Origin of the sequence: Rubrivivax gelatinosus IL144 (assembly GCF_000284255.1) — a bacterium.
GTDB classification, from domain to species: domain Bacteria; phylum Pseudomonadota; class Gammaproteobacteria; order Burkholderiales; family Burkholderiaceae_C; genus Rubrivivax; species Rubrivivax gelatinosus_A.
Genome location: NC_017075.1, coordinates 110358 through 165871 on the forward strand (window position 1 = coordinate 110358; position 55514 = coordinate 165871).

Below are 55514 nucleotides of genomic sequence, written 5' to 3' on the forward strand. Positions count from 1 at the left end.
GCTGCAGCTCGGCGTGCCGGTCGTGACGGCGTTCCAGGTCGTGCGCTACGTCGCGGTGCTGACGCTGATGCCGGTGCTGTACCGCGCCGAATGCCGGCGCGTCGGCCTCAGGCCTTGACGCGGGCGCGGAACAGTTCGCGGATGCTCACTTCGCGCGGGCCCGGCACCAGCTCGAAGTTCTGGCCGGCGGCGATCGTGCCCGGCTCGATCACCGCCAGGTAGCTGCCGCAGAAACCCGACTGCGCCATCAGCTTGGAGGCCTGCGCGAAACCCATCACCGCGTTGAACTTGAAGCAGGGGAAGCGCGGCTCGCTGACGGCCAGCACGCAGCCGGGGAAGACGAGCCGGTCGCCGACGTAGAGGCCGTCCTCGAGCACGCCTTCGAGCGTCAGGTTCTCGCCCAGCGCGCCCGGCGGCAGCGAGTCGTCCCAGCCCGAGACCTGGGCCTGCGCGCGCACCGTGCGCCAGAACGCGTAGTGCTCGCTCGGGTAGGCGTAGACGGCCTTGCTCAGCCCGCCGTGCACCGACAGGTCGGCCTGCTCGTCGCCGGCCAGGCCCAGCGGCTGCACGGCCACCTCGCCCTCGACCGGACGCTTGTCGATTGCCGTCAGCACCTTGCGCTGGCCGATCAGGCGTTCGTGCGCCAGCCCGACGTTGACGCTGAGCAGCTTCATCGTGAATACCCGCCCCGCAGTGCGGTGCGCGGCATTGAACTATTCAGAATTTGCATAGGGTTGTCAGTCGTCGTGGGTACGAGGCGATTACATTGTTCGCGCACTTTATGTTGAGCCCGGGAGGGCCCCGGGGCGGGCGGCATCCGGTGAACTTCTCCGCAAGGGGGAGCTGACCTGATTCCGCCTTTTTTGACTGTCCGAAGAGAACTGGAGTGTCCATGAACCGTCCCGCGATGGAAGGCCTGCAGCTGAACGTGCCCGAGTACGTCAAGCACAGCCGCCTGGTGGCCTGGGTGGCCGAGATCGCCGCGCTGACTGAAGCCGCCGACATCCACTGGTGCGATGGCTCCGAAGCCGAGTACGACGCGCTGTGCGCACGCCTGGTCGAAGCGGGCACGATGCAGCGCCTGAACCCGGCGCTGCGCCCCAACAGCTACCTCGCCAAGAGCGACCCGAGCGACGTCGCACGCGTCGAGGACCGCACCTTCATCTGCAGCGCCAAGAAGGAAGACGCCGGCCCGACCAACAACTGGATGGCCCCGGCCGAGATGCGCGCGCTGCTGCAGACCGGCGAGAAGGCGCTGTTCAAGGGCGCGATGAAGGGCCGCACGCTCTACGTCATCCCGTTCTCGATGGGCCCGCTGGGCTCGCACATCGCCCACATCGGCGTCGAGCTCAGCGACAGCGCCTACGTCGCGACGAACATGCGCCTGATGACGCGCATGGGCAAGGCCGTGTACGACGTGCTCGGCAGCGACGGCGAGTTCGTGCCCTGCGTGCACACCGTCGGCGCGCCGCTGGAGCCGGGCCAGCAGGACGTCTCCTGGCCCTGCAACAAGACCAAGTACATCGTGCACTACCCCGAGACGCACGAGATCTGGAGCTACGGCTCGGGCTACGGCGGCAACGCGCTGCTGGGCAAGAAGTGCTTCGCGCTGCGCATCGCCTCGACGATGGGCCGCGAGCAGGGCTGGCTGGCCGAGCACATGACGGTGCTGGGCGTCACCAGCCCCGAGGGCCGCAAGTACCACATCGCCGCCGCCTTCCCGAGCGCCTGCGGCAAGACCAACTTCGCGATGCTCGTGCCGCCGGCCGGCTACGACGGCTGGAAGGTCACGACCATCGGTGACGACATCGCCTGGATCAAGCCGGGTGCGGACGGCCGCCTGTACGCGATCAACCCCGAGGCCGGCTACTTCGGCGTCGCCCCGGGCACGAACTACAAGACGAATCCGAACTGCATGGATTCGATCAAGGGCGACACGATCTTCACCAACGTCGCGCTGACCGACGACGGCGACGTCTGGTGGGAAGGCATGACCGACACGCCGCCGGCGCACCTGATCGACTGGCAAGGCAAGGACTGGACGCCGGCCATCGCCAAGGAGACCGGCGCCAAGGCCGCGCACCCGAACGCGCGCTTCACGGTGTCGTCGATCCACAACCCGGTGCTCGACGCCGACTACGACAACGCCGCCGGCGTGCCGATCGACGCTTTCGTCTTCGGCGGCCGCCGCTCCACGACCGTGCCGCTGGTGACCGAGGCGCGCAACTGGACCGAAGGCGTCTACATGGCCGCGACGATGGGCTCGGAGACGACCGCCGCCGCCGCCGGTGCGCAAGGCGTCGTGCGCCGCGACCCGTTCGCGATGCTGCCGTTCTGCGGCTACAACATGGCCGAGTACTTCCAGCACTGGCTGGACACCGGCGCCAAGCTGCAGTCGCAAGGCGCCAAGCTGCCGCGCATCTACTGCGTCAACTGGTTCCGCAAGGGCGCCGACGGCAAGTTCGTCTGGCCGGGCTACGGCGACAACATGCGCGTGCTGGAGTGGATGCTCAAGCGCGCCGACGGCACGGCCGGCGACGGCGTCGAGAACGTCTTCGGCGTCAGCCCGCGCTACGAAGACCTGCGCTGGGACGGCCTGGCCTTCACGAAGGAACAGTTCGACAGCGTGATCGGCGTCGACCCGGAAGCCTGGAAGCAGGAGCTCAAGCTGCACGCCGAACTCTTCAAGCAGCTCGCCGCCGGCCTGCCGGCCGAACTGCCGGCGACGATGGCGCGCATCGAGGAGCGCCTCTCGGCCTGATCCCCCGCCGGCGCCGTGCCCGTCACGGCCCGTGCGAGACTGCGACGCCCGGCTCCGGCCGGGCGTTTTTCTTTGCTGCACGCGCCACGATGAAGATCCAGCTGCTGTCGGACCTGCACCTCGAAAGCGAGAGCTTCGACCCCGAGCCCGCGCCCGGCGCCGAGCTGCTGGTGCTGGGCGGCGACATCGACGCGACCTGGACCGCCTACGAACGTTTCGCCGGCTGGCCGGTGCCGGTGCTGGTCGTCGCCGGCAACCACGAGTTCGACGGCCGCGAGCTCGACGAAGCCTGGCCGCAACTGGCCGAGACCTGCGCACGCCACGGCCTGAAGCTGCTGGAGCGCGAGACCGTCGTCGTCGAAGCCGCCGACGGCCGCCGCATCCGCTTCGCCGGCACCGTGCGCTGGAACGACTTCGACCTCTTCGGCGCCGCCGAGCGCGAGCGTTCGCAGCGCGCCGCCGCCTATTTCATGCGGCTGATGGACGCGCGCCGCGGCGGCCAGCCTTTCGACGTGCAGGCGGTGCGTACCGAAGCGCTGGCCTGCCGCGCCTGGCTGGAAGCGACGCTCGCCGAGCCGGCGCGCGGGCGCTGGGACGCCAGCGTCGTCGTCACCCATTTCGCGCCCAGCCTGAAGAGCGCCGATCCGCGCTACGGCCGCCAGCCGGCGACGGCGAGCTTCTGCAACGCCGACGACGACCTGATCGTGCGTGCCGACCTGTGGCTGCACGGCCACCTGCACTGCCGCCACGACTACCGCGCCGGCGCGCGGCCCGGCCGCGTCGTCTGCCAGGCGCGTGGGCTGGCGAAAAAAGGCGAGCACGAAGGGCTGGACCCGTTCAAGCTGATCGAGATCTGAGCCCGCTGCTGGGGAGAAGGCAGCCGGCGCGGCGGCTCGGTGCCACACTCGGTGCACCATAACAAGGAGACCGAGCGCATGAAGATCCTCGCCGCCGTCGATGGCAGCCCGTTCACCAAGCGCATGCTGGCCTATCTCGCCGCACACGACGACTGGTTCGGCGGCCAGCACGAGTACACCGTCGTCAACGCCGTCGGCCCGGTGCCGCCGCGCGCCGCGGCGGTGCTCGACAAGGCCGTGCTGAAGTCCCACTACGAGGACGAGGCCGAGAAGGTGTTCAAGCCGATCCGTGCCTTCTTCCAGAAGCAGGGCATCAAGGCGAACTACGTCTTCAAGGCCGGCCCGGCAGCCGAGGTCATCGTCGCGCAGGCCGAGAAGGGCGACTACGACCTTCTCGTGCTCGGCTCGCACGGCTACGGCAGCTTCGCCAACCTCGTGCTCGGGTCGGTGGCGACCAAGGTGCTGGCGCGCTGCAAGACGCCGGCGCTCTTGATCCGCTGAGTCAGCCGGCTGCGCGCGGGCGCAGCCCGTTCATGCAGACCGCGAGCACCCACTCGACGATCTGCTCGTCGCTGTAGCGGCCGCCGGCCTTCAGATAGGCCGGCACCGGGTCGCAGGCGCGAGCGAAGATCGTGTACAGCGCCACCTCGGGCGGCAGCGCCGGGTCGATGTCGCCGTCGGCCTGGGCCTGCACGATCCACTCGCCCAGGCGCTCGCTGACGTCCATCAGCAGGTCCAGGTAGGCCTTGTTGGCCAGCAGCTCGGCACGCAGCGTCGAGTTCTGCGAGGGCAGCGACGGCATCTCGCCGGCGATCTGCAGGTGCAGCGCCCAGCGTGTCACCGAGGCCAGCCGGTCGACGGCACGTTCGGCGTCCTGGCTCTCGACGATGCTGCGCGTCTGCTCGAGCAGCCGCACCATCGCCGCGGCGGCCAGGGCCTCCTTCGACGGGAAGTGTTTGTACAGGCTCGCCTTGGCGATGCCGACGTCGGCCGCCACCTCGTCGACCGTCATCAGGTCGAAGCCTTTTTCGGCGAGCAGCCGATTGACCGAGGCGACGATCGCGTCTTCGCGAACCCTCAGCACCTGTTCGCGAAACGACAGTCTTGCCATGCGGAAATTCTATCGGCGCCGCCGGGCGCCGGCCGGTGGGAGGACGCTGCTCAGCCTGCCGGGGAGGGCGCGGGAGCGGCGGCGGGATGTTGCGCCGCCGGGGCGTGCAGGGCGCGCGCTTCCTCCTCGGCCTGCAGCACGGCTTCGAGGCCGAAGCAGGTGCCGAGATCCGCGGCGTCGGGCACGTGGTGACGGGCCGCCGGGTGCGTGCGCCGCGTCAGGCGGCGCCACCAGCCGGTCGTGCGTGCTGCGGTCATGTCTCGTCTCCTCGTGTTGCCCTCTGTTACCAGCATCGGCGGTGGCGGCGCCGCGTGGAGTCAGGGTTGTCCCGTGAACGCGTGACGGCGTGACGAAGTGCACGGCGGCGATGCGGGGGCGTGACGGCGTCACTACAATCCGCGCCCCTTCGGCGAACGGCAACCCCCATGAACCCAGCATCCGGCTTCGCCGCGATCGACTTCGGCACCTCGAACTCGGGCATCGCCCTGCCCACGCCCGACGGCGTGCGCCTGGTCGAACTCGAACCCGGCCATCCGACGATGCCGACGGCGGTCTTCTATCGCCTCGACGAGGAGCACCCGGCGGCCGAGCCGACGCGGCTGTACGGCCGCGCCGCGATGGCGGCCTACGTCGAAGGCTACGACGGGCGGCTGATGCGCTCGATGAAGAGCCTGCTCGGCACCTCGCTGCTCGAGCAGACGACCGACCTCGGCGGCGGCCACTCGGTGCGTTATGTCGACGTCGTCGTCGGTTACCTGCGCCACCTGAAGCGTGCCGCCGAAGCCTCGGCTGGCGCGCCGCTGTCGCGTGTGGTGCTGGGCCGCCCGGTGTTCTTCGTCGACGACGACCCCGAGCGCGACGCCCTGGCCGCGGCGGCGCTGGAGGCCGCGGCGCGTGCCGCCGGCTTCGCCGAGATCGCCTTCCAGTACGAGCCGATCGCCGCCGCGCTGGACCACGAACGCCACGTCGCCGCCGAGGAGCTGGTGCTCGTCGCCGACATCGGCGGCGGCACCTCGGACTTCTCGATCGTGCGGGTCGGCCCCGAGCGCCGCGGCCGCGCCGACCGGCGCGACGACATCCTCGCCAACCACGGCGTGCACGTCGCCGGCACCGACTTCGACCGCCGCATCGAGCTCGACACGCTGATGCCGCTGCTCGGCTACCGCAGCTTCGGGCCGGCCGAAGCCGGCCGCGCGCCGCGCGAGGTGCCCAGCCGGATCTACTTCGACCTCGCGACCTGGCACCTGATCAACACCGTCTACAACCCGGCCCGCGTCGCCGAGCTGCGCCGGCTGAAGAGCTGGTACGCCGACACGCTGCTGCACACGCGGCTGATGACGGTCGTCGAACATCGCCTGGGCCACGCCATGGTTGCCGAGGCCGAGCGCGCGAAGATCGAGGTCGCCGGTGCCGGGGCGGCCGAAGTCGACCTGTCGCTGGTCGAGTCCGGGCTGGCGACGACGGTGGAGTCGGCGGCGGTGGCCGCGGCGATCGAGTCCGACCTCGAACGCATCGTCGAGGCCGCGCGCGAGACGCTGCGCCGCGCCGGCGTCGCCGCCGAATCGGTCGGCACGCTGTACTTCACCGGCGGCTCGACCGGGCTGAACGCGCTGGTCGAACGCATCGCCGCCGCCTTCCCGGCGGCGCGCCGCGTGCGCGGCGACCGCTTCGCGAGCGTCGCGCAGGGTCTGGGCCTGCACGCGCGCGCGTTCTTCTCTTAAGACGGACGGCGCGGCTTGGCGCCGCGGCGCGCGGCCGGGCGCTTGGCGGCCGGTGCGGCCGCGGCGGCCCGCGGGCGCGAGACGTCGGCGATCAGCATCAGCGCGCGCACCAGGTCCTGCACCGCCTCGGCCAGGTCCTCGGCCGGCTCCAGCGTCTCGATGACGGCGACCAGCGCGTCGGCGTCCTCCAGGTCCTCGGGGTCGAAGTGGCGGTACAGCAGGGCCAGCGGCTCGACGAGTTCCGGATCTTCGATGGCCATCAGCGCCGGGAACAGCTCCATCGCCGCGGCGAAGCCGGCGACCCAGGGCAGCACCGCCTCGGACGGCGGCGCGTCTTCGTCGAGCTCGAAGATCCAGGGGTCGAACCAGTCGCGTGCGGCGACGGCGCGTTCGATCTCGGCGTGGCGCCGGCGCACCAGGGCGTGCAGCTCGGTGGTCGGGTAGGTCGCCGGCAAGGCGCGGCCTTCGAGGTCGCTCACCCAGCGCAGCCACTGCGCCGGCGGCACGGTCTGCGGCTGCAGCACGACGCCGGCCAGAAAGCCGTCGAGCGCGACCGCGTCCAGCGGCTCCAGCGGCTCGGGCACGCGGTCGAGAAGGCTCTGCAGCCGGGTGATGTCGGCGTCGGTCAGCGGGGTCGTGTTCATCGGGGCATCCCGTCCCCTCGGGTGGGGATGGTGGGTCGGGCAGGGCGCCGCTACATTGCGCGGCCTGGGGAGTCGGCAATTGTGGTGCATGCGCCCGCCGGTTCCACAGGTCCCAACGACGTCCTTTTCGAAGGACTTGCAGGGCCCGCCTTCATCGGCGGGCCTTTTTTTTGCTCGCCTGCCGCCCGGTCGCGTGCGCCACATGTCGCCGCCGGGTGGCGGCACTAGACTGGTGGCCCGCCTTTCGTCTTCCCAGCCTTCCTGTTCAGGAGCCGTTTCCCATGGGCGCACCCGAAGCCTTCACCGCCACCGCCGACATCGGCCACTGGATCGCCGGCCAGCCCACGCCCGGCACCGGGGCGCGCTCGCAGCCGGTCTACAACCCCGCCACCGGCGCCGTCGCGCGCCGCGTGCGCCTTGCGGAGCCGGCCGACGTCGCCGCGGCGGTCGCCGCCGCCGTCGCTGCCCAGCCGGCCTGGGGCAACACGCCGCCGATCCGCCGCGCGCGTGTGATGAACAAGTTCCTCGCGCTGCTCAACGAGCACCGCGACACCCTGGCGGCGATGATCACCGCCGAACACGGCAAGGTCTTCACCGACGCCCAGGGCGAGGTCGCACGTGGCATCGACATCGTCGAGTTCGCCTGCGGCATCCCGCAGCTGTTGAAGGGCGACTACACCGACCAGGTCTCCACCGGCATCGACAACTGGACGCTGCGCCAGCCGCTGGGCGTGGTCGCCGGCATCACGCCGTTCAACTTCCCGGCGATGGTGCCGTGCTGGATGTTCCCGGTGGCGCTGGCCTGCGGCAACGCCTTCATCCTCAAGCCCAGCGAACGCGACCCCAGCGCCAGCCTGTTCATGGCGCAGCTGCTGAAGGACGCCGGCTTGCCCGACGGCGTGTTCTCGGTCGTGCAGGGCGACAAGGTCGCGGTCGACGCGCTGCTCGTGCATCCGGACGTCAAGGCCGTGTCCTTCGTCGGCTCGACGCCGATCGCCCAGTACATCTACGAGACCGGCGCCCGCCACGGCAAGCGTGTGCAGGCGCTGGGCGGGGCCAAGAACCACATGGTCGTGATGCCCGACGCCGACCTGGACCAGGCCGTCGACGCGCTGATCGGCGCCGGCTACGGCTCGGCCGGCGAGCGCTGCATGGCGATCTCGGTGGCGGTGCTGGTCGGCGACATCGCCGACCGCATCGTGCCCAAGCTGGCCGAACGCGCGCGCACGCTGAAGATCAAGAACGGCATGGAGCTCGACGCCGAGATGGGCCCGATCGTCACGCGCGAGGCGCGCGACCGCATCGAGGGCTACGTCGCCACCGGCGTCGAAGAAGGTGCGACGCTGGTCGTCGACGGCCGCGGCTTCAAGGCGCCCGGCCTCGAGGACGGCTTCTGGACCGGCGGCACGCTGTTCGACCACGTCACGCCGGCTATGCGCATCTACCGCGAGGAGATCTTCGGCCCGGTGCTGGCCTGCGTGCGCGTGAAGGACTTCGCCGAGGCGCTGGCACTCGTCAATGCCCACGAGTACGGCAACGGCGTCGCCTGCTTCACCAGCGACGGCGGCGTGGCGCGCGAGTTCGCCCGCGGCGTCGAAGCCGGCATGGTCGGCATCAACGTGCCGATCCCGGTGCCGATGGCCTGGCACGGCTTCGGCGGCTGGAAACGCAGCCTGTTCGGCGACCTGCACGCCTACGGCGAAGAAGGCGTGCGCTTCTACACGCGCCAGAAGAGCGTGATGCAGCGCTGGCCGGCGAGCATCGGCAAGGGCGCCGAGTTCGTCATGCCGACGGCCAAGTGAACGCCGACGACGGCCCCGATACGCTCGGCGCGCAGCTCGCCGAGGTGGCGCGGCTGCGCGAGGCCGGCGATCTGGCCGCCGCGCGCGACGCCGCGCGGGCCGTCTTCCGCGCTGCTGCCGAGGCGGGCGCCGACGACATCGCGCTCGAAGCCGGCCTCGCCTGTTACGCGCTGGACCTGCGCCTGGGCGACCACGTCGGCATGCTCGACGACGGCGCGCTGCTGCGCCCGCGGCTGGAGGCCAGCGGCCGCCGCCGCGACCTCGGAGACCTGCTGCGGCGCATGGTGCTGTCGGCCTGCGAGCTGGCACGTTTCGACCTCGCGCTGGCGCTGGCCCACGAAGCCTGCGAAGCCGCACGCGACCAGGCCGACGACCGCGAGCTGGCGCTGTCGCTGGCGGCGCTGGGCGCGTGTTTCGAGCGCATGGGCGACTCCTGGCAGGGCGAGCGCCTGATGTCCGAGGCGCTGGGCGTCGCGCAGCGCGTCGACGAGCCCTACGTGCGCTTGGCGGTGCTGAACAACCTGTGCGCGGTCTGCATCGGCCGCTTCTACCGCATGCGCGGCGTCGATGACGACGACGCGCTGGCCGCGGTCGAACGCGCCGTCGTGCACGCGCAGGCGGCGCAGGCGCTGCTGCCGCTGCTGCCCGACCCGCTGTTCGGCGTCTTCGTCGACGGCAACCTCGGCGAGGCGCTGCTGCATGCCGGCCGCCTCGACGAGGCCGCGCCGCTGCTGCAGGACGCGCTGGCGCGCAGCCGCACGCACGGCTTTCACGCCCAGACCTGGCGCATCACCTGCTCGATCGCCGAGCTGGAGATCAAGCAGGCGCTGCCGCGGGAGGCGCTGGCGCGGCTCGACGCCATCGCCCCGGCGGCCATCGCCGCCCGCCAGCATGCGACGCTGATCCGCCTGCACCAGACGATCTACCGCGCCGCGCGTGACCTGGGCGACACCTATCGCGCGTTGCGCGCGCTGGAAGCCCACGAACGCCTGGAGCGCGAACGTGCGACGCGCCAGCTGCGCGCCCAGTCGGAGCTCTTCGTCACGCGCGCCGAGACCGAGCGCGTGCGCCAGGAGGCGCTGGCCGCCCGCGAACACGCGCAGCGCTTCCGCGACGAGGCCCGGCGCGACGCGCTGACCGGGCTGGCCAACCGGCGCGACCTGCAGGAGCAGCTCCCGGTGCGCCTGGTGGCCGCGGCCGCGCAGCGGCGCGCGGTGTCGCTGGCCGTCATCGACCTGGACCACTTCAAGCGCATCAACGACCGCTACGGCCACGCGCTCGGCGACCGCGTGCTGGTCGCCATCGCGCGCCTGCTGCGCGAGGGCCTGCGCCAGAACGACGTGCTGGCGCGTGTCGGCGGCGAGGAGTTCGTCGTCGTGCTGTTCGACACCCCGCCGGCGCTCGCGCTGGAGGTGCTGGAGCGCTTGCGCCACCGCATCGAGGACCATGCCTGGCAGGCCAAGGCCGATGGGCTTGCGGTGACGCTGTCGATCGGCGTCGCGCACGCGCCGGGCTACGAGCTGGCGCCGCTGTTCGAACGCGCCGACCGCGCGCTCTACCGCGCCAAGGCCGACGGCCGCAACCGGCTCGTCGTCGCCGAACCGGCCCAGGCCTAGAGCTTCTCGGTCTCGCCGCTGCGTGGCTGCCAGCGCATCAGCCGGCGCTCGGCGAAGCCGACCACGGCGTCGAGCAGCAGCGCGAAGGCCGTCAGCACGACGATGCCGGCCATCACGGTGTTGATGTCGAAGGTGCCCTCGGCCTGCAGGATCAAGTAGCCGACGCCCTGGGCCGAGCCCAGGTACTCGCCGACGACGGCGCCGACGAAGGCCATGCCGACGCTGGTGTGCAGGCTGCTGAACACCCAGCTCGTCGCGCTGGGCAGGTAGACGTGGCGCAGCAGCTGGCGGCGGCTGGCGCCGAGCATGCGCGCGTTGGCCAGCACCACCGGGCTCACTTCCTTGACGCCCTGGTAGACGTTGAAGAAGACGATGAAGAACACCAGCGTCACGCCGAGCGCGACCTTGGAGCCGACGCCCAGCCCGAACCAGACGGCGAAGATCGGCGCCAGGATGATGCGCGGCATCGAGTTCGCCGCCTTCACGTAGGGTTCGAGGATCGCCGAGGCCGTCGGCGCCAGCGCCAGCCACAGGCCGGTGGCCAGGCCGCTGGCCGCGCCGATGGCGAAGGCCAGCACCGTCTCCAGCAGCGTGATGCCGAGGTGGCGGTAGATGTCGGCGTCGCTGACGAACCAGGCCCAGATGCGCTGCAGCACCTTCACCGGCTCGCCGAAGAAGAAGGCCGCCTGCTGGTCGTCGGCGAACAGGAAGGGCGGCACCAGCCCGGGCACCGTCATCAGGTGCCAGAAGCCGAACAGCGCCGCGAGCAGCGCCGCCTGCGCAGCGCGCAAACCGATGCCGCGGCGCATCACGCGCCCTCCAGCTGCTGGGCGTAGCCCTTGAGCACTTCCTCGCGCAGCACGTCCCAGATCGCGGCGTGCAGCTCGATGAAGTGCGGCGTGGTCTTGATCTCGGCGACGTCGCGCGGGCGTGCGATGTCGATCCTGAACTCGCCGATCGGCCGCGCCGCGGGGCCGGCGGACAGCACGACGACGCGGTCGCTCATCGCGATCGCCTCGTCCAGGTCGTGGGTGATGAACAGCACCGCCTTGCGCTTCTCGGCCCACAGCGCGAGGACCTCGTTTTCCATCAGCTGGCGGGTCTGGATGTCCAGCGCGCTGAAGGGCTCGTCCATCAGGATCACGTCGGGGTCCAGCGCCAGCATCTGCGCCAGGCTGACGCGTTTGCGCATGCCGCCGGAGAGCTGGTGCGGGTAGCGGTCGCCGAAGAGCCCCAGGCCGACGCGGCGCAGCCAGGCTTCGGCGATCTCGCGGGCGCGCGGCTCGCCGCGGAACTCCAGCCCGGCCATCACGTTGCCCAGCGCGGTGCGCCAGGGCATCAGGCTCTCGGCCTGGAACAGGTAGCCGGCGCGCGTGTTGAGCCCTTGCAGCGGCCGGCCGAAACACGCGACGCTGCCGGTGCTGGGCGCCAGCAGCCCGGCGGCGACGTTGAGCAGCGTGCTCTTGCCGCAGCCGGTGGGGCCGACGACCGAGACGAACTCGCCGGCGCCGACCGTGAGGTCGACGTCGCGCACCGCGGTGTAGCGCTGGCCGGGCGCGTGGCGGGCGACGAAGGTGCAGGAGACGCCGCGCAGGGCGAGCGCGGGCGGGCCGGACGAACGGTCGGGGTCGGTCATGCGGGGGCGACAGGAGGCGGCGCTCGCCGCCGGTTCAGCCGTTCGGGTACTTCGTGTTCGCCCGCCGGACGAAGTCGTTCGTCCAGGCCGCGGGCAGGTCGAACTTGGCGCTCTTGAGCGACTCGTCGATGCTCTGCAGCGCGCGCAGCGCGGTCGCCGCGCCGGCTTCGGGGATCGTGCCGTCGGGCGACAGCGCGCCCTTGGCGGCGAGGAAGGCGTCGACGTAGATCGCGCGGTCGCCGAGCTGGTAGCTCTCGGGCACGGCCTTCAGGATGTCGCCGGCCCCGGCCTTCTGGATCCATTTGTCGGCGCGCACGATGGCGTTGGCCAGCGCCTGCACCGTCGTCGGGTTCCGGTCGACGAAGGCCTGCGGCGCGTACAGGCAGCCGGCCGGCATCGGCCCGCCGAAGAGCTTGTCGGCCTCGGCGACGATGCGCGTGTCCGAGACGATGCGGATCTCGTTGCCGCGGCGCAGCAGCGAGATCACCGGGTCGAGGTTGCTGATCGCGTCGATCTGCCCGGCGCGCATCGCCGCCACCGCACCCTGCGAGGCGCCGACGCCGACGATGGACACGTCGCTCGGCCTGAGCCCGGCGCGCGCCAGGAAGTAGTTGACCATCACGTTGGTCGACGAGCCCGGCGCGGTGACGCCGATCTTCTTGCCCTTCAGGTCGGCCGGCACGCGGTAGCCGGGCAGCGTCTTCGGGTTCACGCCCAGAACCACCTGCGGCGCGCGGCCCTGCAGCACGAAAGCGCGCAGGCGCTGGCCCTTGGCCTGCATGTTGACCGTGTGCTCGAAGGCGCCCGAGACGACGTCGGCGCTGCCGCCGACCAGCGCACGCAGCGCCTGGGCGCCGCCGGCGAAGTCGACGATCGAGACGTCCAGGCCCTCGGCCTTGAAGTAGCCCAGCTGCTCGGCCAAGGTGAGCGGCAGGTAATACAGCAGGTTCTTGCCGCCGACGGCCAGCGTCAGCTTCGGCTTCTCGAGCGTCTGGGCGCGCACGAGCGCCGGAGCGCCGATCGCGGTCGCGCCGGCGGCGAGGAGGAGATGGCGTCTGGAAGTCATGCGGCCACTCTAGTCCAGGGCTTTGCCGCTGCCCCTAGGAGCGATCCATGATTCGCACGCGGCCTGTCACCGACGCGGCAGGCCGGCGCGGGGCGCCGGCGGCGGTCGGCCGGCGGGCGCGGCGCCACGCGGCGCTGTTGGACGGCCTGCGGTGGCTGCAGACCCACGCGCCGCGCTTTCTTGTGGCTAAATGGTCGTCATCTGCCGGCATCTTTTGAACCGACTGTTTGACCTGGAGAGGTTTTGTTTCCACTTTCCAGGTGCAGGATGGTCGGAACCGCCCGAATACACGACATGAGCACGATCACCGCCCGCCCCCAGACGCTGGCCGAGGAGGTCGCCAACGCGATCAGCCACGGCATCGGATTCCTGCTCGCCGTGGCTTCGCTGCCGATCCTGGTGGTGTTCTCGGGCCCACGCGCGGGCACGGGCTACGTCGTCGGCGCCTGCGTCTTCTCGGTGACGATGATGGTGCTGTACCTGGCCTCGTCTGTGTACCACGCGCTGCCGGCCGGGCGGCTCAAGCAGTGGTTCCAGCGCGTGGACCACGCGGCGATCTTCCTCTTCATCGCCGGCAGCTACACGCCGTTCGCGCTGGGGCCGCTGCACGGCGCCTGGGGCTGGTCGCTGCTCGTCGCGGTATGGGCCATCGCCATCGTCGGCATCGTCGCCAAGGCCTTCGACCGGCTGGCGCACCCGCTGTGGTCCACCGGCCTGTACGTCGGCATGGGCTGGCTGGTGCTGGTGGCGATCGGGCCGCTGGTCGCGCACATGTCGACCGTCGGGCTGGTGATGCTGGTCGCCGGCGGCCTGGCCTATACCGGCGGCGCGGTCTTCTACCTGCTGGACAGCCGCCTGCGCTTCGCGCACTTCGTCTGGCACCTGTTCGTCATCGCCGGCAGCGTCTGCCACTTCTTCGCCGCGCTGCTGCACGCGGCCGGCACCCCGGCCTGAACGGCAGCGCTCAGCGCTGCGCGTACTCGCGCAGCAGCGCCAGCAGCGACGCCGCCGCGGCCTGCGTCTGCTCGCCGCGGTGGCGCATCCAGGGCAGCACCAGGAAGTCCGCCTGGTCGGCCACCGAGCCCCAGTGGCGCGCCCCGGGCACACGCGTGCGCAGGTCCTCGTAGCGCGTGCGGATCGCCGCCAGCCGTCCGGCGAGGCCGGCGTCGGGATCGTCGCCGCGCCCCAGCGCCTGCATCACGTCGAGCTCGATCAGCCCGGCGGCGGCCCAGAACTCCGGCTGCTCGGCCATGCGCCGCTCCAGCGACTGGCGCACGTCGTTCCAGCCGGCGCCGTCGGGCCCGTTCCAGTCGCCCTCGGCGGCATGCAGCGCGATCTCGGCGGCCAGGCGGTTGGCGCCGGGGTAGTAGAGCTCGTCGCTGTGCTGCTCGCGCGCCAGCGCCTCGGCGGCGAAGTAGGCCGCGTGCATCGCCTCCAGCGCCGCGCGTTCGCCGGCCGCGTCGCCGGCCAGGCGCTCCAGCATCACCCGGCGCTTGTGCGCCGAGCCGAGCAGCGACCAGCGCTCGACCGTGGGCTGCAGCGCCAGCAGCCGCTCGAGCTGTTCCACCGCGGCCTGCATCGCGCCGCGTGCCGTCTCCAGGGCCTCGCGGCCCGGCGCCGCGGCCCGCGTCGCGCGGCGCCCGCGTGCCGACGCCGGTGCCGCGGCGGCCTCGCGCGCGGCGCGCTCGACCTGGCCCCAGGCCTGGCGCGCGCGCAGGTTGGCCAGCTGTTCGGCGGCGCGCAGCGAGGCGCTGCCGTCGTTGGCCGCCAGCGCGCGCTCGTACCAGGCGATGGCGCGCTCGGGGTCGCCGTTCTCGCTCCAGGCCACGCCGAAGGCTTCGGCGATCGCGCCCATGCCGCCCCAGCGGGGCTGGAAGCGTGTCTCCAGCCGCAGCAGGTGCTCGCTGCGGGCGCCCTGGCCGTCCTGGGCGCCGAACTTGGCGTCGGTCGCGATCTCCTCCAGCGTCAACGCCAGCCCGACCGGCGAGGAGATCTCGTCGTCCACCGCCTGGGCCGCGCTCGGCGCCACCTGGGCGTCGCCGGTGCGCGCGCGGAAGCTCCAGTCCGGGTCGCCGTAGCACTGGTAGGCCGCCCAGGTGTTGCCGCCGGCCAGCCAGGCGGCCTGCCGGGCGCGGGCCACGGCCTCGATGAAGGGCTCGCCGCTCAGCAGCGCGCGGTACAGCGTGGTCGCGAACTGCTGTGCCGGCTCGTCCTCGACGGCCCAGCCGGCGGCGACGACGCAGCGCACGCCGATGGCGATCAGCGCCTCGGCGACGGTGGCGGCGAAGCGGCTGCGGTCGAAGGAGGGCGGTACCAGCAGCTCCTTCTCGTCGCGTTCGGCGAGGTGGCAGCAGTTGACGAACACCAGCTCGGGCACGGTGCGCATGGCCTCGATCTCGGCGGCGCCGAGCACGGTGCCGCCGGACAGCACGACGCCGCCGGCCTCGCCGGGCTCGCCGTGGCCGGCGATGTGCACGATGCGGTAGCGCCGCTCCAGCAGCGCGTTGACGACCGGCAGCGCGTCCTGGCCGCCTTCGTCGGTGGCGATCAGCGCGTTGACACGATCGGCGCCGACGCCGGCCGGGCCGCGGAACAGCGCCGCCACCGCCTGCGCCTCGGCGCGGGCGCCGGGCAGGCGCGGGAAGTTGCGCGGCGCGCACGAGGGCTCGCCGATGATCAGCACCGCGTCGTCGGCGTTGGCGTCGACGACGCGTTCGCGGTAGTTGCCGGTGCGCAGCTTGCGCAGCAGCCGGCTGCGGATCGCCCAGGGCCAGGGGTTGCCGCCCGGCGCGGTGGCGTCGGGCGCGTCCAGCAGCTCCCAGGGGATGCCGGCGGTGGCGCTGTCGAGTTCGAGCAGCGTGCTCGTCGTGCCGCCCAGGAAGGGCTCCAGCTCGACCGGCACGAGCAGCTGGAACAGCGTGCGGCCCAGCCGCGGGTCGTCGTTGTCGTCGCGCGCCGCGCAGGAGACGATCTCGGCGACCAGCGCACGCTGCGTCTTGCGTGCACGCACCTCGCTGCGCGCGCGGCGCGAGTCCAGCGTGAAGTCGATGAAGCCGGCCTGCGCCGCGGTGACGCGGATGAAGTCGTAGTCGGCGCCGCGATAGGCGTCCAGCGAACGCCGGAGCGCGCCCAGGCCGCTGGCGATGGTCTCGTCGAGCTCCAGCGTGCCCGGCGCCGCGGTGACCTGCACGCGCAGGCCCTTCCAGGCCTCGGCGGCGCGTTCGAGGAACAGCTCGACCAGCGTCAGCCGCTGCACGCAGGGCCAGTTGGCGCGGGCCAGCAGGATGTTCGCGTCGCGCACGCCCTGCGCGATGGCGCGCGCCGCCCCGCCCGGCGAGATGCCCAGGCCGCCGCTGCCCAGCAGCGTCGCCGCGAGTTCGAAGCCGCTGCCGCCGCCTTCCTCGACCAGGCGCAGCGCCCAGGCCAGCACGCCCTGGCGCACGCTGCCGGCGAGCTCGTCGGTCGACAGCCCGCCTTCGGGCCCCAGGCCGACGACGATCACCGCTTCGGGCCGCGGCACCAGCGCGCCGCGCTCGGCCAGCGGCGACGGGTTGAGGAAGACCTGGCAGCTGCCCAGCGCGTTCGGGTACAGGCCCAGCCCCAGCGCCTGGTTCATCGCGCCGCCGATCATGCGGTCGACGGCACGCTCGGTGCCTTCCAGGCGCAAGGACTCGTAGTGGCCGACGAGCAGCGGCTGGCGCACGAAGCACAGGTTGCCGTTGTGCACGGTGACGCGCAGCGCCGGCGCGGCGCGGCGCTGCGGCGCCTCGGCGGCGGCGGCCGGCCGCAGGAAGACCGAACCGGGGCTGCCGGCGGGCAGCGCGTCGGCGCTGCTGCCGCGCGCCGGACGGCTGCGCACGTGGGCCACCGCGCCGCGTGTGGCGGCCAGCGGCGCCAGCCGCGCCGTGTCGCCGCGCTCCAGCAGCTCGGCGTAGGCCTCGAACGCCTCGGCGCGCGAGGGCAGCGCGCCGTGCTCGCAGTCCAGCGTCCAGGTGCGCACGCCGGGCAGCAGCGCCGAAGGCAGCGGCACGCGGCCGTCGCCGCCGTCCACCGCGTCGAGGTAGACGAGGCCGCTGTCGCGCCACTCGTAGCCGTCGGGCGTGAACCTGGCGTGGCCGGTGACGAGCAGCAGCCGGTCGGCCACCGCGGGCAGCACCTCGTGCAGCTGGGCGTCCAGGCGCCGGCGCAGCGCCGCGGCACGGTCGAGCACCGGCTGCGGCGGCACGCCCCATTCGTAGGCCGGCACACGTTCGTCCCAGCCGTCGGAGGGCTGGTGCCAGGCGTTGAAGCGGCGCGCCGCGTCCAGGTCGCGCTGGGCGATGGCCTTCCAGGTGGCGGCGTTGCCGAGGTCGCGCGGGTCGTCGACGAGCCCGGCCTGCAGCTGCAGAAAGCCCGGGAAGCCGGCCATCAGCGTGCGTGCCTGGTGGTCGCGCAGCGGCAGGCCGAAGGCGGCCATCGCGTTGCCGAACGTGTCGTCGCCGGACAGTACCTGCATCGGCGACCACGAGCCGCCGTTGGGCGTGCCCAGCATCAGCAGGCGGCTGCCGGGCCGCTCCATCAGCCGCTGCCAGACGGCCGGGCGCTCGAGCTGCAGCGTGCGCGCCAGCAGCCCGCCCATCGAGTGCGCCAGCAGCCGCACCGGCTGGCCGCTGGCGGCGCGTGCGTCCAGCGCCTGCGTGACGGCGTCGGCCAGGCGCCGGGCTTCGTCTTCCAGCGGCCGGCGCCAGTCGTAGCCGAAGGGGATGACCTGGTGGGTGCGCTCCAGGTACTGCACGAGCTCGTCGTAGACCTCGCCCACCGGGCCGTCGGGCTCGACGCGGTCGGGCGTGTCGGGCTCGTACTTCAGCAGCGGCAGGCCGCCGAGGAAATGCGGCCCGAGCCAGATGCGCCGGCCGTCGACCTTGAGGTGGCTGCCGAGGATGCCGGGCAGCACGAAGACCGCCGGCAGGTCGGCGGCGACACGGCCGTCGGTCCGCGTGGTCGTCGTGCTGCCGCGCACGCCGCCGCTGTCGCGCCCGGCCCAGGACAGCGGTCCGATCGGGCCGAAGCCGTCCGGGCGGGCCTCGGTCAGCCCCTGGACGACGGCGTCGGCCGTGCGCCGGTTGCGGAAGTAGTCGAAGTGCGTGACCTTGCCGCCGCGGTCGAGCAGGAAGCTGGCACCGCCGGCGCGCGGCGTGCCGCCGTACATCGAGCGCGTCTGCACGACGATGTCGTTGTCGGTCCAGTAGAAGGCGTCGGCCAGCAGCGTCTTGACCCAGCTGCCCAGCGAGTCGCCCTGCAGGTCGCCGGCGACGACCCGCAGCTCGCCGGGGATCGTCGCGTCCGACAGGTTGAGCCACTGCACCAGCGGGTTGTCGGGCGTCATCGCCGCCAGGCCGGGCAGCTGCAGCCAGTTCTCGCGCCGCCGCGCGACCTCGCCGAGGAAGTCGACCAGCGTCGGCGCGACCGGGATCGCCGCCAGCTCCAGCGCCCACTTCAGCACCGAGACGTAGGCGTCGAGCCGGCGCGATGCGAGCAGCGTGCCGCGCGCCGGGCAGGCGACGCGCACGACGCGCTCGACGCTGACCTGGCGCTGCGCCAGCGCGTCGGCCAGGGCCTGCAGTTCCGGGCGCAGCACGCGCGCGGCCTCGCCCCAGTCGCCGGCCTGCGCCGCCAGGCGGTCGAAGTCGGCCAGCGCCGCGGCCGGGTCGGCGGCCATGCGCGCCAGCACCTCGGCGACGAGGCCGCCGCGCGAGTGCGTGACGAGGTGCAGGCGCAGCGGCTGGCCGGGCGCCAGGGCCTGCACCAGCGTCAGCGCGTTGCGCACCGGGCTCGCGCCCAGCGTCGGGTGGTCCAGCGCGTAGACCCGGCCGCCGTAGTGCTCGAACAGCCGCTGCACGCCTTGCGGGTGCTCGCTCCAGAGCTTGGAGAAGGTGCTCTCGGTGTCGACGAAGGTGCCGTGCGCCAGCACCAGCAGCGGCCCGCCGTCGGCGCGCGCGCCGATGCTGCCGGCGGCGCAGGCCGGGCGGCCCTTGAGCGCCGTCAGCGCGCCGGGCTCGAGCGCGTAGACCGCGTCGCCGGCCTGGCCGTCGACGTGGCGCGCGATGGCCTCGACGGCGGCGTCGGCCAGCGGCGCGCGCACGAGGTCGGTGAGGATCTCGACCGCGTCCAGCGCCGCGCCCTCGGGCAGCGCGAGGCCGCGTGTCGCGGCCAGCGGCTCCAGGCCGGCCCAGCGCAGCGCCACCGGCACTTCCACCTCGGCCGGCGCCGGCTGGCCGGCACCGCGTGTGGCCTGGGCCGCGCCGGCCTGGGCGAACAGCAGGTCGCGTGCGTTCTCCGGGTGCAGCACCAGCACCGGCCCGCCGGCCAGGTGCAGCGCGACGGCGTCCTGGCCGATGCGCGCGACGAGGCGCTGGCGGTCGGCGCCGGCGCGCAGCGCGGCGACGCGCACCGAGTCGAGCACCCGCCCGGGCAGCGTGCGGTTGCCGAGCGGCGCCGCCGCGCTGCCGGCGCCGCGCGAGGCGCGGGCGGGCACGATGAAGGTGATGCTGCCGGCGTCGGTGGCCATCTCGTTCCTCGGCGGTCGTCGTTGTGCGACCGAGCATCGCCGCAAAGCCCCGGGCCGGACAAGCCGCGGCGTCCGCCGGCCTAGGGGCGTCGTTCGACGAGCAGCGGCACGATCAGCAGCTGCGAGCGCAGGCGTTCGGCGGCGCGCTGGGCCTCGGCGCGTGTGGTGTACGGCCCGACCTGCACGCGGTAGGCGACGACGTCGTCGAAGACCGCGACCGCGAGGTCGCCGGCGGCGTCCAGCACCTGGCGGCGCAGCGTCGCCGCGCCCTCGGCCTGGCGGAAGGCGCCGAGCTGCAGCCAGAAGCCGGGGGCGGCGTCGGCGCCGGCCGCGCGCGCGGCCGGGGGCGCCGCGTCGCGTGCCGGCTGGCGCGCCTCGACGCCGGCGACCAGCGTCATCAGCGGGTCGGCGGCGTCGGGCGTGGCCGCGGCCAGCGCCGGCTCGGGCGCCGGCACGCTCTCCGGCGGCGGCGCGCCGCGGCGCCACAGGCCGGCGCGGATCTCGTCGTGCGTCAGCCGCCGCACCTCGACCGGCGCGACGCCGGCCAGCAGCCCCAGGCGCAGCGCCGCGGTGTAGCTGAGGTCGATGACGCGCCCGGCGACGAAGGGCCCGCGGTCGTTGACGCGCACCACGATCTCGCGCCCGTTGGCCGGGTTGCGCACCAGGGCGTAGCTGGGGATCGGCAGCGTCTTGTGCGCCGCCGTCATCGCGTACATGTCGTAGGGCTCGCCGCTGGACGTGGACTTGCCGTGGAAGGCCGTGCCGTACCACGAGGCCAGGCCGTTCTCGCTGAACGGCAGGTCGGCGTCCATCGGCACGTAGCGCTTGCCGAGCACCTCGTAGGGCTTGTTCGGGCCGCCGCGGCGCAGCGGCTCGACACGCGGCACGGCGTCGGGTGTCGACGACAGGTCGCCCGGCGGCCGCGCCGGGGCGCCGTCGCGGCCGGGCCTGCTCGCGCAGGCGGCCAGCAGCACGGCGGCGACGACGACGCTGGCGCGGCAGGCGTTGCGGACGAGGCGGGCGGCGGACATCGGCGGGCACTTTAGCGCCCCCTCGTCCATGCGGCGCGCTGACCTGCCGCGGCCGCCGCGGCGCGCCGCGGGCCTAGACTCCCGCCCGGCCACGAGCCGAGACCACACGAGAGCAACCCCGATGAGTTCGATCTTCCGCTGGCGCGAAGTGCGCCCCGCCCCCGGTGCCGTCGTCGCCCCCGACGAGCGCCTGCCCTGGCCGCAGACCGCGGCGATGGGCGTGCAGCACGTCATCGCGATGTTCGGCGCCACCGTGCTGGCGCCGATCCTGATGGGCTTCGACCCCAACCTGGCGATCCTGATGAGCGGCATCGGCACGCTCGTCTTCTATCTGATCACCGGCGGCCGGGTTCCCAGCTACCTGGGGTCGAGCTTCGCGTTCATCGGCGTGGTCATCGCCGCCACCGGCTTCGCCGGCCACGGCGCCAACGGCAACCTGGGCGTGGCGCTGGGCGGCATCATCGCCTGCGGCGCGGTCTACACGCTGATCGGCCTGATCGTGATGGCCATCGGCACGCGCTGGATCGAGGCCCTGATGCCGCCGGTGGTCACCGGCTCGGTGGTCGCGGTCATCGGCCTGAACCTGGCCGGGGTGCCGATCAAGAACATGGCGCCGACCTCGTTCGACGCCTGGATGCAGGGCGTGACCTTCGTCTGCGTCGCCGGCGTCGCGGTCTTCACGCGCGGCTTCACGCAGCGCCTGCTGATCCTCGTCGGCCTGATCGTCGCGAGCATCGTCTACGCCGTGCTGACCAACGGCATGGGCCTGGGCAAGCCGATCGACCTGTCGGGCGTGTCCAACGCCGCCTGGTTCGGCGCGCCGTCGTTCACCTCGCCGGTGTTCGACCCGAGCGCGATGCTGCTGATCTCTCCGGTGGCGATCATCCTCGTCGCCGAGAACCTGGGCCACCTGAAGGCCGTCGGCGCGATGACCGGCCGCGACCTGAACCCGGTGATGGGCCGCGCCTTCGTCGGCGACGGCGTCGCGACGATGATCTCCGGCTCGGCCGGCGGCACCGGCGTCACGACCTACGCCGAGAACATCGGCGTCATGGCCGCGACCAAGATCTACTCGACGGCGATCTTCGTCTGCGCGGCCGTGATCGCGCTGCTGCTCGGCTTCTCGCCGAAGTTCGGCGCGCTGATCCAGGCCATCCCGTTGGCGGTGATGGGCGGCGTGTCGATCGTCGTCTTCGGCCTGATCGCGGTGGCCGGCGCCAAGATCTGGGTCGACAACAAGGTCGACTTCTCGGACAACCGCAACCTCGTCGTCGCCGCGATCACGCTGGTGCTGGGCACCGGCGACTACACGCTGAAGTTCGGCGTCTTCACGCTCGGCGGCATCGGAACCGCCACCTTCGGCGCCATCCTGCTGTGGGCGCTGCTGGGCAAGCGCGAGGCGCACGGCTGAGGGCTCGCAACGCCCGCTCGCCAAGCCCGGCCTCGGCCGGGCTTTTTCATGTCCGGCGTGCAGCGTCTTGCGCGCCTGCGCAGCGCTTTGCGCACCTGCAGCCCGCCCGAGGCGGCCCTTTCCCTGCGGCGGCGCCGTCTTGCCGGCTGGCACGGGGGTTGCGAACATCCGGACGAGGCCGCCGACGTCCGGTGGCGATGCGAGGTTTCGACGTGTTCATCGACTACGACAGGACGCTGCGCCAGATCGAGGCCGAACTGGCCCGCCTCGGCATCGCGCTGGGCATCGACTGGCGCGACGAGTCGCGCGTGCGGGCGCTGGCGCGCGAGGTGATGGAGCACTGGCGCAACGGCGGCCGCTCGGCGCACGTCGACCGCCAGCAGATCCCGCGGCGCACGCTCTACGGCCTGGTCGGCCTGCTGGTGCTGACGATGCAGTGCGCGCCCGGCGCGGCCAGCGAACCCGACACCGTGCGCGAGTCGCTGGCGCGCGCCTTCGAGTCCATCCAGGGTCCCGGCTGACCCCCGCGTCGCCGCCCGGCGACGCCCTCTTTCCCGTCCTCGCGTTTCTCCGGCCCGGTCTCCCCCGGGCTTTTTTTTCGTCCTGCGTCGCCGCCGGGAGGCCTGCGCCTGCCCGCTCGGCCCTGCCTCAGCCCCCCGTGCCGAGGCAAGCGGCGCTTCGCGCAGCGCGAATCCGACTTTGCGGCAGATCAAAAACGCAATGTCAACGGCTGACAGTTCGGGCCCGAACGGCGCCGCCCCCAGCGATATCGTGTGCTCGTCCGACATACATCAAAAGACGAATAGACGAACCTTCCCGGCCCCAGCGGACAGGGGCCCTGTCATGAGGAATAACGAGATGGGCGCACGCTTGCAGGCGGGGAATTCCCCGGCGACACCACCAATCGGCAAGAAACCCTCCGCGAATAACTTCGGCGGCTGGGGCTGGAGCATGATCGGCTTCAGCCTGCTGATGTACTACAACTTCGCGGCGTGGACCGCGGACGGTCTCAACGTGATCGTCGAGAGTTTCGTCGATCTGCACGGCTGGGATTATGCGACGCTGCTCGCATTCTCGACGCCGGCGGGCTGGCTGGGGGTGCTCGGCTCGTTCCTGATCGCCGAGATGATCAATCGCAAGGGTGCCCGCCTGGTCGCCCTCGGCGGTTTGGTGGCGCTCGGCGCGACGATGATCTGGTTCGGTCGCGTGACGACCCCGATGGAATATGCCATCGGCCTCACCCTGATCAATTTCCTGGCCACCGGCACCTGTTTCAACGTGCCCGGCACGCTGCTCACCACCTGGTTCCCGCGGAAAAAGGGCCTGGCCCTCGGCTGGGCCACGATGGGGATGTCGCTGTGCACCGCGACGCTGGTCCCGCTGATGGTCATGCTGTTCAGCCGCTTCGGTGTCCAGGATACCTATGCGGTCGTCGGCGGCGTCCTCATCGTCTTCGGCATCGTCTCCTTCTTCTGGGTCCGCAACACCCCCGAGGAACTCGGCTGCTCGCCTGACAACGAGAAGCTCTCCAAGGAGGCGATGGCCGAGAACCTGCGCGAGTTCAACGAGCACAAGAGCCCGTTCACGCTGCCGGTGCTGCTGCGCGACCGCGACATGTGGCTGATCTCCGTGGGTTATGGCGTGCTCTGGCTGGTGGATATCGGCGTGGTCAGCCAGCTGATTCCCCGTCTGATTTCGGTGGGCTACGACAAGCAGACCGCGATCATGATGTTCACGACCGCAGCGCTGTTCTGCGCAGTGTTCAGCTACTTCTGGGGCTGGGCCGACGTGAAGTTCGGCACGCGGCGCACGAGCATCGCTTACGCATTCTTCTTCGCGGCCACCCACGCCTGCCTCCTGGTGCGGGGCAGCGACACCTTCACGTATTTCACCCTGCTGATGGTCGGCGCCAGTATCGCCGGCATCAAGGAACTCGCCACGTCGCAGGTCGGGTCGGTTTACGGGCGATATGACTTCGCCGCCGCGAACCGCGTCATCTCGACGATCGCCTGCCTGTTCCGGGTGATGTGCTTCGCCGTCATCGCCGCCAGCCTGAAGTGGACCGGTGATTTCGACGCGGCCTACATGTTCTTCATCTTCCTGGACTTCGTCGGGGCCGCGCTGATTTACTTCATCACGACCGAGTGCAAAGGCCGGGTGGATGCCAGCGACGCAGCCTACGCCGGCCACTGAATAACTCGGACAAACAACCGGGATATTCACCGACCGCTGCTCGATAACCCCCGCCGGACAACGGTCGGAACACTCAACCAAACCATGATTTCCAAACCTTTGATCACGGCTGCCGACGCGGCGGCCCTCGTCGAGGACGGGATGACGGTGATGATCGGCGGCTTCATGGCGGTCGGCACGCCGGAAGCCATCGTCGACGCGCTGGTCGCCAGCGGCCGGCGGGACCTGACGATCATCGCCAACGACACCGGCTTCGTCGACCGCGGCGTCGGCAAGCTGGTGACCAACCGTCAGGTGCGCAAGGTCATCGCCTCGCACATCGGCACCAACCCCGAGACCGGCCGCCAGATGTCCGACGGCGTGCTCGAGGTCGAGCTGGTGCCGCAGGGCACGCTGATCGAACGCATCCGCGCCCACGGCGCCGGGCTGGGCGGGGTGCTGACCCCCACCGGCCTGGGCACGGTGGTCGAGAGCGGCAAGGCGCGCGTGCGCGTCGGCGACGCCGACTTCCTGGTCGAGACGCCGCTGCGCGCGGACATCGCGTTCATCCGCAGCTCGCGCTCGGACGCGGCCGGCAACTCGGCCTTCTACAAGACGACGAAGAACTTCAACCCGACGATGGCCACGGCGGCCGACCTCGTCGTCTGCGAGGCGCAGGAGATCGTCGAGATCGGCTACGGCCGCGGCGACGACTTCCACCTGCCCGGCATCTTCGTCGACTACCTGGTCCAAGGGGAGCGGCGCTGATGGACAAGAACCAGATCCGGCGGCGCATCGCACGCCGCGTGGCCCGCGAACTGAAGGCGGGTGACCTCGTGAACCTGGGCATCGGGCTGCCGACTTCGGTCGTCAACTTCGTGCCCGACGAACTGGGCATCGTCTTCCAGTCCGAGAACGGGATGCTGGGCGTCGGCCCGGCGCCGACGCAGCAGGAAGAGATCGACCCGGACATCACCAACGCCGGCGGCCAGCCGGTCGGTGAACTGCCCGGCGCCATCTACTTCGACAGCGCGATGTCCTTCACGATCATCCGCGGCGGTCACGTCGACGTGACCGTGCTCGGGGCGCTGGAGGTCGACGCCGAGGCCAACCTGGCCAACTGGATCGTGCCGGGCAAGCTGGTGCCCGGCATGGGCGGTGCGATGGACCTCGTGACGGGGGCGCGCCGCGTCATCGTCGCGATGGAGCACTGCGACAAGAACGGCAGGCCGCGCGTGCTCGAACGCTGCTCCCTGCCCCTCACGGCCGTCGGTGTCGTCGACCTGGTCGTGACCGAGAAAGCGGTCATCGAGATGACCGAAGACGGACCCCTGCTGACCGAGATCGCCGCCGACACGACGGTGGAGGAGGTCATGCGCACGACGGGAGCGCGGCTGGCAGTCGCGCTCGATCTCAAGACTTTCGGTGAAGAGGAGTTAGAGCAATGAAGGTCACGAACGTGGCGGCGGCCAAAGCCTACAACCCCCCGCTGCACAACGGCATGGTGGCGCTGAAGCTCAGCGACAAGGCGCTCACGGGTGCCGAGAAGTTCTGGTGCGGGATGTCCCACTTCCTCCCGGGCGGCGGTGCCGACTGGGCCTACGAGGACTCGCCGACCGAGAAGCTGTACTACGTCGTCGAAGGCGAGCTGGTCATCAAGACCAAGGACGGCGAGACGACGGTGCGCGCCGGCGACGCCGTGTTCCTCGCGCCCTTCGAGGGCCGCTCGGTGATCAACAAGACCAACTACCCCGCCAGCATGCTGGTGGTGGCGACGAACAGCTGAAGAGAGAAGGAAGCAGACATCATGGACAAGCAATGGGACCAACGCGTGAAGTCGCTGTTCGACCTCACGGGACAAGTCGCGGTCATCACCGGCGGTGCCGGTTCGCTGGGTGAGGGCGTGGCCCGCGGCCTGGCGGTGCACGGGGCGACGGTCGTCGTCACCGGACGCACGATGGAGACGCTGCAGAAGGCCGTCGCCCAGGTCGAGGAAGCCGGCGGCAAGGCCGTCGCGATCACCAGCGACGTGACCGACGAAGCCTCGGTGCAGGCGCTGGCCGACAAGGTGATGACGCAGTTCGGGCGCATCGACATCCTGGTCAACATCGCCGGCATCGCGCGCCGCCACCCGGCCGAGAAGTTCCCGCTCGACGACTTCCGCAAGGTCATCGAAGCCAACGTCACCGGCACCTTCATTCCCTGCAAGGTGTTCGGCGAGATCTTCGTGCGCCAGAAGCACGGCAAGATCGTCAACACCTCCTCGGTGCGTGCCTTCGCGGGCCACCCGGGCGGCTACGCGGCCTACGGCACCAGCAAGGGCGCGGTCAACCTGCTGACCAAGCAGCTGGCCACCGAATGGGCCAAGCACGGCGTCAACGTCAACGCCGTCGCGCCGACGATCTTCTGGACCCCGCTGACGCAGGAAGTCCTCGAGGACGAGAAGCTCAAGAAGATCTTCCTCGACCGCATCCCGATGGGCCGTGCGGCGGAAGTCATCGACATGGTCGGCACCACGGTCTACCTGTGCGCGCCGGCCGCCGACTTCATCACCGGCCAGGTCGTCTACGTGGACGGCGGCTGCACCGCGGGCTGAGGACCGTCCCGCGCGCCGCCGTTCCTCCACGGCCACAGGGCCCGCGGCGGCGCACCCCAAACCTTCTTCAGAGACAGACAGGAAACATCATGGGCAAGAAAGTACTCGTGGACCTGAGCCACCCGTTCGGCGCGACCTCGCCGCTGTGGCCTTACTTCCAGGCGCCGCAGATCAGCAAGCTGCACTACATGGCCAAGTCGGGCGTGCTGACGCAGCAGATCACCGCGACGATGCACTGCTCGACGCACGCCGACTCGCCGGCGCACGTCGTCGAAGGCACCGAGTTCACGCACGAGATCCCGCTGGACAAGTACTACGGCGACGCGGTGTGCGTGCACATCGAGAAGCCCGAATGGGGCGTCATCACCGCCGAGGACCTCGAGGCCGCGACGCCCGAGATCCGCAAGGGTGACATCGTCATCGTGCACACCGGCTGGCACAAGTACTACGGCGACAACACCAAGTACTACCACTACGCCCCGGGCCTGGGCCGCAGCGCCGGCGAATGGTTCGTCAAGAAGGGCGTGAAGGCCGTCGGCGTCGACCAGCAGGCGCTGGACCACCCGCTGCACACCGCCATCGGCCCGCACGGCACCGGCCCGCTGGTGCCGCGCCTGATGGACGAGTACCGCGAGCGCACCGGCCGCGAGGTCAAGGACGACTTCCCGGAATGGGAACCGTGCCACAACCTGATCCTCGGCAACGGGATCATGGGCTACGAGAACGTCGGTGGCGACATCGAGAAGGTCGTCGGCAAGCGCTTCAAGATCATGGGCTTCCCGATCCGCTGGTACATGGGCGACGGCTCGTGGGTGCGCCTGGTCGCCGAGATCGACGAGGACGACCTGAACCCGGTGCCGGATCGCGTCTACAAGTACGGCACGTACTGAGGCCCACCCCCGAAGCGCCTTCGGCGCGGCCGGGCCAGTGGCCCGGCCCTTCGGCTGGCGCGGACCGTCCACCGGACGGTCCACGTCCCGCCGAAGCCCCCTCAGGGGGCACTGCGGCTGCTTGATGCGCCGTTGGTCGCGGGGCGCCTTTCCCCTCTCACGCAAGCACAACCGCCGGCGCCGCTCCTCCGGGTTGGATGCGGCAGACGGCCGATCGAAAGAAGGACTGACATGAACCTCAGCAACAAGGTGATCTGCACCGTGGCGTGCACCGGTGCGTGGCCGAGCAAGGCCGACACGCCGTACATCCCGCTGACGCCGCAGGAAGAAGCCGACGAGGTCGTGCGCTGCTGGGAGGCGGGGGCCTCGATCGCGCACATCCACGTGCGCAACGACGAAGGCAAGGCCTCGATGGACTTCGACAAGTTCGCCGAGACCGTGCGCCTGATCCGCGCCCGTGCGGACATCGTCATCAACCTGACGACCTCCGGCGGCCTGGGCCTGACCGACGAGATCCGGATGAAGCCGTTCCAGGAACTGCGCCCCGAGATCTGCTCGTTCGACGCCGGCACGATGAACTGGGCGCACTCGACGATCTTCGAGAACAGCCCGCGCTTCCTGGAGAAGCTGGCCATCGAGACCGCGGCCTGCGGCGTCAAGCCGGAGTACGAGATCTTCGACGCCGGCATGATCTACAACATCGGCTACTACCGCCGCAAGGGCCTGCTGCAGCACCGCCCGCACTTCCAGTTCGTGCTCGGCGCGCCCGGTGGCATGACGGCCGAAGTGCGCAACCTGATGTTCCTGCTGGAGACCTGCCGCGAGGTCGTCGGCGACGACTTCACCTGGGGCGGTCTGGGCATCGGCAAGGGCCACCTGCCGATCCAGCTCGCCTGCCTGGCGCTGGGCGGCCACGTGCGCGTCGGCATGGAAGACAACATCTTCTACCGCAAGGGCCAGCTCGCGAAGAGCAACGTCGAGTTCGTCGAGCGCGTCAAGCGCCTGGCGGCCGAAGTCGACAAGGAAGTCGCGACGCCTGACGAGGCGCGCGAGATCCTTCAGCTCAAGCGTCAGGCCTGAGTCGGGGACGATCGTGACGCGTCTCGTGCGCCGGCGCCGAAACTCCGAGGCCGTCTTCGGCCTCCGGGGCCGCGGCCTCGTCCTCCGCCATCGCCAGTTCGCCGATGCCGCGATCGGCGACGAGGCGCAGGCGCTCGAGGTCCAGCACGATCGTCTTGCCGTACTTGGAGCCCATGATCCCGAGCCGCGCGAAGTGCTTGATCGTCTTGGCGACGAACGGGCGCGACAGGCGCAGGCAGTCGGAGATGAACTCGATCGAGAAGGGCAGCTGCTGTTGCGGGATCGCGCTCCAGCTGCAGCAATGCACGAGGAACTGGGCGATCCCCTGTTCCTTGGACGAAGCCTTGTGCGTGCACAGCGCCAGGCGCATGTCGTCGAGCATCCGGCCCAGCCCATTGATCACGAAGGACTGGAACTCCGGGAAGTGTTCGAGCAGGTGCATGAACACATGGCTCGGGATCAGCAGCAGCTCGACGCGGGTGACCGCGTAGAGCTCGAAGTCCAGCGGCCGGTGCTGCAGCGTGTTGTTCACCAGCAGCAGCCGGTCGGGGTGGAAATGCGTCAGCAGGATGCGCTCGTTCTCGGAGTTCGTGATCCACGAGAACAGCATCCCGTTGAGCGTGTAGACCACCGCCCCGGGATGCGCGCCTTGCGGGAACACCACCGAGTTGCTCGGGTAGGTGCGCAGCTTGGAGCCGTCGGCGATCGCGTGCCGCAGAGGCTGGGAGAACCCCCTCATCAGGGGCAGTTCGAGGAGCTTGGAGGTGTCCACGTGAAGCCGTACTGCAGTTGCGGGAGGCGCCCCACAGGGGCGCCTTGGGCAGTCTAGTCCGTGCCCCGCGCCGAATCCACATATTGGAGGATGCGGCGTGGAATTTGTGAGATTCGCAATACACCGGAAGACGGGCTGTCCAAGCTCTGTCTGCCGAGGAGAAGTGTCGTCATGAACATCGGAGTGCCGCTGGAGACGTCCCCCGGGGAAACCCGCGTGGCCGTCACGCCAGAGACGGCGAAGAAACTGAAGGCGCAAGGCCACACCGTGAAGGTGCAGAGCGGCGCGGGCGTGGCGGCGAGTGCGCCGGACGAGGCCTACGCGGCCGTCGGCGCGGAGATCTGCGACCGTGCCACCGCGTTCGGCTGCGAGCTGGTGCTCAAGGTGCGCAGCCCGGATGCCGAGGAGCTCGCGCTGATGAAGCCCGGCACGGCGCTGGTCGGCATGTTGAATCCTTTCGACAAGCCCGGCCTGCAGGCGCTGGCGAGCGCCGGCTTGACCGCCTTCGCGCTCGAAGCCGCGCCGCGCACGACGCGGGCGCAGAGCATGGACGTGCTGTCCAGCCAGGCCAACATCGGCGGCTACAAGGCCGTGATGATGGCCGCGGACAAGTACCAGCGCCTGTTCCCGATGCTGATGACCGCCGCCGGCACGATCAAGGCCGCGCGTGTCGTCATCCTGGGTGTCGGCGTCGCCGGCCTGCAGGCCATCGCCACGGCCAAGCGCCTGGGCGCGGTCATCGAGGCCTCCGACGTGCGTCCCAGCGTCAAGGAGCAGGTCGAGTCGCTGGGCGCCAAGTTCATCGAGGTGCCTTACGAGACGCCCGAGGAGAAGGAAGCCGCCGAAGGCGTCGGCGGCTACGCCCGCCCGATGCCGCAGAGCTGGCTGGACCGCCAGAAGGTCGAGGTCGCCAAGCGCGTCGCGCAGGCCGACATCGTCATCTCCACCGCGCTGATCCCGGGCCGTGCGGCGCCGGTGCTCGTCACCGAGGACATGGTCAAGGCCATGAAGCCGGGCTCGGTCATCGTCGACATGGCCGCCGGCCGTGGCGCCGATGGCGTGGGCGGCAACTGCCCGCTGACCGAAGCCGGCCAGACGGTGAAGAAGCACGGCGTGACCATCATCGGCGAGACCAATCTGCCGGCGCTGGTGGCCGCGGACAGCTCCAGCCTGTACGCGCGCAACGTGCTCGATTTCCTCAAGCTCGTCGTCACCAAGGAAGGTGCGCTGCACGTGCCTGCCGACGACGACATCGTGCTCGCCTGCCTGATGGCGCAGGGCGGCGAACTGAAGAAGAACTGAAGGAGGCGGCGATGGAAATCGTGAGCCATACCGTCACGAACCTGATCATTTTCATGCTGGCGATCTACGTGGGTTACCACGTGGTGTGGAACGTGACGCCGGCGCTGCACACGCCGCTGATGGCGGTGACGAACGCGATCTCGGCGATCGTGATCGTGGGCGCCATGCTGGCGGCGGCGCTGACCGAGACCGACCTGGGCAAGACCATGGGCGTGCTGGCCGTGGCGCTGTGCGCGGTCAACGTCTTCGGCGGCTTCCTGGTCACGCGGCGAATGCTGGAGATGTTCAAGAAGAAGCCCGCGAAGAAGGCTGCGGGGGAGAAGTGAGATGAATCCGAACCTGTTCCAACCGAGGGCTCGCGTGGCCCGGGGAGCACGAGCATGAGCGCGAGCCTCGTCACCCTGCTGTATCTGGTCGCGAGCATCTGCTTCATCCAGGCGCTCAAGGGGCTGTCGCACCCGACCACCTCGATCCGCGGCAACGTCTTCGGCATGGTCGGCATGACGATCGCCGTGCTGACCACCGCCGCGCTGATCGTCAAGCTCGCCGGTGGCGGCGTCGCCGGGCTGGGCTACGTGCTCGTCGGCCTGGTCGTCGGCGGCGGCGCCGGTGCCGTGATGGCGCAGCGCGTCGAGATGACCAAGATGCCCGAGCTGGTGGCCTTCATGCACAGCATGATCGGCCTGGCGGCGGTCTTCATCGCGGTGGCCGTCGTCGCCGAGCCGCAGGCTTTCGCGATCGCGCCGGCCGGCGAGCCGATCCCCGTCGGCAACCGCATCGAGCTGTTCCTGGGGGCGGCCATCGGCGCGATCACCTTCAGCGGCTCGGTCATCGCCTTCGGCAAGCTCTCGGGCAAGTACAAGTTCCGCCTGTTCCAGGGTGCGCCGGTGCGTTTTGCCGGCCAGCACTGGCTGAACCTCGTGCTCGGCCTCGCGACGATCGGCCTGGGCATCGCGTTCGCGGCGACGCAGCGCTTCGAGTTCTTCATCGTGCTGATCGCGCTGGCCTTCGTGCTCGGCGTGCTGCTGATCATCCCGATCGGCGGCGCCGACATGCCGGTCGTGGTGTCGATGCTCAACAGCTACTCGGGCTGGGCGGCGGCCGGCATCGGCTTCAGCCTGAACAACAGCATGCTGATCATCGCCGGCTCGCTGGTGGGCAGCTCGGGGGCGATCCTCAGCTACATCATGTGCAAGGCGATGAACCGCTCGTTCTTCAACGTCATCCTGGGCGGCTTCGGCGGCGAAGGCACGACGGCGGCGGCGGGCGGCCAGGCGCAGCGCAGCGTCAAGAGCGGCAGCGCCGACGACGCGGCCTTCATCCTGGGCAACGCCGAGACGGTGATCATCGTTCCGGGCTACGGCCTGGCGGTGGCCCGTGCGCAGCACGCGGTGAAGGAACTGGCGGCCAAGCTCACCGAGAAGGGCGTGACGGTGAAGTACGCCATCCACCCGGTGGCTGGGCGCATGCCGGGGCACATGAACGTGCTGCTGGCCGAGGCCGAGGTGCCCTACGACCAGGTCTTCGAGATGGAAGACATCAACGCCGAGTTCGGCCAGGCCGACGTGGCGATCATCCTGGGCGCCAACGACGTCGTGAACCCGGCCGCGCATGTGAAGGGCAGCCCGATCTACGGCATGCCGATCCTGGAGGCCTACAAGGCCAAGACGGTGATCGTGAACAAGCGTTCGATGGCCTCGGGCTACGCCGGCCTGGACAACGAACTGTTCTACATGGACAAGACCATGATGGTCTTCGGCGACGCCAAGAAGGTCGTCGAGGACATGGTCAAGTCGGTCGATTGAACCCGGACTGACGCACAGGAACTCCGCGTCTTTTCGTTGGGCCGGCAGTCTGCCGGCCCTTTTTTATTGGCGATCGTTTCCTTCGATGGAGCGATCGGAAACGACGATTTCACCTCGTGGCGCCTTCGGTTCAGACTGCGCGCATTCGCTCTTCGCGCACCGGAATGCCGGCAAAGCGCCGGAACGAATGTCCGCAGTCCATCGGCTTCGGCTCGCGCGCACCTCAGCCCTGCATCAGCGGCTGCAGCGTCCTACCCACGCGCTGCAGCAACGCCATACGCCCCGGCCCGGGGCGGCACGATTGAACCCGGACTGACGCTCTCAGCCATTGCGTCGTTTCGTTGGGCCGGCTCACGCCGGCCCGTTTTTTTTGGGTCGACCGCGTTCAGGCGCGGCCGGCCGAACTCTTGCGCTGGCGGATCAGCTCCAGCATCGCCCCGGCGGCGATCGACAGCGGCCGGTCCTTGCGCCAGAGCACGTGGATCGGCCGCGTGATGCCCGGCGGCGCCAGCGGCACGGCCACCAGCTCGGGGTGGCGGAACTGGGTCAGCGCCAGCTCCGGCAGCAGGCTCACGCCCAGGCCGTGGCGGATCAGCCCGGCCACCGTCGACAGGTAGTTGACCTGGAAGGTCGACGAGGTGACGCCGGTCGCACCGACCGCGTTGACGACGTGCTGGTGCACGCTGGTCTGGCGCGACAGGCGGATGAAGTCGCAGCCGTCCAGGTCTTCGAGCGAGACGCTTTCGAGGCGTGCGACACGGTGGTCGCGCCGGCACACGAGGTAGAAGCGGTCGCTGTGGAAGTGTTCGCTGCAGTATTCGTCCAGCGGCGTGTTCGGCGCCGCGATGGCGATGTCGGCTTCGCCGCTGTTGAGCAGCTGCATGCAGGTGTCCGACAGCACGTCGTAGACCTCGACCGCGATGCCCGAGTACAGGCTGCGGAACTCGCCGATCACCGGCGGCAGCCAGTCGCCCGAGATCGACGGCAGCGCCGCGATGCCGACACGGCCCTTCTTCTTCGCCACCAGGTCGTTGAGGTTGCTGAAGGTGCGTTCGATCTCGTCGACCAGGTGGCGCGCCGCGTCGGCGAACAGCGCGCCCTCGGGCGTCAGCACGACGTTGCGCGTGTCGCGGTCGAACAGCCGCGTGCCGACGTCCTCCTCCAGGCGCTGGATCATGCCGCTCAGCGTGGACTGCGAGACGTGGCAGTGCTCGGCCGCGCGCGTGAAGTTCTTCTGCTCGACCAGTGTCAGGAAGGCCTTCAGCAGTCGGAAGGAGACATTAATCGCCATCGCCGATCAATCCATCGAAAACGACAATTTTACAGAATAAATAGCCCGGCCGACACTATGGACACCGGACGAATGTTATGCAACCCCGGATCGTGTTCGACAGCCCCATGCATTAGCAACGCAAAGCAAAGTCGACCCCGCCCGTCGGAGATGGCAGTCCGGTCCCGTTCAAATGAGTTAGCGCCCATCGGGTAACGATAAAGGGCTGAGGGGTTATTAATGTTGGCATTGCTAGGCCTATTGACGATCGTCGTGATGCTCGCGGCGATCATGACGAAGAAGCTGTCACCGATGGTGGCGCTGATTTCGATTCCGATCATTGCCGCCCTGATCGGCGGCTTCGGTCTCGAAACCGGCAAACACATCGTGGCCGGCGTCAAGAACATGGCGCCGATCATCGGCATGTTCATCTTCGCAATCCTGTATTTCGGCATCGTCACCGACGCCGGCATGCTGGACCCGATCATCAACCGCATCCTGAAGACGGTCGGCACGAAGCCGGCGCGCATCACGATGGGCACGGCGCTGCTGGCGCTGATCATCCACCTCGACGGCTCGGGTGCCGTGACCTTCCTGGTCACGATCCCGGCGATGATCCAGATCTACGACCGCCTGGGCATGGACAAACGTGTCCTGGCGGCGTGCGCGTCATTGGCGGCGGGGGTGAACTTCCTGCCGTGGACCGGGCCGGTGATCCGCGCCTCGGCGGCGCTGCACATCCCGGTGTCGGAGATCTTCCTGCCGCTGCTGCCGGTGCAGATCGTCGGCCTGGCCTTCGTCTTCGGCACCGCCTGGTACCTGGGCAAGCGTGAAGAGAAGCGCCTGGGCCTGGGCAACGGTTCCGAGCACGTCGTCGTCGAACGCACGCTCAAGCCCGAAGAAGAGGCCCTGCGCCGTCCGAAGAACTTCTGGATCAACATCGTCCTGACGCTGATCGTCATGGGCGTGATGATTTCCGGCAAGGTCGAGCCGGTGGTGATGTTCATGATCGGCACGGTCCTCGCGCTGATCATCAACTACCCCAACGTCGACATGCAGCGCCAGCGCGTGGATTCGCACGCCAAGGCCGCGCTGCTGATGGCCTCGATCCTGCTGGCCGCCGGCGTCTTCACCGGCGTCATGAAGGGCACCGGCATGCTGACCGCGATGGCGCAGAGCGTCGCCGGCCACGTGCCGCAGGACATGGCGTCGCACATCCCGTTCGTGCTCGGCATCCTGTCGATGCCGCTGAGCCTGCTGTTCGACCCCGACTCGTTCTACTTCGGCGTGCTGCCGGTGCTGGCCGAGGTCTGCAAGATGCTCGACGTGCCGTCGATCCAGGTCGCCCAGGCCGCGCTGCTCGGCCAGATGACCACGGGCTTCCCGGTGAGCCCGCTGACCCCCGCCACCTTCCTCGTCGTCGGCCTGTGCCGCATCGAGCTCGGCGACCACCAGAAGTTCTCGATTCCGCTGCTGTGGGGCGCATCCATCGTGATGACGCTGGCCTGCGTGCTGTTCGGAGTCTTCCCCCTCTGACGCGAGACGCGTCCCCGTGCCGGCCGCCGAGGCGGCCCGCGCGGACCATCGAAGAAAGAAGGACACGATGAAAACCATCCGCATCGGTGCCGGTGCCGGCTACTCCGGCGACCGCATCGAACCCGCCGTCGAACTCGCCGCCAAGGGCGGCATCGACTACCTCGTCTACGAGTGCCTGGCCGAACGCACGATCGGCCTGGCCCAGCAGGCGAAGATGAAGGATCCGAAGGCCGGCTACGACGCGCTGCTCGAAGCGCGCATGCGTTCGGTGCTGCCGCTGTGCCGCGCCAACGGCATCAAGCTGATCTCCAACATGGGCGCGGCCAACCCGGTCGCCGCGGTCGAGAAGGTGCGCGAGATCGCCGCCGAGCTGGGCCTCACCGGCCTGAAGATCGCCGCCGTCACCGGCGACGACGTGCTCGAGGTCGTCAAGACCACCGACCTGCCGCTGATGGAAACCGGCGAGTCGATCCGCACGCTCGACGGCAAGATCGTCTCGGCCAACGCCTACCTGGGCGTCGAGCCGCTGCTCGAGGCGCTGCGCGGCGGTGCCGACGTCATCATCAGCGGCCGCGTCGCCGACCCGGCGCTGTTCATGGCGCCGCTGATCCACGAGTTCGGCTGGAAGCTCGACGACTGGGACAAGCTCGGCAAGGGCACGCTGGTGGGCCACCTGCTGGAGTGCGGCGGCCAGGTCACCGGCGGCTACTTCGCCGACCCGGGCGTCAAGGACGTCGCCGGCCTGGCGCGCCTGGGCTTCCCGATCGCCGAGGTCAGCGAAGACGGCACCGCCGTCATCACCAAGGTCGAAGGTTCCGGCGGCCAGGTGCGCGTGGCCACCTGCAAGGAGCAGATGCTCTACGAGATCCACGACCCGCGCACCTACTTCACGCCCGACGTCGTCGCCGACTTCTCGCAGGTGACGATGACCCAGATCGGCCCCGACCGCGTGCAGGTCGCCGGCGCCACCGGCCGCGAGCGCACGCCGACGCTGAAGGTGTCGGTCGGCTACCGCGACGGCTACATCGGCGAAGGCCAGATGTCCTATGCCGGCCCCGGCGCCCAGGCGCGCGGCGAACTCGCGCTGCAGATCGTCGAGCAGCGCCTGTCGCTGACCGGCGTGAAGTTCTCCGAGGTCCGCTACGACCTGATCGGCGTGAACTCGATCCACACCCGCCCGAACCCGGCCGAGCCCGGCGAGGTGCGTGTGCGCGTCGCGGCGCGCACGACGACGCAGAAGGACGCGGTGGCCATCGGCAACGAGGTCGAGACGCTCTACACCAACGGCCCCGCCGGCGGCGGTGGCGCCACCAAGTCGGCCAAGGAAGTGCTGGCGATCCTGTCGGTGCTGCTGCCGCGTGCCAGCGTCAAGCCCGCCGTCACCTACGTGGAGGTCTGAAATGAAAGTCCGTGACATCGCCCACTCGCGTACCGGCGACAAGGGCAACATCTCCAACATCTCGATCATCGCCTTCGACGCCAAGGACTACGAGCGCCTGGCCAAGGCGCTGACGCCCGAGGTCGTGCGCCGGCACTTCGCCTGGGTCGTCAAGGGCGAGGTCGAGCGCTACGAGCTGCCGCAGCTGGGCGCGCTGAACTTCGTCATGACCCAGGCCCTGGGCGGCGGCGTGACGCGCTCGCTGGCGCTGGACCCGCACGGCAAGTGCCTGAGTTCGTACCTGCTCGAGTACGACCTGCCGGACGAACAGTGATGGCCGGCAAGCAGATCGCCTGGGACGCCGTCGGCGCCCTGTTCCGCAACGGCATGAAAGTCATGTACGGCGGCTTCATGGGGGTCGGCACGCCCGCGGGCATCGTCGAGGCGATGTGCGCGGCCGACCTGCGCGAGCTGGAGCTGATCGGCAACGACACCGGGGTGCCGATCCCCGGCGTCGCGCCGCTGATCAGCCAGCGCCGCGTGCGCCGGCTCGTGGCCTCGCACATCGGCACCAATCCCGAGACCGGCAAGCAGATGCTGGCCGGCGAGCTGGAGGTCGAGCTGGTGCCGCAGGGCACGCTGGCCGAGCGCATCCGCTGCGGCGGTGCCGGCCTCGGCGGCTTCCTCACGCCGACCGGCGTCGGTACCGTCGTCGAGGAAGGAAAGACGCGTTTGAAGGTCGGCTGGACCGACTACCTGCTCGAGCTGCCGCTGCGTGCCGACATCGCCATCGTCAAGGCCGCGCGCGCCGACCGCCTGGGCAACCTGGTCTACGAACGCGCGGCGCGCAACTTCAACCCGCTGATCGCGCTGGCGGCCGACGTCGTCATCGCCGAGGTCGACGAGATCGTCGAGCCGGGCACGCTGGACCCCGACCTGGTGATGACGCCGGGCGTGGTGGTCGACTACATCGTGCCGGCAAGGAGCCATTGAATGGATGCCAAGTCCGTGATCGCCTGCCGCGTGGCGCAGGAACTGCACGACGGCGACGTCGTCAACCTGGGCATCGGCACGCCGACGCTGGTGCCGCGTTACCTGCCGCCGGGCGTGCAGGTGACGCTGCAGTCGGAGAACGGCTTCGTCGGCATGGGGCCGCTGCAGGGCGAGCCGCAGCCGGGCGTCGTCAACGCCGGCGGCCAGCCCTGCGGGCTGGTGCCCGGCGCCGCCTTCTTCGACAGCGCGATGTCCTTCATGCTGATCCGCGGCGGCCACGTCGACCTGACGGTGCTCGGCGGCCTCGAAGTCGACCGGCAGGGCAACCTCGCCAACTGGATGGTGCCCGGCAAGATGGTGCCCGGAATGGGCGGTGCAATGGACCTCGTGACCGGCGCCAAGCGCGTCATCGTCGCGATGGAGCATTGCACGCGCAATGGCGGCCCGAAGATTCTCGAACGCTGCCAATTGCCGCTGACCGCGTGTAATTGCGTCGACATGATCGTCACCGAAATGGCGGTCTTCCGGCGCGACGACGACGGTCTGGTGCTCGAGGAACTGGGCCCCGGCGTCAGCGAGGACGACGTTCGCCGCGGCACCGCGGCGGCCTACCGCACATCGCCGACGCTGCGCCAGATGGTCCTGCCGGGCCTCGCCGCCTGAGGCCCGCGGCGGCCGTGCCTCCGTGGCTCGGCTGCCGAGCGGCCCGGTCCAAGCGACGTGATGCATGGAGATTCGCGTAAGTGGGCACTGACCGCACGTGCCGGGCAGGGCGTTGGCGTGCTGCGCCACGGCCTGCTTGCGCGCGCCGCGCGGCGCTCCGGCGGCGTTGATCCAGCGCAAAACGAGGATGGCAACGCTTGCCATTTCACGGCCCTGCCGGTCGGGCGTCGGCGATACCGTTTCGTCCATCGTCAATAAAGCCTTCGCGGCGAATTGGCGACACGAGACGCTCAAGAGCGTGGTCCTGCCGGGCAAATGGAAATAGCCGATCGGGCCACGACGAATAACGAATTCTGCTGGGTGATCCCATGATGGCTGAGGAAACGATCGTCGACGCCCGCCTGCGTCGTGCCGAGGCGACCGGCCCCGCGTCGGTGGCGACGGTGAGCAACGTCCCGTTCGACGAGCTGCTGATCGGCCAGAGCGCCAGCGTCACGCGCCAGGTGACGATGGACGAGATCGAACTCTTCGCCGCCGTCTCGCACAACCGCAACCCGCTGATGCTCGACGCCGAGTTCGCCGTCGGCGGGCCGTACCGGCGCGTCATCGCGCACGGCATGTGGAGCGGCTCGCTTCTGTCGGGCATCCTGGGCTCGCAGCTGCCGGGTTTCGGCACCGTCTACCGCGGCCAGAACCTGCAGTTCCTGCACCACGTCGCGCTCGGCGACACGATCACCGCCAGCGTCACCGTCGTCGAGAAGAACGCCGAGACCGGCGTCGTCGTGCTGCGCTGCCTGTGCCGCAACCAGGACGGCGTGACCATCGTCAGCGGCACCGCCGAGGTGCTGGCGCCACGGCACAAGACGACGCTGCCGGTGGCCGAGCTGCCCCAGGTGCAGCTGATCCACCACCACCAGCACGACGCGCTGCTGCGCCGCTGCCAGGCGCTGGAGCCGGTGGCCACCGCGATCGTCTACCCCTGCAGCGAAGCCGCGCTGCGCGCCGCCGTCGAGGCCCAGCACGCCGGGCTGATACGCCCGGTGCTGGTCGGCCCGGCGGCGAAGATCCGCGCCATCGCCGCGGGCTGCGTGCTCGACATCGCCGGCCTGCGCATCGTCGACGCCGAACGTCCGGCCGACGCCGCCGAAGCCGCCGCCCGCCTGGCGCGCGACGGCGAGGTCGGCGCGCTGATGAAGGGCTCGCTGCACACCGACGAGCTGATGAGCGCCGTCGTGCGCCGCGAGAACGGCTTGCGCACCGCGGCGCGCATCAGCCACGTCTTCGCGGTCAACGTGCCGACCTATCCGCGGCTGCTGCTGATCACCGACGCGGCGGTCAACATCTCGCCCTCGCTCGACGACAAGGCGCACATCGTCCAGAACGCGATCCACCTCGCGCAGGTGCTGGGCGTGGCGACGCCCAAGGTCGCGATCCTGTCGGCGGTCGAGACGCTGAACCCGAAGATCCCGTCGACGCTGGAAGCGGCGGCGCTGTGCAAGATGGCCGAGCGCGGTCAGATCACCGGCGGCGTGCTCGACGGCCCGCTGGGCTTCGACAACGCGATCTCGGCCGAGGCCGCACGCACCAAGGGCATCGTCTCGCCGGTGGCCGGTTCGCCCGACATCCTGCTCGTGCCCGACCTCGTGTCCGGCAACACGCTGGCCAAGCAACTGAGTTTCCTCGCCCACGCCGAGGCGGCCGGCATCGTGCTCGGCGCCAAGGTGCCGGTGATCCTGACCAGCCGCGCCGACAGCCTGCGCTCGCGCCTGGCCTCCTGCGCGATCGCCTCGCTGATGGCCGCCGCGCACCGCGCCGCCTGAAAGGAGCCCGCCGTGGCCAAACATTCCGCCTGCCTCGTGCTCAACGCCGGTTCGTCGAGCCTGAAGTTCTCGGTCTTCCGCGACGACCCGACGCGCGCCCGGCTGCAGCCGGTGTTGAGCGGCCAGGTCTCGGGCATCGGCGGCACCGCGCGGCTGGAAGCCAAGGACGCCGAACGCCGCGTCATCGCCGAGCGCTACTGGAGCGCCGATCAGTCGCTGTCGCGCCAGGACCTGCTGGACCACGTGCTGGCCTGGATCTCGACGACGCTGGACGGCGACCACATCGTCGCCGTCGGCCACCGCGTCGTGCACGGCGGCCCGGACATCGCCGAGCCGCGCGTCGTCAGCCCGGCGCTGCTGGAAGAGCTGCAGCAGCTCGTGCCGCTGGCACCGCTGCACCAGCCGCACAACATCGCGCCGATGCGGCTGATCGCCGAACGGTTCCCCGACCTGCCGCAGGTCGCGTGTTTCGACACCGCCTTCCACCGCGGCCAGCCCTGGGTGACGCGCACCTACGCGCTGCCCAAGGAGCTGACCGCCGACGGCGTCTGCAGCTACGGCTTCCACGGCCTGTCCTACGAGTACGTGTCGCGCACGCTGCTGGCCGCGCGGCCCGAGCTGGCGCGCTCGCGCATCGTCATCTGCCACCTGGGCAACGGCTCCAGCGTCTGCGCGGTGCAGAACGGCCGCAGCGTCGACACCTCGATGGGCTTCACCGCGCTGGACGGCGTGCCGATGGGCACGCGCAGCGGCGCGCTCGATCCCTCGGTGATCTTCTACCTCGTGCGCGAGTACGGCATGACGCTGGAAGACGTCGAGACGCTGCTCTACACGCGCAGCGGTCTGCTCGGCGTCTCCGGCCTGTCCAACGACATGAAGGTGCTGCTGGAGTCGACCGACGCCGACGCGCACCAGGCCGTGGAGCTCTTCTGCTTCCGTGTCGCCAAGGAGGTCGCGGCGCAGAGCGCCTCGATCGGCGGCCTGGACGCGCTGGTGTTCACCGGCGGCATCGGCGAGAACGCGCCGCGGGTGCGCGAGCTGATCGCCGAGCGCCTGGCCTGGCTGGGCGTGGAGCTGGACGCGCACGCCAACGCCGCGCGTCACGACGAGATCGGTGCCGAGCGGGCGCGCGTGCGCTCCTTCGTCGTGCCGACCAATGAAGAACTGATGATCGCCCAGCACACGCTGGCGCTGCTGCGCGAAGCGCGTTCGCCGCTGCCGGCGGCGCGCCCGGCGCCGCCGCCGCGGCGCCCGGTCGCGGCGCTGCTGCGCCAGGCCGCACGGCGTCCCCGCACCTTCCTCGCCCTCAAGGGCACCGCCCCGCGCTGAGCGCGGGACTTCACCCCGACACCCCAGGAGTCACACCATGGTTCAAGAAGTCTTCGTCATGAGCGCCGTGCGCTCGGCCATCGGCACCTTCGGCGGCTCGCTCGCCGATTTCCATGCCTGCGAGCTGGGCGGCCTCGTGATGCGCGAAGCCGTCGCCCGCGCCCATCTCGACCCCGAACTGCTCGAGTACGTCACCGTCGGCACGACGATGCCGACCGACTCGCGCTACCCCTACGTGTCGCGCGTCGCCTCGATCCAGGCCGGGCTGCCGATGACGTCGACGGCGATGCAGCTCAACCGCCTCTGCGCCTCGGGCCTGCAGGCCGTCGTGACGACGGCGCAGAACATCCGCCTGGGCGACGTCGCCGCGGGCATCGGCGGCGGCGTCGAGGTGATGTCGCGTGCCGCGTACATGCTGCCGGCGCTGCGTTCCGGCGCGCGCATGGGCGACACGGTGGCCTTCGACGGCATGCAGTCGATCCTGACCGACCCGTTCGGCGTCGGCCACATGGGCGTCACCGCCGAGAACCTGGCCACCAAGTACGGCATCACGCGCGAGGAGCAGGACGCCTGCGCGGTCGAGTCGCACCGCCGCGCCGCGGTGGCGATCGCCGAAGGCCGCTTTGCCGGCCAGATCGTTCCGATCGTCAAGAAGACGCGCAAGGGCGAGGTCGTGTTCGACACCGACGAGCACTGCAAGCCCGAGACGACGATGGAGTCGCTGGGCAAGCTGCGTCCGGCCTTCAAGAAGGACGGCGGCACGGTGACCGCCGGCAACGCCTCGGGCATCAACGACGGCGCCGCCTTCCTGGTGCTGGCCAACGGCGAGGTCGCCGCGCGTTCGGACAAGAAGCCGATGGCGCGCCTGGTGTCCTATGCGGTGTCCGGCGTCTGCAACGACGTGATGGGCGAGGGCCCGGTGCCGGCGACGCGTGCGGCGCTGAAGAAGGCCGGCCTGTCGCTGGACGCGATGGACGTCATCGAGTCCAACGAGGCTTTCGCGGCGCAGGCGCTGACGGTGGCCAAGCTGCTCGGCCTGGACCCGGCCAAGACCAACCCGAACGGCGGCGCGATCGCGCTCGGCCACCCGGTGGGCTGCAGCGGCGCCTTCATCGCGACCAAGGCGCTGCACGAACTGCAGCGTGTCCAGGGCCGCTACGCGCTGGTCACGATGTGCATCGGCGGCGGCCAGGGCATCGCCGTGATCTTCGAACGCGTCTGAACGGCGCCAAGGACACGACCGTGTTCATCGACTACGACAGGACGCTGCGCCAGATCGAGGCCGAGCTGGCGCGCGTGGGGGTCGCCATGGGCATCGACTGGGCCGACGAGTCGCGCATGCGCGCGCTGGCCAAGGAGGTGTTCGACCACTGGCACGCCGGCGGCAACGCCGCGCCGCCGCGCACCGACCGGCGCCAGATCTCGCGCCACAAGCTCTACGGCCTCGTCGCGCTGCTCGTCGTGACGATGCAGAGCGCGCCCGGCGCGGGCGACGAGCCGAGCCCGGTGCGCCAGGCACTGGCGCGCGCGTTCTCGTCGATCCAGGCCTGAGGCCGGGGAGCCGGCGATGGCGAGGGTGGACGTCCCGGCCGCCCGCCGCCCGGCCGGCCTGGCGGCGCTGACGCCGGGGCTGGCCGCCGCGGTGCTGGCGGCACTGCTGGCGCTGCAGCCGGTGTCCACCGACATCCTGGTGCCGGCGCTGCCGGTGCTGTCTCGCGCGCTGGGCGCGCCGCCGTCGGCGGCGCAGCTGACGATGGCGGCGATGATGCTCGGCTTCGGCTTCGCCCAGCTCGTCTGGGGGCCGCTGGCCGACCGCGCCGGGCGCCGCCCGGTGCTGCTGGCGGCGCTGGCGCTGTTCGTCGCCGCCTGCGCCGGCGGCGCGCTGGCCGAGAACATCGGCGCGCTGGTCGCGTGGCGCGCGCTGCAGGGCGCGGCGATGGCCGCGGCCGTGGTGCTGGCGCGGGCCATCGTGCGCGACCTCTACGAGCCGCACGAAGGCGCGCAGGTGATGGCGCGCGCGCAGTCGGGGCTGGGCGCGATCGCCATCGTCTCGCCGGCGCTGGGCGGGCTGGCGGTCGGTTTCGGCGGCTGGCGCGCGGCGCCGGCGCTGATGGCCGTCATCGGCGCGGGGACGCTGGCCTTCGTCGCGCTGCGCCTGCCCGAGACGCGGCCGCCGCGGCGCGCGCTGGCACCGCCGCTGTTCAGCGCCTGGGGCGGCGTGCTGCGCCACCCGAGCTTCGTCGCCTGGACGCTGCTCAACGCCTGCAGCTACGCCGGGCTGTTCGTCGTGCTGTCGGGCTCGTCCTTCGTCTACATGAACCGCTTCGGCCTGTCGGCCGGCGCCGCCGGGCTGACGATCGCCTCGGGCTCGCTGGCCTTCCTGGGCGGCACGCTGGCCTGCCGGCACTGGATCGTGCGTCACGGCATGGTGGCGGCGGCGGTGCGCGGCGGCTTCTTCACGCTGGCCGGCGGCCTGGGCACGGCCGCCGCGGCGCTGGCCGGAATCGAGTCGGTCTGGCCTTTCCTGCTGGCGCAGTGGCTGTTCTCGTTCGGCCATGGCATCCACCAGCCCTGCGGCCAGGCCGGGGCCGTCGGTCCCTTCCCGCAGCAGGCCGGTGTGGCCTCGGCGCTGTCGGGTTTCGTGCTCGCGCTGGCCTGCTTCGCCGTCGGCGCCTGGCTGGGCGCGGTGCAGGGCGCCGACGTGAGACCCTATGCGCTGACGCTGGCCTTCTGGGCCGCGGCCACCGCAGCAGTGGCCTGGACCCTGGTGCGGCGCCTGCAAACTTCGATTCCCGTTCCCTGAAAGGACCCGCCGTGAGCGACCGCGCGCGCCATCTCGAGTACGTGCTGCCCCTGTCGATCGACCGCAACCTGCGCTGGCGCTACCGCGTGCTCGACGAGGAGCTGCCGGGCAACTTCCGCTTCGGCCTGCTGCTGGAGGTGATCGACAAGCTCGCCGAACGCGTGGCGCGCAACTACGCCGAGCAGCTGCACGGCGACGCCTGGGTCGTCACCGCGGCGATCGACCGCGTGCTGGTGCGCCAGGTCGTCGACATCGAGCGCGACCTGGTCTGCCACGCCAGCATCAACCACGTCGGCCGCACCTCGATGGAAGTCGGCATCCGCGTCGAGCAGCCGGGCGAGCCGGCGGCGCACGTCGCCTCGTGCTACCTGACGATGGTCGCGCGGCGCAGCGTGCGCGGCGAGGAGACCGGCGCCGAGCTGTCGCCGCTGCGCCTGCAGACCGACACCGAGCGCCGCCGCGCCGAGCAGGCCGAGCAGCGCCGCGAGCAGTACCGGCTGCAGCAGCTGGCGCTGCAGGAGCCGCCGACACGCGACGAGTACCTGGAACTCGCGCGGCTGCATGCCGCGCAGGAGGCGCCGGGCTTCGACGGCCAGCTCTGCGGCCGGCTGGAAGTCGGCGCCTGGGAGCGCACCTTCCCCGAGCAGGAGAACGTGCCGACGCGCATCTTCGGCGGCTACCTGATGCGCCGCGCCTACGAGCTGTCGTCGATCTGCGCCGAGCGCATCGCGCCGCACCGGCCGATCGTCGCCGCGGTCAACCGCATCAACTTCTTCCACCCGGTGCGCCTGGGCGACACGCTGCACTTCACCAGCCGCGTCGTCTACACCGACCGCAGCCTGATCTGCGTCGAGGCCGGCATCGAGCGCATCAGCCGCGACCGCAGCAGCAAGGCGCTGTCCAACTCCTGCCTGTTCACCTTCGTCAACGTCGACGGCGGCCTGGCACCGCACGACGTGCCGCCGGTGTTCCCGACGACCTACGCCGAGGACGCGCGCTACCTCGCGGCGATGCGCAGCTGCCGCGAGCTCGTCGCCGAGGCCGACGGCCGCGCGCGCTGCCTGCTGACGGCGGCGCTGGGCGCGACGGGCGGCGCCTCGGCCTGAGCGTCAGACCTTCGCGGCAGGCGAATCCAGGCTTGCGCTGGCGCAACCTGGAAATGTCAACGGCTGACATTTGAAGTACGGAGCGAGGGTTCGCCCGGGGATATCGTGAATCGGTCCCAAGTCAATCTGACGATGTCCTGACGGGAACCGTTCGCGGGGCCGAGGCACGAGGATTCCAAGCCGGGGGCAATAGATCGACGTGGGCTGCGGGGACTATCTCGCGGCGCACCGCTGAATCGTCTGCGGAAGATATTCGGCGGCGACCGCGACGCACGGTCGATATACCCGGCAACCTCGCTGCGTTTTCGCGCCGATACGCGTCGCCCCGCCAGGCAATCACCTGAAAGGAATTGCCATGCGTCGCGAACTCTCGGCCTTTGACAAGGCCCAGCCCTACGCCCCCTGGTTCGACCGGCCGATGACGCCGGCGCCGCAATCGATCTACGAGGAACTCGACCGCGGGCCGCTGGACCCGGCGCTGGCGCTGCCGCTGGCCGAACGCGACAAGCTGCTCCAGCCCGGCTACCTGCCGGCCGAGCGCGGCTGGTGCCTGATGCCCGACGGCAGCGCCTTCGTCGCCGGCCTGACGCGCATGCCCGGCGTGACCGCCGAGATGCTCGAGTGGTGGTTCTACTGGCACGGCCTGCACGGCCTGCGCTACGCGATCTGGGACGCCGACGACCACTACGACGCGCGCGTCAGCCCCGAGACCATCCGCCGCCGCCTGGACCCGACGCTGTCGATCCGCGAGCGCGGCTGGAACACCACCGACATCGTGCTCGAGGACGTGGGCACCGGCCCGACCGAGCTGCACATCTCCTTCGTCAGCCCCGAGGCCTTCGGCTACGACATGGCGGCCTTCCGCACCGGCGCCTGCGCCGCGATCAGCGCCAACATCCGCCACGGCAGCGGGCCCTCGCTGGTCTGCTTCTCGCACGTGGCGCGCGAGACCGAGGGCGGCATCGAACTGCGCAGCCGCTTCTGGCTGGGCTGGAACGTCGTCGACGGCCAGCCGGTGCGCGTGGGGCAGGGCGTGCCGCAGGAGGTGTTCGTGGGCCTGGCCCAGGGCCTGGTGCGCCACTGCCCGAAGGAGTACCACAACCTCGCGGCGATCCTGCCGGCCGTCTGGGCCGAGAACAAGGACCGCGCCGACCGGCTCGAGGACTATCTCTGACGCGCCGCCGCGCGAGGTCGCCATGGACAAGACCTTGAGCCTGGCCGGCGCCGCGCCGGCCGACCCCGTGCCGCGCACCGGCTTCGGTGCGGCCGGCTGGCGCATGATCCTCTTCTCGGTGCTGATGTACTTCGCCTATGCGGGCTGGTGCGTCGACGGCATCAACATCTTCGCCCCGGCGCTGGCGGCGAAGAACGGCTGGAGCACCGGCCAGCTGCTGACGCTGGTGACGCCCGGCGCGCTGTTCGGCGTCGTCGGCTCGGCGGTGTTCGGCCAGGTGCTGATCAAGAAGGGCCCGCGCTGGGTGATGAGCTTCTGCGCCGCCTGCACCGCGGTGGCGGTGTTCTGGTTCGGGCGCATCACCACGCTCTGGGAGTTCACGGCGGTGTTCATCGTCATGAACTTCTTCGCCGCGGGTTTCGGCTTCATCGCCCCGGGCGCGCTGATGAACTACTGGTTCCCGCGCCGCAAAGGCATGGCGCTGGCGATCGCGACCTCGGGCTACCCGCTGGCCACCGCGCTGTTCGTGCCGCTGATCGCGGTGATGTTCAACACCGTCGGCATCGGCGCGTCCACCGCCATCTGGGCCGGGATCTTCCTGTTGCTGGCCGTGGCCGCCTGGCTGGTGATCCGCGACACGCCCGAGGAGATCGGCTGCTTCCCCGACAACGACCCCCGGGTCGACCGGGCGAGGCTGGACGAGATGGCCGGCTACGTCAGCCCGCTCACCGTGCGCCGGCTGCTGAAGGACCGCGACATGTGGCTCATCAGCGTCGGCTGGGGCTGTCTGTGGATGGTCACGGTGGGCATCGTCGTGCAGCTGATCCCGCGGCTGATGGAACTCGGCTACGACGAGCCGCAGGCGCTGGGCTTTCTGTCGGGCGCCGCGCTCTGCGCGCTGCCCGGCGGGCTGCTGTGGGGCTGGCTGGACCAGAAGTTCGGCACCAAGACGGCGAGCGCGCTCTACGGCGCGATGTACATCGTCACGCTGGTCCTGCTCGTCACGCAGTCCCACAGCCCGGTGATGACCTTCCTGACCATCGTGCTCGTCGGCGTCGGCCTGGGCGGCATCAAGAACCTGATCACCTCGATGGTCGGCTCGGTGTACGGCCGCTACGACTTCACCGCCGCCTATCGCATCGTGATCCCGCTGGCGATCATCGTGCGCACGCTGTGCTTCCCGATCATGGGCTTGTGCATGCAGCAGTTCCAGACGCTGAGCGCGGCCTACCTCGTGTTCATCGGCGTCGACGTGCTCGCCGTCGTGCTGGTGCTGCTGACGACCAGCCGCTGCAAGGGCAAGACGCTCGGCTGAGCGCCGCCCGACCCCGGCCAGACAAGGCCGCCTGCGGGCGGCTTTTTCATCGCCCGGCGGCTGTTCACAGCCGCCGCCGCAGCGCAAGCGGCGCTTCGCCGGACGCGAATTCGGCTTTGCGCCAGATCAAAAGCGCAATGTCAACCGCTGACAATTCGCGCCCGAACGGCGCCGCCTCCGGCGATATCGTGTGCCCGTCCTGAGTTAATCCAACGATGTAATTGCCGGCGCCCGCGAAAAGTCGTGCGCAGACGAGGAGATCGAGATGGACACGACATTGCGGAAAACCCTGAAACGCCGAATGACGAGCGCTCCGGAAAACCCGGCGAGCGAGATTCGAAGCGTTTGAGGTATTTCCCAGATATTCCCTGAGGAAGCCCCCGTGAGTATTTCCGGGGGCCGCCGCCCGGGCCGCAGGGTCCGGGCAGCGCTGCAGACCTGCCCGCCTGACGCGGGCGACGAAGAGGAGTTGGTCATGAACGAGAAGGCACAGATCGCCGTCATCGGCGCCGGTCTGATGGGCCATGGCATCGCCCAGGTGTTCGCCCACGCGGGCCACCTGGTGACGGTGCACGACGCGTCGGCGCAGGCGCTGGCGACGCTGCGCGAGCGCATCGCCCGCAACCTGCGCGACCTGGGCCAGGACCCGGCGGCTGCCGAGCGTGTGTTCCCGGTGGAGTCGCTGGCCGACTGCGTGGCCTCGGCCGACGTCGTCATCGAGTGCGGCCCGGAGAACCTGACCTTCAAGCGCGACCTGTTCGCCCGCCTGGAGGAGCTGTGCCCGCCGCACACCCTGCTGGCGAGCAACACCTCGGTGATGCCGATCACCTCGATCATGCGCGGCTTGCGCAGCGGCCACCGCGCGATGGGCACGCACTGGTGGAACCCGCCGTACCTGGTGCCGCTGGTCGAGGTCATCAAGACGCCGGACACCGACCCGGCGCTGGCGCAGCAGATGTTCGACCTGCTCGCCGCCTGCGGCAAGACGCCGGCGATGGTCGAGAAGGACGTGCCCGGCTTCATCGGCAACCGCCTGCAGCACGCGCTGTGGCGCGAGGCGGTGGCCATCGTCGCCGAAGGCATCTGCGACGCCGAGACGGTGGACACCGTCGTCAAGGCCAGCTTCGGCCGCCGACTGCCGGTGCTGGGCCCGCTGGAGAACGCCGACCTCGTCGGCACCGATCTCACGCTGGCCATCCACGAGACCGTGCTGCCGGCCATCGACGCGACGCCGGCGCCGTCGCCCTATCTGAAGCAGCTCGTCGCCGAAGGGCGGCTCGGCATGAAGAGCGGCGAAGGTTTCCGCCGCTGGACGCCCGAGCAGCAGGCCGAACTGCGCGAGCGCGTGCTCAACCACCTGAAGGCCATGAACCACGCCGAGGGACGCTGATCGCCCGACGAGTGAAGCCGCAGAGCTCACCGCGGACGACGACCCCAGAAGCATTTCTCCCCGAGACGGTGCCGGCCTGAAGGTGGTCCTGGCAAGGACCTCGAAAGAGCGCCCCGGGGAACCCAAACCCTAGAAGAGGTAGACGATCATGAAATTCCCCCACGCGCTCATCGCCGGCGCCGCCCTGGCCACCCTGGCCGGGGCAGCGGCCGCGGCCGACGGCCGCTACGAGCTGTTCGACGGCCTCGAGGCCAAGACCGGCTTCAAGGCCTACGGTTATCTGTGGGTCGGCTTCTCGAGCAACGACTCGACGACGCACGACGAGGCGACCAAGGGCCACAGCAACGGCCCGATCGCCGGCCCGTCCGACGAAGGCCTGCAGCTGAACGCGCTCCAAATGGTCCTGGAGCGCAACATCAAGAGCAACATCGTGCCGCGCTTCACGCCGCTGCCCGGCCCGATGCCGCAGGAGTTCTCCTGGGGCCTGCACTTCGAGGGCACCTACGGCCGCAACGGCCTGCCGGCGCAGATGCAGGGCATCGAGACGAACTGGGGGATCAACAAGACGACGACCGGCACGACCGCCGGCACCAACCGCCAGAACTACCTCGCCTTGGGCCAGGTCTACGGCCAGATGTACTTCCCGGTGCTCAAGGGCGCCACGCTGACCATCGGCCGCTTCGGCACGGGCATCGGCTACGAAGCGCCGACCAACCACACCTACACGCCGAACTTCTTCTACTCGCGCAGCTACAGCTTCCTGTCGTCGCCCGACCAGGTCGCCGGCGCGCTGGGCTCGGTGAACCTGATGAACGGCGACTACGGCCTGGTGATGGCCGAGCTCGGCGTCGTCCAGGGCCGCCAGAACTGGCAGGACAACAACGACTCCAAGAGCGTCATCGGCTACCTGCACTGGCGCAGTCCGGACATGAAGTACTCGCTGGACTACGGCTTCATGCGCGGCAACGAGCAGAACGACCCGGGCGAGAAGGTGCAGGCGCCGACCGCGCGCGTGATCTCGCCGCGTGACCAGCTGCGCCAGCATCATTCGCTGAGTGCCTGGTGGCGTCCGAACGACACCTGGGCGCTGCACGCCGAGGCGCTGCACGGCCGCCAGGACGGCGACGGCCTGGCCGGCACCATCGACATCCTCGACGGCAACTTCTACAAGGGCGGCTCGTACACCGGCTACAACGCCGAGGTGCGCTACCGGACCTCGCCGACCATGCAGTGGGGCCTGCGTGCCGAGACCTTCGACGATCCGGAAGGTGTCGCGCTGTTCCCGCTGTCGGCCGCCAAGGGCCGCTTCAACGCCATCACCGCCGGCCTGCGCTACCAGCTCACGCCCAACGTGCTGCTGCGCCCCGAACTGCGCTACGACTGGCAGGACAAGCAGGGCACGCTGAAGGCCTTCGGCGGCGGCTCCGAGACCAAGCAGACGACGGTCTCGGTCGACGCGCTGTTCTACTTCTGACGCCTCCCGGCGCCTGATACAACCCCGAACGCGTCCGCCGTGCCGTCGGCGCGGCGAACGGGAGCGGCGCTTCGGCGCCGCATCCCTCGCCGCAGCCCCTCGCCGGACGCCGTGGAGTCTCGAATGGAAAAACGTTTCGCGAACCCCTGGTGGGTCGTGTTCGGGTCGATCTTCGGCCTGATCGTCGGCAACGGGCCGATCATGCAGTTCACGTTCGGCGTCTTCCTGAAGCCGATCACCCAGGAGTTCGGATGGGAGCGTTCGACCACGTCGACCGCGCTCGTCGTCGGGCTCCTGGGCACCGGGCTGTGCGTGCCGATCGCCGGCCGGCTGATGGACAAGTACGGCGTGCGCGCGGTGGCACTGCCGTCGATCACCGCCTTCGCGCTGGCGATGGTGGCGCTGGCCTTCTTCGCCAATTCGCCGATGGCCTTCGTCGTCATCTACGCGCTGATGGGCATCGCTGCGGCCGGCCAGACGCCGATGCCGTACTCCAAGGCCATCACCGCCGCCTTCGACGACAAGCGCGGCCTGGCGCTGGGCATCGCGATGGCCGGCGTCGGCATCGGCGCGGCCGCCGTGCCGCAGATCGCCCAGTACCTGGTCACCAACCACGGCTGGCGCGGCGCCTACGTCGGCCTGGGCGCGCTGACCTTCCTGCTCGCCTTCCCGGCGGTGGCGCTGTTCGTCAATACCGAGCCCGCGGTCAAGCGCGAAGGCCAGGCCGCACCGATCGTGCGTCCGGGCCTGACCGCCGCCGAGGCGCTGAAGAGCGGCCGCTTCTGGGCGCTGGCGGTGGCCTTCTTCAGCGTCGCGATGGCCTCCAACGGCACCATCGGCCACATCGTGCCGCTGCTGACCGATCGCGGCTTCTCGCCGCAGATCGCCGCCGGGGCGATGACCTTCGCCGGCATCGCGCTGGTCGCCGGGCGTTTCGTCGCCGGCTACCTGCTCGACCGCATCTTCGCGCCCTACGTCGCCGCGTTCTTCTTCGTCATCCCGCTGCTGGGCATCGGCCTGCTGCTGCTGGCGCCGGGGCAGCTGACGGCGACGATCGCGGTGGTGATGATCGGCCTGGGCCTGGGCGCCGAGGTCGACCTGATCGCCTACCTGGTGTCGCGCTACCTGGGCATGCGCAGCTTCGGCGAGATCTACGGCTACCTGTTCATGATCTTCATGCTCGGCAACGCCGTCGGTCCGTTCCTGATGGGCATCTCGTTCAAGTTCTGGGGCTACGAGGCCTGCCTGACCGGCTTCGTCGCCGCGCTGGCCGTCGCCAGCGCCCTCGTGCTGCGACTGGGCGCCTACGCCTTCCCGCCGGAACGCCGCGGCCCGCCGCCGGCCTCCGGCATCAAGCCGGCCGTCGCCTGACGCCGGCGGCGCGGGGCCCTCGCGGGCCCCGCGTTCTTCCGATCACCAAGACCCAAGGACTAGTTGATATGTCGTACCGCCGCATCGCGCTGGAGGAAGCCTTCGTCACGCAGGACATCGCCGACGAATGGGCGAAGGTGCTGTCGCACCGCAACGTCGAGCCGGGCTTCCGCAAGATGGGCGAGAGCATCCTCGCGCACACGCCGGGCAACCAGCAGCTGCACAACCGGTTGCTCGACCTGGGCGCCGGCCGCCTGGCCCACATGGACGAGACCGGCATCGACGTGCAGGTGCTGTCGCTGACCTCGCCGGGCGTGCAGGTCTTCGACGCCGTCACCGCGACTCGGCTGGCGGCCGAGTCCAACGAGGTGCTAGCCGACGCCGTGCGCCGCCACCCGACGCGTTTCGTCGGCCTGGCCGCCGTCGCGCCGCAGTACCCGGCCGGCGCGGCGCTGGAAGTCGAGCGCGCCGCCAAGCGCCTGGGCCTGTCGGGGCTGATCATCAACTCGCACACGATGGGCGAGTACCTCGACGACCCGAAGTACTGGGAGATCCTCGAGGCGGCCGAAGCCGCCGACATGCCGATCTACCTGCACCCGCGCGAGCCGGCGCCCAGCATGGTCGCGCCCTACCTGGACTACGGCCTGTACTTCGCCGGCTGGGGCTTCGCCATCGAGTGCGGCCTGCACGCGATGCGGCTGATCATGAGCGGCGTCTTCGACCGCTTCCCGCGGCTGCGCATCATCCTCGGCCACATGGGCGAGGGCATCCCGTACTGGTTGAAGCGCATCGACAACCGTTACGAGCTGCAGGTGAAGATCGGCGCCGTGCCGAAGATGGCGCGCAAGCCCAGCGAGTACTTCCTGGAGCACTTCGTCGTCACGACCTCGGGCATGACCGACCCCGACATCCTCAAGCTGTGCCTGTCGCAGCTGGGCGTCGAGCGCATCCTGTTCGCGGCCGACTACCCGTACGAGTCGATCGCCGAGCACGTCGAGTTCCTCGACAACGCTCCGGTCACCGAGGCCGAGCGCCGCGCGATCTACGAGGACAACGCCTGCCGCCTGCTGAAGATCGCGCGCTGAAGGCGCTGCGCCCGCAAACGACAACGGCTGCCCGAGGGCAGCCGTTTTTCTTGGAGGGGCTTCAGGCCTGAGGGGCCCGGTGACCTGGTGCGACCGGCAAGAATCGAACTTGCGACGTGGCCTTCGGAGGGCCGCATGATATCCACTTCACCACGGTCGCCAGGGTTGCCGGCATTCTAGCCTGCGCCACCGGGTCTCGGTTCAGCCGCCGCCAAGCGCTGATCGTGGTTGACAATAATCAAGGGTTTGGCCGCATGGCCGAACACGAGAGACACATGACCGACCAGCCCGATTCCTCGGCCTCCGAGGGCCCGATCAAGACCCCGCGCGGCCTCGCGCTGACCATCCTCGCCGCCTTCCTGGTGCCGATCACGCTGCTGCTGCTGATCGCCGGCTACTTCGGCGCCCAGCCGCGCATGGGCGCGGGCAGCGACGCCTTCGACGAACAGGCCGTGGCCGCGCGGCTGCAGCCGGTGGGCCGCGTCGCGCTGGCCGACGCGCCGGCCGGCGGCGGTGCGCCGCGCAGCGGCGAGCAGGTCTACCAGGCCGTCTGCAGCGCCTGCCACGCCGCCGGCACGCTGGGCGCGCCGAAGTTCGGCGACCACGCGGCCTGGGCCCCGCGCATCGCGCAAGGCTTCGACACGCTGTGGCATTCGGCGCTGAAGGGCAAGAACGCGATGCCGCCGCAAGGCGGCGGCGCGACCTCGGACTACGAGATCGCCCGCGCCGTGGTCCACATGGCCAACGCCGGCGGCGCCAAGTTCGCCGAACCGCCGGCACCGGCGGCCAGCGCCGTGAACTGAGGCTTCGATGCCGTCCGACGGCCGCCTGCGGGCGGCCGTCGTCGTTTCAGGCCGGCCGCGGCGCGAGCACGTAGCCGAAACGTGCCGGCATCTCGGCGAACACCAGCGCCTGCGGCTGCCAGCGCCCGGCCTCCACCGCCTCGGCGGCGTGGCCCATGTCCAGCGTGTGCACGAGGCCGAAGCCCAGCGCCGTGTCCAGGAACAGCCGGCCGTGTTCGTCGAGCCAGGCGGCGCGCGCTTCGGTCGCCTCGCCGGTGTGGGCCTGCACCGCGAAGTCGGGGCCTACACGCCAGACGAAGGGCGCTGCCTCCAGCTCGACGTAGACGCGCTGCGGCCCGTTCTGGAAGAACCAGGCGCCGGCCCCGTCGTGCAGGTAGTTGCGGTGGATGAACTCGCGCAGCTTGTCGTGCGTGATGCGGCTGCCCTTGACCTGCGGGAAGGGCCCGGCGGCCTGCACGCGTTCGTCGCGCATGTACCAGTCGCCGCGCGCATCCAGCGCCAGCCAGCCCCAGCAGTGCGGCACGTGGGGCCACTTGCGCAGCGCGGCTTCGACGATCGGATCCATCGGCCGATCCTGCCTCAGGCGGCGCGGCGCAGCCAGTCGACGACCGCTTCGGCGAAAGGGCGTACGTCGCCGGGGAAGGGCCCCTGGGCGAAACCGACGTGGCCGCCGTCGGCCGGCTGCCAGAGCGTGACGTGGGCGCCGACCTCGCTCGGCCCGGGAAGCGAGTCGCCGGGCACGAAGGGGTCGTTGCGGGCGTTGAAGACCAGCGTCGGCACGCGCACCGCGTGCAGCTGCGGCTTGGCCGAGGCGCGGCGCCAGTAGTCGTCGGCGCCGGCGAAGCCGTGCAGCGGAGCGGTGAAGACGTCGTCGAACTCCCACAGCGTCGTCGCGCGCAGCAGGCGCTCGCGGTCGAACAGGCCCGGATGCTGCTGCCACTTGGCCAGCGCCCGCGGCTTCATCGTCTGCAGGAAACGGCGGGCGTAGACGGCGCGGTTGAAGCCGCGGTCGATGGCGCGGCCGGAAGCCGTCAGGTCCACCGGCGCGGAGACCGCGGCGACGGCGCGCACCGTCGCCGCGGCGCCGTCGCCTTGCTCCTCGGTCCAGCGCAGCAGCGCGTTGCCGCCCAGCGAGACGCCGGCGGCCAGCAGCGGCCGGCCTTCGCGCGCGCGCAGCCGCTCGA

General features: G+C 70.5%; 53 protein-coding genes and 1 tRNA gene (2 of these 54 cut by a window edge). 39 read left to right on the plus strand and 15 right to left on the minus strand.

Features of this window, described 5'->3' with window-relative positions:
• A protein-coding gene (locus RGE_RS00505; RefSeq protein ID WP_014426341.1) for an AbrB family transcriptional regulator crosses the window boundary here: on the plus strand, positions 1-118 show its end. It extends 953 nt beyond the left edge of the window; 118 of the gene's 1071 nt are visible here — the last part of the coding sequence; the start codon falls outside the window, past its left edge; its stop codon occupies positions 116-118.
• On the opposite strand, the gene RGE_RS00510 is transcribed toward RGE_RS00505, so the two are convergent.
• A complete protein-coding gene (locus RGE_RS00510) occupies positions 108-674 on the minus strand; it encodes an MOSC domain-containing protein (protein WP_014426342.1) in 567 nt (188 codons plus the stop codon). The two genes, RGE_RS00505 and RGE_RS00510, sit on opposite strands and share 11 nt — an antisense overlap.
• Before the next feature lie 218 nt (positions 675-892).
• Here RGE_RS00510 and RGE_RS00515 point away from each other — a divergent pair, with 218 nt between their 5' ends.
• From RGE_RS00515 to RGE_RS00525, 3 genes are all read left to right on the plus strand, one after another.
• Positions 893-2761: a phosphoenolpyruvate carboxykinase (GTP) gene (locus RGE_RS00515; RefSeq protein WP_014426344.1), complete on the plus strand. Its 1869-nt coding sequence runs from the start codon at positions 893-895 to the stop codon at positions 2759-2761.
• A gap of 89 nt (positions 2762-2850) precedes the next feature.
• Positions 2851-3618 (plus strand): metallophosphoesterase, encoded by a 768-nt coding sequence (locus RGE_RS00520; protein WP_014426345.1) that lies wholly within the window; start codon positions 2851-2853, stop codon positions 3616-3618.
• A 78-nt stretch (positions 3619-3696) separates the two neighbouring features.
• Positions 3697-4119 (plus strand): universal stress protein, encoded by a 423-nt coding sequence (locus tag RGE_RS00525; RefSeq protein WP_014426346.1) that lies wholly within the window; start codon positions 3697-3699, stop codon positions 4117-4119.
• Position 4120: 1 nt separating this feature from the next.
• Here RGE_RS00525 and RGE_RS00530 read toward each other — a convergent pair whose 3' ends face one another.
• Both RGE_RS00530 and RGE_RS00535 read right to left on the minus strand, forming a co-directional pair.
• The gene (locus RGE_RS00530; RefSeq protein WP_014426347.1) at positions 4121-4729 is read right to left on the minus strand and encodes a TetR/AcrR family transcriptional regulator; all 609 of its coding nucleotides are present in this window, start codon (positions 4727-4729) and stop codon (positions 4121-4123) included.
• 50 nt (positions 4730-4779) lie between these two features.
• Positions 4780-4986 (minus strand): hypothetical protein, encoded by a 207-nt coding sequence (locus RGE_RS00535; protein WP_014426348.1) that lies wholly within the window; start codon positions 4984-4986, stop codon positions 4780-4782.
• Between the two features lie 168 nt (positions 4987-5154).
• Between RGE_RS00535 and RGE_RS00540 the strand changes: the two genes are divergently transcribed.
• Positions 5155-6450 carry an Hsp70 family protein gene (locus tag RGE_RS00540; protein ID WP_014426349.1) on the plus strand — a complete coding sequence of 432 codons (1296 nt, stop codon included), beginning with the start codon at positions 5155-5157 and terminating at the stop codon, positions 6448-6450.
• Here the strand turns inward: RGE_RS00540 and RGE_RS00545 are convergent.
• A complete protein-coding gene (locus RGE_RS00545; RefSeq protein ID WP_014426350.1) occupies positions 6447-7094 on the minus strand; it encodes a YecA/YgfB family protein in 648 nt (215 codons plus the stop codon). The genes RGE_RS00540 and RGE_RS00545 overlap by 4 nt on opposite strands.
• Positions 7095-7375: 281 nt before the next feature.
• Between RGE_RS00545 and RGE_RS00550 the strand changes: the two genes are divergently transcribed.
• Positions 7376-8896, plus strand: coding sequence for a CoA-acylating methylmalonate-semialdehyde dehydrogenase (locus tag RGE_RS00550; protein ID WP_014426352.1), 1521 nt, complete (start codon positions 7376-7378; stop codon positions 8894-8896).
• Positions 8893-10512 carry a GGDEF domain-containing protein gene (locus tag RGE_RS00555; protein ID WP_014426353.1) on the plus strand — a complete coding sequence of 540 codons (1620 nt, stop codon included), beginning with the start codon at positions 8893-8895 and terminating at the stop codon, positions 10510-10512. Before RGE_RS00550 ends, RGE_RS00555 begins: the two co-directional genes overlap by 4 nt.
• On the opposite strand, the gene RGE_RS00560 is transcribed toward RGE_RS00555, so the two are convergent.
• The 3 genes from RGE_RS00560 to RGE_RS00570 all read right to left on the minus strand — a co-directional run bounded on the left by RGE_RS00560 (position 10509) and on the right by RGE_RS00570 (position 13214).
• Positions 10509-11249 carry an ABC transporter permease gene (locus RGE_RS00560; RefSeq protein WP_232505042.1) on the minus strand — a complete coding sequence of 247 codons (741 nt, stop codon included), beginning with the start codon at positions 11247-11249 and terminating at the stop codon, positions 10509-10511. The two genes, RGE_RS00555 and RGE_RS00560, sit on opposite strands and share 4 nt — an antisense overlap.
• A gap of 71 nt (positions 11250-11320) precedes the next feature.
• On the minus strand, positions 11321-12148 hold the full coding sequence (locus RGE_RS00565) for an ABC transporter ATP-binding protein (RefSeq protein ID WP_014426355.1): 828 nt from the start codon (positions 12146-12148) through the stop codon (positions 11321-11323).
• Between the two features lie 34 nt (positions 12149-12182).
• Positions 12183-13214, minus strand: a complete 1032-nt coding sequence (locus tag RGE_RS00570; RefSeq protein WP_014426356.1) for an ABC transporter substrate-binding protein — start codon at positions 13212-13214, stop codon at positions 12183-12185.
• A 47-nt stretch (positions 13215-13261) separates the two neighbouring features.
• Between RGE_RS00570 and RGE_RS24225 the strand changes: the two genes are divergently transcribed.
• Positions 13262-13432 (plus strand): hypothetical protein, encoded by a 171-nt coding sequence (locus RGE_RS24225; protein WP_158443083.1) that lies wholly within the window; start codon positions 13262-13264, stop codon positions 13430-13432.
• A gap of 76 nt (positions 13433-13508) precedes the next feature.
• Positions 13509-14168, plus strand: a complete 660-nt coding sequence (gene trhA / locus RGE_RS00575; protein ID WP_014426357.1) for a PAQR family membrane homeostasis protein TrhA — start codon at positions 13509-13511, stop codon at positions 14166-14168.
• Between the two features lie 10 nt (positions 14169-14178).
• Here the strand turns inward: trhA and RGE_RS00580 are convergent, their stop codons facing one another.
• Both RGE_RS00580 and RGE_RS00585 read right to left on the minus strand, forming a co-directional pair.
• Positions 14179-19761, minus strand: a complete 5583-nt coding sequence (locus RGE_RS00580) for a DUF7379 domain-containing protein (RefSeq protein ID WP_014426358.1) — start codon at positions 19759-19761, stop codon at positions 14179-14181.
• A gap of 80 nt (positions 19762-19841) precedes the next feature.
• Positions 19842-20792 (minus strand): septal ring lytic transglycosylase RlpA family protein, encoded by a 951-nt coding sequence (locus RGE_RS00585; RefSeq protein WP_014426359.1) that lies wholly within the window; start codon positions 20790-20792, stop codon positions 19842-19844.
• Positions 20793-20913: 121 nt separating this feature from the next.
• Here RGE_RS00585 and RGE_RS00590 point away from each other — a divergent pair, with 121 nt between their 5' ends.
• From RGE_RS00590 to RGE_RS00630, 9 genes are all read left to right on the plus strand, one after another.
• On the plus strand, positions 20914-22203 hold the full coding sequence (locus tag RGE_RS00590; protein ID WP_014426360.1) for a solute carrier family 23 protein: 1290 nt from the start codon (positions 20914-20916) through the stop codon (positions 22201-22203).
• A 197-nt stretch (positions 22204-22400) separates the two neighbouring features.
• Positions 22401-22724: a hypothetical protein gene (locus RGE_RS00595; RefSeq protein ID WP_050985530.1), complete on the plus strand. Its 324-nt coding sequence runs from the start codon at positions 22401-22403 to the stop codon at positions 22722-22724.
• A 337-nt stretch (positions 22725-23061) separates the two neighbouring features.
• A complete protein-coding gene (locus RGE_RS00600; protein WP_157781788.1) occupies positions 23062-24396 on the plus strand; it encodes an MFS transporter in 1335 nt (444 codons plus the stop codon).
• A gap of 84 nt (positions 24397-24480) precedes the next feature.
• Positions 24481-25143, plus strand: a complete 663-nt coding sequence (locus RGE_RS00605; RefSeq protein WP_014426363.1) for a 3-oxoacid CoA-transferase subunit A — start codon at positions 24481-24483, stop codon at positions 25141-25143.
• A complete protein-coding gene (locus RGE_RS00610) occupies positions 25143-25823 on the plus strand; it encodes a 3-oxoacid CoA-transferase subunit B (RefSeq protein ID WP_014426364.1) in 681 nt (226 codons plus the stop codon). The genes RGE_RS00605 and RGE_RS00610 overlap by 1 nt, the downstream gene beginning before the upstream one ends.
• On the plus strand, positions 25820-26161 hold the full coding sequence (locus tag RGE_RS00615) for a cupin domain-containing protein (RefSeq protein WP_014426365.1): 342 nt from the start codon (positions 25820-25822) through the stop codon (positions 26159-26161). Before RGE_RS00610 ends, RGE_RS00615 begins: the two co-directional genes overlap by 4 nt.
• Positions 26162-26182: 21 nt before the next feature.
• Positions 26183-26971 (plus strand): SDR family NAD(P)-dependent oxidoreductase, encoded by a 789-nt coding sequence (locus tag RGE_RS00620; RefSeq protein WP_014426366.1) that lies wholly within the window; start codon positions 26183-26185, stop codon positions 26969-26971.
• 89 nt (positions 26972-27060) lie between these two features.
• Entirely contained in the window at positions 27061-27861 is an 801-nt protein-coding gene (locus RGE_RS00625) for a cyclase family protein (RefSeq protein ID WP_014426367.1), read from the plus strand.
• Between the two features lie 231 nt (positions 27862-28092).
• Positions 28093-28941 (plus strand): BKACE family enzyme, encoded by an 849-nt coding sequence (locus RGE_RS00630; protein ID WP_014426368.1) that lies wholly within the window; start codon positions 28093-28095, stop codon positions 28939-28941.
• Here RGE_RS00630 and RGE_RS00635 read toward each other — a convergent pair.
• Positions 28925-29680, minus strand: coding sequence for a Crp/Fnr family transcriptional regulator (locus RGE_RS00635; RefSeq protein ID WP_043783648.1), 756 nt, complete (start codon positions 29678-29680; stop codon positions 28925-28927). The genes RGE_RS00630 and RGE_RS00635 overlap by 17 nt on opposite strands.
• Before the next feature lie 204 nt (positions 29681-29884).
• On the opposite strand from RGE_RS00635, the gene RGE_RS00640 reads away from it, so the two are divergent.
• From RGE_RS00640 to RGE_RS00650, 3 genes are read left to right on the plus strand one after another with little or no spacing between them, the layout of a single operon-like run.
• Positions 29885-31015 (plus strand): Re/Si-specific NAD(P)(+) transhydrogenase subunit alpha, encoded by a 1131-nt coding sequence (locus RGE_RS00640; RefSeq protein WP_043783650.1) that lies wholly within the window; start codon positions 29885-29887, stop codon positions 31013-31015.
• A gap of 11 nt (positions 31016-31026) precedes the next feature.
• Complete coding sequence (locus RGE_RS00645) at positions 31027-31341, plus strand: NAD(P) transhydrogenase subunit alpha (RefSeq protein WP_014426371.1); 315 nt, start codon at positions 31027-31029, stop codon at positions 31339-31341.
• Positions 31342-31395: 54 nt separating this feature from the next.
• The gene (locus RGE_RS00650) at positions 31396-32820 is read left to right on the plus strand and encodes an NAD(P)(+) transhydrogenase (Re/Si-specific) subunit beta (protein ID WP_014426372.1); all 1425 of its coding nucleotides are present in this window, start codon (positions 31396-31398) and stop codon (positions 32818-32820) included.
• A gap of 385 nt (positions 32821-33205) precedes the next feature.
• On the opposite strand, the gene RGE_RS00655 is transcribed toward RGE_RS00650, so the two are convergent.
• Positions 33206-34111, minus strand: coding sequence for a LysR family transcriptional regulator (locus tag RGE_RS00655; protein ID WP_014426373.1), 906 nt, complete (start codon positions 34109-34111; stop codon positions 33206-33208).
• 219 nt (positions 34112-34330) lie between these two features.
• Here RGE_RS00655 and RGE_RS00660 point away from each other — a divergent pair, with 219 nt between their 5' ends.
• From RGE_RS00660 to RGE_RS00720, 13 genes are all read left to right on the plus strand, one after another.
• Positions 34331-35626 (plus strand): CitMHS family transporter, encoded by a 1296-nt coding sequence (locus tag RGE_RS00660; RefSeq protein WP_014426374.1) that lies wholly within the window; start codon positions 34331-34333, stop codon positions 35624-35626.
• 67 nt (positions 35627-35693) lie between these two features.
• Positions 35694-37025, plus strand: coding sequence for an acyclic terpene utilization AtuA family protein (locus RGE_RS00665; RefSeq protein WP_014426375.1), 1332 nt, complete (start codon positions 35694-35696; stop codon positions 37023-37025).
• A 1-nt stretch (position 37026) separates the two neighbouring features.
• Positions 37027-37338 (plus strand): AtuA-related protein, encoded by a 312-nt coding sequence (locus RGE_RS00670; RefSeq protein ID WP_014426376.1) that lies wholly within the window; start codon positions 37027-37029, stop codon positions 37336-37338.
• A complete protein-coding gene (gene atoD, locus RGE_RS00675; RefSeq protein WP_014426377.1) occupies positions 37338-37997 on the plus strand; it encodes an acetate CoA-transferase subunit alpha in 660 nt (219 codons plus the stop codon). The genes RGE_RS00670 and atoD overlap by 1 nt, the downstream gene beginning before the upstream one ends.
• On the plus strand, positions 37998-38660 hold the full coding sequence (locus tag RGE_RS00680; protein ID WP_014426378.1) for a 3-oxoacid CoA-transferase subunit B: 663 nt from the start codon (positions 37998-38000) through the stop codon (positions 38658-38660).
• 368 nt (positions 38661-39028) lie between these two features.
• Positions 39029-40480, plus strand: coding sequence for a bifunctional enoyl-CoA hydratase/phosphate acetyltransferase (locus RGE_RS00685; RefSeq protein WP_014426379.1), 1452 nt, complete (start codon positions 39029-39031; stop codon positions 40478-40480).
• Positions 40481-40492: 12 nt separating this feature from the next.
• The gene (locus RGE_RS00690; protein ID WP_014426380.1) at positions 40493-41809 is read left to right on the plus strand and encodes an acetate/propionate family kinase; all 1317 of its coding nucleotides are present in this window, start codon (positions 40493-40495) and stop codon (positions 41807-41809) included.
• Positions 41810-41846: 37 nt separating this feature from the next.
• Complete coding sequence (locus RGE_RS00695) at positions 41847-43031, plus strand: acetyl-CoA C-acyltransferase family protein (protein ID WP_014426381.1); 1185 nt, start codon at positions 41847-41849, stop codon at positions 43029-43031.
• A 20-nt stretch (positions 43032-43051) separates the two neighbouring features.
• A complete protein-coding gene (locus RGE_RS00700; protein WP_014426382.1) occupies positions 43052-43360 on the plus strand; it encodes a hypothetical protein in 309 nt (102 codons plus the stop codon).
• Between the two features lie 16 nt (positions 43361-43376).
• Positions 43377-44612: a Bcr/CflA family efflux MFS transporter gene (locus RGE_RS00705; RefSeq protein WP_043783653.1), complete on the plus strand. Its 1236-nt coding sequence runs from the start codon at positions 43377-43379 to the stop codon at positions 44610-44612.
• Positions 44613-44623: 11 nt separating this feature from the next.
• The gene (locus RGE_RS00710) at positions 44624-45718 is read left to right on the plus strand and encodes a hotdog domain-containing protein (RefSeq protein WP_014426384.1); all 1095 of its coding nucleotides are present in this window, start codon (positions 44624-44626) and stop codon (positions 45716-45718) included.
• Between the two features lie 355 nt (positions 45719-46073).
• The gene (locus RGE_RS00715; protein ID WP_014426385.1) at positions 46074-46892 is read left to right on the plus strand and encodes a DAPG hydrolase family protein; all 819 of its coding nucleotides are present in this window, start codon (positions 46074-46076) and stop codon (positions 46890-46892) included.
• Positions 46893-46914: 22 nt separating this feature from the next.
• On the plus strand, positions 46915-48207 hold the full coding sequence (locus tag RGE_RS00720; protein ID WP_014426386.1) for an MFS transporter: 1293 nt from the start codon (positions 46915-46917) through the stop codon (positions 48205-48207).
• A gap of 64 nt (positions 48208-48271) precedes the next feature.
• On the opposite strand, the gene RGE_RS23880 is transcribed toward RGE_RS00720, so the two are convergent.
• Positions 48272-48733 carry a hypothetical protein gene (locus RGE_RS23880; protein WP_148280094.1) on the minus strand — a complete coding sequence of 154 codons (462 nt, stop codon included), beginning with the start codon at positions 48731-48733 and terminating at the stop codon, positions 48272-48274.
• On the opposite strand from RGE_RS23880, the gene RGE_RS00725 reads away from it, so the two are divergent.
• The 4 genes from RGE_RS00725 (at position 48683) to RGE_RS00740 (ending at position 53527) form a co-directional block, all read left to right on the plus strand.
• Positions 48683-49597: a 3-hydroxyacyl-CoA dehydrogenase family protein gene (locus tag RGE_RS00725; RefSeq protein ID WP_014426387.1), complete on the plus strand. Its 915-nt coding sequence runs from the start codon at positions 48683-48685 to the stop codon at positions 49595-49597. The genes RGE_RS23880 and RGE_RS00725 overlap by 51 nt on opposite strands.
• A 148-nt stretch (positions 49598-49745) precedes the next feature.
• Positions 49746-51071 (plus strand): outer membrane beta-barrel protein, encoded by a 1326-nt coding sequence (locus RGE_RS00730; RefSeq protein ID WP_014426388.1) that lies wholly within the window; start codon positions 49746-49748, stop codon positions 51069-51071.
• Between the two features lie 123 nt (positions 51072-51194).
• Positions 51195-52442 (plus strand): MFS transporter, encoded by a 1248-nt coding sequence (locus RGE_RS00735; protein WP_014426389.1) that lies wholly within the window; start codon positions 51195-51197, stop codon positions 52440-52442.
• Between the two features lie 68 nt (positions 52443-52510).
• Positions 52511-53527, plus strand: a complete 1017-nt coding sequence (locus RGE_RS00740) for an amidohydrolase family protein (RefSeq protein WP_014426390.1) — start codon at positions 52511-52513, stop codon at positions 53525-53527.
• A gap of 85 nt (positions 53528-53612) precedes the next feature.
• Here RGE_RS00740 and RGE_RS00745 read toward each other — a convergent pair.
• Positions 53613-53687, minus strand: a tRNA-Arg gene (locus RGE_RS00745).
• Positions 53688-53802: 115 nt separating this feature from the next.
• Between RGE_RS00745 and RGE_RS00750 the strand changes: the two genes are divergently transcribed.
• Positions 53803-54330 carry a c-type cytochrome gene (locus RGE_RS00750; protein WP_014426391.1) on the plus strand — a complete coding sequence of 176 codons (528 nt, stop codon included), beginning with the start codon at positions 53803-53805 and terminating at the stop codon, positions 54328-54330.
• A gap of 46 nt (positions 54331-54376) precedes the next feature.
• On the opposite strand, the gene RGE_RS00755 is transcribed toward RGE_RS00750, so the two are convergent.
• Together RGE_RS00755 and RGE_RS00760 are read right to left on the minus strand one after the other, a co-directional pair.
• Complete coding sequence (locus RGE_RS00755) at positions 54377-54895, minus strand: DUF2946 family protein (RefSeq protein WP_014426392.1); 519 nt, start codon at positions 54893-54895, stop codon at positions 54377-54379.
• Positions 54896-54909: 14 nt separating this feature from the next.
• Positions 54910-55514, minus strand: the 3' portion of a protein-coding gene (locus RGE_RS00760; RefSeq protein WP_014426393.1) for a YheT family hydrolase. It continues 364 nt past the right edge of the window; 605 of the gene's 969 nt are visible here — the last part of the coding sequence; its start codon lies beyond the right edge, outside the window — the gene reads right to left on this strand; the stop codon is at positions 54910-54912.

Bases quoted from the DNA above. Each gene is read 5' to 3' on its own strand.
- RGE_RS00510 (WP_014426342.1), bottom strand. From the start codon at position 674: ATGAAGCTGCTCAGCGTCAACGTCGGGCTGGCGCACGAACGCCTGATC.
- RGE_RS00515 (WP_014426344.1), top strand. From the start codon at position 893: ATGAACCGTCCCGCGATGGAAGGCCTGCAGCTGAACGTGCCCGAGTAC.
- RGE_RS00520 (WP_014426345.1), top strand. From the start codon at position 2,851: ATGAAGATCCAGCTGCTGTCGGACCTGCACCTCGAAAGCGAGAGCTTC.
- RGE_RS00525 (WP_014426346.1), top strand. From the start codon at position 3,697: ATGAAGATCCTCGCCGCCGTCGATGGCAGCCCGTTCACCAAGCGCATG.
- RGE_RS00530 (WP_014426347.1), bottom strand. From the start codon at position 4,729: ATGGCAAGACTGTCGTTTCGCGAACAGGTGCTGAGGGTTCGCGAAGAC.
- RGE_RS00535 (WP_014426348.1), bottom strand. From the start codon at position 4,986: ATGACCGCAGCACGCACGACCGGCTGGTGGCGCCGCCTGACGCGGCGC.
- RGE_RS00540 (WP_014426349.1), top strand. From the start codon at position 5,155: ATGAACCCAGCATCCGGCTTCGCCGCGATCGACTTCGGCACCTCGAAC.
- RGE_RS00545 (WP_014426350.1), bottom strand. From the start codon at position 7,094: ATGAACACGACCCCGCTGACCGACGCCGACATCACCCGGCTGCAGAGC.
- RGE_RS00550 (WP_014426352.1), top strand. From the start codon at position 7,376: ATGGGCGCACCCGAAGCCTTCACCGCCACCGCCGACATCGGCCACTGG.
- RGE_RS00560 (WP_232505042.1), bottom strand. From the start codon at position 11,249: ATGACGGTGCCCGGGCTGGTGCCGCCCTTCCTGTTCGCCGACGACCAG.
- RGE_RS00565 (WP_014426355.1), bottom strand. From the start codon at position 12,148: ATGACCGACCCCGACCGTTCGTCCGGCCCGCCCGCGCTCGCCCTGCGC.
- RGE_RS00570 (WP_014426356.1), bottom strand. From the start codon at position 13,214: ATGACTTCCAGACGCCATCTCCTCCTCGCCGCCGGCGCGACCGCGATC.
- RGE_RS24225 (WP_158443083.1), top strand. From the start codon at position 13,262: ATGATTCGCACGCGGCCTGTCACCGACGCGGCAGGCCGGCGCGGGGCG.
- trhA (WP_014426357.1), top strand. From the start codon at position 13,509: ATGAGCACGATCACCGCCCGCCCCCAGACGCTGGCCGAGGAGGTCGCC.
- RGE_RS00580 (WP_014426358.1), bottom strand. From the start codon at position 19,761: ATGGCCACCGACGCCGGCAGCATCACCTTCATCGTGCCCGCCCGCGCC.
- RGE_RS00585 (WP_014426359.1), bottom strand. From the start codon at position 20,792: ATGTCCGCCGCCCGCCTCGTCCGCAACGCCTGCCGCGCCAGCGTCGTC.
- RGE_RS00590 (WP_014426360.1), top strand. From the start codon at position 20,914: ATGAGTTCGATCTTCCGCTGGCGCGAAGTGCGCCCCGCCCCCGGTGCC.
- RGE_RS00595 (WP_050985530.1), top strand. From the start codon at position 22,401: ATGCGAGGTTTCGACGTGTTCATCGACTACGACAGGACGCTGCGCCAG.
- RGE_RS00600 (WP_157781788.1), top strand. From the start codon at position 23,062: ATGGGCGCACGCTTGCAGGCGGGGAATTCCCCGGCGACACCACCAATC.
- RGE_RS00605 (WP_014426363.1), top strand. From the start codon at position 24,481: ATGATTTCCAAACCTTTGATCACGGCTGCCGACGCGGCGGCCCTCGTC.
- RGE_RS00610 (WP_014426364.1), top strand. From the start codon at position 25,143: ATGGACAAGAACCAGATCCGGCGGCGCATCGCACGCCGCGTGGCCCGC.
- RGE_RS00615 (WP_014426365.1), top strand. From the start codon at position 25,820: ATGAAGGTCACGAACGTGGCGGCGGCCAAAGCCTACAACCCCCCGCTG.
- RGE_RS00620 (WP_014426366.1), top strand. From the start codon at position 26,183: ATGGACAAGCAATGGGACCAACGCGTGAAGTCGCTGTTCGACCTCACG.
- RGE_RS00625 (WP_014426367.1), top strand. From the start codon at position 27,061: ATGGGCAAGAAAGTACTCGTGGACCTGAGCCACCCGTTCGGCGCGACC.
- RGE_RS00630 (WP_014426368.1), top strand. From the start codon at position 28,093: ATGAACCTCAGCAACAAGGTGATCTGCACCGTGGCGTGCACCGGTGCG.
- RGE_RS00635 (WP_043783648.1), bottom strand. From the start codon at position 29,680: ATGAGGGGGTTCTCCCAGCCTCTGCGGCACGCGATCGCCGACGGCTCC.
- RGE_RS00640 (WP_043783650.1), top strand. From the start codon at position 29,885: ATGAACATCGGAGTGCCGCTGGAGACGTCCCCCGGGGAAACCCGCGTG.
- RGE_RS00645 (WP_014426371.1), top strand. From the start codon at position 31,027: ATGGAAATCGTGAGCCATACCGTCACGAACCTGATCATTTTCATGCTG.
- RGE_RS00650 (WP_014426372.1), top strand. From the start codon at position 31,396: ATGAGCGCGAGCCTCGTCACCCTGCTGTATCTGGTCGCGAGCATCTGC.
- RGE_RS00655 (WP_014426373.1), bottom strand. From the start codon at position 34,111: ATGGCGATTAATGTCTCCTTCCGACTGCTGAAGGCCTTCCTGACACTG.
- RGE_RS00660 (WP_014426374.1), top strand. From the start codon at position 34,331: ATGTTGGCATTGCTAGGCCTATTGACGATCGTCGTGATGCTCGCGGCG.
- RGE_RS00665 (WP_014426375.1), top strand. From the start codon at position 35,694: ATGAAAACCATCCGCATCGGTGCCGGTGCCGGCTACTCCGGCGACCGC.
- RGE_RS00670 (WP_014426376.1), top strand. From the start codon at position 37,027: ATGAAAGTCCGTGACATCGCCCACTCGCGTACCGGCGACAAGGGCAAC.
- atoD (WP_014426377.1), top strand. From the start codon at position 37,338: ATGGCCGGCAAGCAGATCGCCTGGGACGCCGTCGGCGCCCTGTTCCGC.
- RGE_RS00680 (WP_014426378.1), top strand. From the start codon at position 37,998: ATGGATGCCAAGTCCGTGATCGCCTGCCGCGTGGCGCAGGAACTGCAC.
- RGE_RS00685 (WP_014426379.1), top strand. From the start codon at position 39,029: ATGATGGCTGAGGAAACGATCGTCGACGCCCGCCTGCGTCGTGCCGAG.
- RGE_RS00695 (WP_014426381.1), top strand. From the start codon at position 41,847: ATGGTTCAAGAAGTCTTCGTCATGAGCGCCGTGCGCTCGGCCATCGGC.
- RGE_RS00705 (WP_043783653.1), top strand. From the start codon at position 43,377: ATGGCGAGGGTGGACGTCCCGGCCGCCCGCCGCCCGGCCGGCCTGGCG.
- RGE_RS00715 (WP_014426385.1), top strand. From the start codon at position 46,074: ATGCGTCGCGAACTCTCGGCCTTTGACAAGGCCCAGCCCTACGCCCCC.
- RGE_RS00720 (WP_014426386.1), top strand. From the start codon at position 46,915: ATGGACAAGACCTTGAGCCTGGCCGGCGCCGCGCCGGCCGACCCCGTG.
- RGE_RS00725 (WP_014426387.1), top strand. From the start codon at position 48,683: ATGAACGAGAAGGCACAGATCGCCGTCATCGGCGCCGGTCTGATGGGC.
- RGE_RS23880 (WP_148280094.1), bottom strand. From the start codon at position 48,733: ATGGCCCATCAGACCGGCGCCGATGACGGCGATCTGTGCCTTCTCGTT.
- RGE_RS00730 (WP_014426388.1), top strand. From the start codon at position 49,746: ATGAAATTCCCCCACGCGCTCATCGCCGGCGCCGCCCTGGCCACCCTG.
- RGE_RS00735 (WP_014426389.1), top strand. From the start codon at position 51,195: ATGGAAAAACGTTTCGCGAACCCCTGGTGGGTCGTGTTCGGGTCGATC.
- RGE_RS00740 (WP_014426390.1), top strand. From the start codon at position 52,511: ATGTCGTACCGCCGCATCGCGCTGGAGGAAGCCTTCGTCACGCAGGAC.
- RGE_RS00750 (WP_014426391.1), top strand. From the start codon at position 53,803: ATGACCGACCAGCCCGATTCCTCGGCCTCCGAGGGCCCGATCAAGACC.
- RGE_RS00755 (WP_014426392.1), bottom strand. From the start codon at position 54,895: ATGGATCCGATCGTCGAAGCCGCGCTGCGCAAGTGGCCCCACGTGCCG.